Source organism: Humiphilus diazotrophicus, from assembly GCF_059726315.1.
The window spans coordinates 6,440,999-6,498,669 of sequence record NZ_AP040870.1; the positions used below are offsets into that span (position 1 = coordinate 6,440,999).

45 protein-coding genes (1 of these 45 cut by a window edge) are annotated in these 57,671 nt (G+C 52.8%); 9 read left to right on the plus strand and 36 right to left on the minus strand.

The genetic code is table 11. From position 1 onward, the window contains the following. The 3 genes from AC6I7T_RS26135 to AC6I7T_RS26145 all read left to right on the plus strand — a co-directional run. Positions 1–1,041, plus strand: the 3' portion of a protein-coding gene (locus AC6I7T_RS26135; RefSeq protein WP_497790727.1) for a DegT/DnrJ/EryC1/StrS family aminotransferase. Its footprint begins 111 nt before the window's first position; the window shows 1,041 of its 1,152 coding nt (coding positions 112–1,152); its start codon lies off the left edge, out of view; the stop codon is at positions 1,039–1,041. 79 nt (positions 1,042–1,120) lie between these two features. Beyond that, positions 1,121–2,473 carry an exopolysaccharide biosynthesis polyprenyl glycosylphosphotransferase gene (locus tag AC6I7T_RS26140; RefSeq protein ID WP_497790729.1) on the plus strand — a complete coding sequence of 451 codons (1,353 nt, stop codon included), beginning with the start codon at positions 1,121–1,123 and terminating at the stop codon, positions 2,471–2,473. An 87-nt stretch (positions 2,474–2,560) separates the two neighbouring features. Continuing rightward, entirely contained in the window at positions 2,561–2,698 is a 138-nt protein-coding gene (locus tag AC6I7T_RS26145) for a transposase domain-containing protein (protein ID WP_497790730.1), read from the plus strand. A gap of 88 nt (positions 2,699–2,786) precedes the next feature. Here AC6I7T_RS26145 and AC6I7T_RS26150 read toward each other — a convergent pair whose 3' ends face one another. From AC6I7T_RS26150 to AC6I7T_RS26250, 21 genes are all read right to left on the minus strand, one after another. Then, complete coding sequence (locus tag AC6I7T_RS26150; RefSeq protein WP_497790731.1) at positions 2,787–3,593, minus strand: hypothetical protein; 807 nt, start codon at positions 3,591–3,593, stop codon at positions 2,787–2,789. Between the two features lie 368 nt (positions 3,594–3,961). Further along, positions 3,962–5,197, minus strand: a complete 1,236-nt coding sequence (locus tag AC6I7T_RS26155) for a glycosyltransferase (RefSeq protein ID WP_497790733.1) — start codon at positions 5,195–5,197, stop codon at positions 3,962–3,964. Continuing rightward, positions 5,163–6,413 carry a glycosyltransferase gene (locus AC6I7T_RS26160; RefSeq protein ID WP_497790734.1) on the minus strand — a complete coding sequence of 417 codons (1,251 nt, stop codon included), beginning with the start codon at positions 6,411–6,413 and terminating at the stop codon, positions 5,163–5,165. Before AC6I7T_RS26160 ends, AC6I7T_RS26155 begins: the two co-directional genes overlap by 35 nt. After that, positions 6,410–7,774, minus strand: coding sequence for an O-antigen ligase family protein (locus AC6I7T_RS26165; RefSeq protein WP_497790735.1), 1,365 nt, complete (start codon positions 7,772–7,774; stop codon positions 6,410–6,412). The genes AC6I7T_RS26160 and AC6I7T_RS26165 overlap by 4 nt, the downstream gene beginning before the upstream one ends. Then, positions 7,771–8,994: a glycosyltransferase gene (locus AC6I7T_RS26170; RefSeq protein ID WP_497790736.1), complete on the minus strand. Its 1,224-nt coding sequence runs from the start codon at positions 8,992–8,994 to the stop codon at positions 7,771–7,773. The genes AC6I7T_RS26165 and AC6I7T_RS26170 overlap by 4 nt, the downstream gene beginning before the upstream one ends. Positions 8,995–8,996: 2 nt before the next feature. Then, positions 8,997–10,499 carry a lipopolysaccharide biosynthesis protein gene (locus tag AC6I7T_RS26175; protein WP_497790737.1) on the minus strand — a complete coding sequence of 501 codons (1,503 nt, stop codon included), beginning with the start codon at positions 10,497–10,499 and terminating at the stop codon, positions 8,997–8,999. Continuing rightward, positions 10,492–12,402, minus strand: coding sequence for a DUF2079 domain-containing protein (locus tag AC6I7T_RS26180; RefSeq protein WP_497790739.1), 1,911 nt, complete (start codon positions 12,400–12,402; stop codon positions 10,492–10,494). Before AC6I7T_RS26180 ends, AC6I7T_RS26175 begins: the two co-directional genes overlap by 8 nt. 14 nt (positions 12,403–12,416) lie before the next feature. Beyond that, on the minus strand, positions 12,417–16,940 hold the full coding sequence (locus AC6I7T_RS26185) for a beta strand repeat-containing protein (protein WP_497790740.1): 4,524 nt from the start codon (positions 16,938–16,940) through the stop codon (positions 12,417–12,419). A gap of 22 nt (positions 16,941–16,962) precedes the next feature. After that, a complete protein-coding gene (locus tag AC6I7T_RS26190; protein WP_497790741.1) occupies positions 16,963–17,682 on the minus strand; it encodes a CpsD/CapB family tyrosine-protein kinase in 720 nt (239 codons plus the stop codon). 64 nt (positions 17,683–17,746) lie between these two features. Then, positions 17,747–19,168 carry a GumC family protein gene (locus tag AC6I7T_RS26195; RefSeq protein ID WP_497790742.1) on the minus strand — a complete coding sequence of 474 codons (1,422 nt, stop codon included), beginning with the start codon at positions 19,166–19,168 and terminating at the stop codon, positions 17,747–17,749. Positions 19,169–19,187: 19 nt separating this feature from the next. Further along, positions 19,188–20,576, minus strand: coding sequence for a hypothetical protein (locus tag AC6I7T_RS26200; protein WP_497790743.1), 1,389 nt, complete (start codon positions 20,574–20,576; stop codon positions 19,188–19,190). Continuing rightward, positions 20,573–21,202 carry a polysaccharide biosynthesis/export family protein gene (locus AC6I7T_RS26205; RefSeq protein ID WP_497790744.1) on the minus strand — a complete coding sequence of 210 codons (630 nt, stop codon included), beginning with the start codon at positions 21,200–21,202 and terminating at the stop codon, positions 20,573–20,575. Before AC6I7T_RS26205 ends, AC6I7T_RS26200 begins: the two co-directional genes overlap by 4 nt. A gap of 366 nt (positions 21,203–21,568) precedes the next feature. Continuing rightward, on the minus strand, positions 21,569–21,871 hold the full coding sequence (locus AC6I7T_RS26210) for a hypothetical protein (protein WP_497790745.1): 303 nt from the start codon (positions 21,869–21,871) through the stop codon (positions 21,569–21,571). Between the two features lie 2 nt (positions 21,872–21,873). Continuing rightward, entirely contained in the window at positions 21,874–23,238 is a 1,365-nt protein-coding gene (locus tag AC6I7T_RS26215; protein ID WP_497790746.1) for an FAD-dependent oxidoreductase, read from the minus strand. 18 nt (positions 23,239–23,256) lie between these two features. Continuing rightward, a complete protein-coding gene (locus AC6I7T_RS26220) occupies positions 23,257–23,586 on the minus strand; it encodes an EamA family transporter (RefSeq protein ID WP_497790747.1) in 330 nt (109 codons plus the stop codon). Further along, positions 23,586–24,023 carry a DMT family transporter gene (locus tag AC6I7T_RS26225; RefSeq protein WP_497790748.1) on the minus strand — a complete coding sequence of 146 codons (438 nt, stop codon included), beginning with the start codon at positions 24,021–24,023 and terminating at the stop codon, positions 23,586–23,588. Before AC6I7T_RS26225 ends, AC6I7T_RS26220 begins: the two co-directional genes overlap by 1 nt. Positions 24,024–24,028: 5 nt before the next feature. Next, on the minus strand, positions 24,029–25,027 hold the full coding sequence (locus tag AC6I7T_RS26230) for an NAD-dependent epimerase/dehydratase family protein (protein WP_497790749.1): 999 nt from the start codon (positions 25,025–25,027) through the stop codon (positions 24,029–24,031). Beyond that, positions 25,024–26,136, minus strand: a complete 1,113-nt coding sequence (gene wecB / locus AC6I7T_RS26235; protein WP_497790750.1) for a non-hydrolyzing UDP-N-acetylglucosamine 2-epimerase — start codon at positions 26,134–26,136, stop codon at positions 25,024–25,026. Before wecB ends, AC6I7T_RS26230 begins: the two co-directional genes overlap by 4 nt. Beyond that, on the minus strand, positions 26,133–26,876 hold the full coding sequence (locus AC6I7T_RS26240) for an N-acetyltransferase (protein WP_497790751.1): 744 nt from the start codon (positions 26,874–26,876) through the stop codon (positions 26,133–26,135). The genes wecB and AC6I7T_RS26240 overlap by 4 nt, the downstream gene beginning before the upstream one ends. Next, on the minus strand, positions 26,818–27,885 hold the full coding sequence (locus AC6I7T_RS26245; protein ID WP_497790752.1) for a Gfo/Idh/MocA family protein: 1,068 nt from the start codon (positions 27,883–27,885) through the stop codon (positions 26,818–26,820). The genes AC6I7T_RS26240 and AC6I7T_RS26245 overlap by 59 nt, the downstream gene beginning before the upstream one ends. Before the next feature lie 4 nt (positions 27,886–27,889). Then, positions 27,890–28,774, minus strand: a complete 885-nt coding sequence (locus tag AC6I7T_RS26250) for a glycosyltransferase family 2 protein (protein ID WP_497790753.1) — start codon at positions 28,772–28,774, stop codon at positions 27,890–27,892. A gap of 617 nt (positions 28,775–29,391) precedes the next feature. Here AC6I7T_RS26250 and AC6I7T_RS26255 point away from each other — a divergent pair. Continuing rightward, positions 29,392–30,753 carry a nucleotide sugar dehydrogenase gene (locus tag AC6I7T_RS26255; protein WP_497790754.1) on the plus strand — a complete coding sequence of 454 codons (1,362 nt, stop codon included), beginning with the start codon at positions 29,392–29,394 and terminating at the stop codon, positions 30,751–30,753. A 555-nt stretch (positions 30,754–31,308) separates the two neighbouring features. Here AC6I7T_RS26255 and AC6I7T_RS26260 read toward each other — a convergent pair. From AC6I7T_RS26260 to AC6I7T_RS26275, 4 genes are all read right to left on the minus strand, one after another. Next, entirely contained in the window at positions 31,309–32,523 is a 1,215-nt protein-coding gene (locus tag AC6I7T_RS26260; protein ID WP_497790756.1) for a glycosyltransferase family 4 protein, read from the minus strand. A gap of 1 nt (position 32,524) precedes the next feature. Next, a complete protein-coding gene (locus AC6I7T_RS26265) occupies positions 32,525–33,667 on the minus strand; it encodes a glycosyltransferase family 4 protein (protein ID WP_497790757.1) in 1,143 nt (380 codons plus the stop codon). Between the two features lie 2 nt (positions 33,668–33,669). Beyond that, positions 33,670–34,512 carry a polysaccharide deacetylase family protein gene (locus tag AC6I7T_RS26270; protein ID WP_497790758.1) on the minus strand — a complete coding sequence of 281 codons (843 nt, stop codon included), beginning with the start codon at positions 34,510–34,512 and terminating at the stop codon, positions 33,670–33,672. A 347-nt stretch (positions 34,513–34,859) separates the two neighbouring features. After that, positions 34,860–37,820, minus strand: a complete 2,961-nt coding sequence (locus tag AC6I7T_RS26275; RefSeq protein WP_497790759.1) for an Ig-like domain repeat protein — start codon at positions 37,818–37,820, stop codon at positions 34,860–34,862. Between the two features lie 997 nt (positions 37,821–38,817). Between AC6I7T_RS26275 and ltrA the strand changes: the two genes are divergently transcribed. Together ltrA and AC6I7T_RS26285 are read left to right on the plus strand one after the other, a co-directional pair. After that, positions 38,818–40,293, plus strand: coding sequence for a group II intron reverse transcriptase/maturase (ltrA, locus tag AC6I7T_RS26280; RefSeq protein WP_497790760.1), 1,476 nt, complete (start codon positions 38,818–38,820; stop codon positions 40,291–40,293). 666 nt (positions 40,294–40,959) lie between these two features. Further along, positions 40,960–41,601, plus strand: a complete 642-nt coding sequence (locus tag AC6I7T_RS26285) for a GntR family transcriptional regulator (RefSeq protein ID WP_497790762.1) — start codon at positions 40,960–40,962, stop codon at positions 41,599–41,601. A 305-nt stretch (positions 41,602–41,906) separates the two neighbouring features. Here the strand turns inward: AC6I7T_RS26285 and sufT are convergent, their stop codons facing one another. The 9 genes from sufT to AC6I7T_RS26330 all read right to left on the minus strand — a co-directional run bounded on the left by sufT (position 41,907) and on the right by AC6I7T_RS26330 (position 52,713). Next, positions 41,907–42,497 carry a putative Fe-S cluster assembly protein SufT gene (gene sufT / locus AC6I7T_RS26290; RefSeq protein WP_497790763.1) on the minus strand — a complete coding sequence of 197 codons (591 nt, stop codon included), beginning with the start codon at positions 42,495–42,497 and terminating at the stop codon, positions 41,907–41,909. A gap of 31 nt (positions 42,498–42,528) precedes the next feature. Beyond that, the gene (gene sufU / locus AC6I7T_RS26295) at positions 42,529–42,984 is read right to left on the minus strand and encodes a Fe-S cluster assembly sulfur transfer protein SufU (RefSeq protein WP_497790765.1); all 456 of its coding nucleotides are present in this window, start codon (positions 42,982–42,984) and stop codon (positions 42,529–42,531) included. After that, positions 42,984–44,273 carry a SufS family cysteine desulfurase gene (locus AC6I7T_RS26300; protein ID WP_497790766.1) on the minus strand — a complete coding sequence of 430 codons (1,290 nt, stop codon included), beginning with the start codon at positions 44,271–44,273 and terminating at the stop codon, positions 42,984–42,986. Before AC6I7T_RS26300 ends, sufU begins: the two co-directional genes overlap by 1 nt. Beyond that, on the minus strand, positions 44,270–45,661 hold the full coding sequence (gene sufD, locus AC6I7T_RS26305) for a Fe-S cluster assembly protein SufD (protein WP_497790767.1): 1,392 nt from the start codon (positions 45,659–45,661) through the stop codon (positions 44,270–44,272). Before sufD ends, AC6I7T_RS26300 begins: the two co-directional genes overlap by 4 nt. A gap of 14 nt (positions 45,662–45,675) precedes the next feature. Next, positions 45,676–46,449: a Fe-S cluster assembly ATPase SufC gene (gene sufC, locus AC6I7T_RS26310; protein WP_497790768.1), complete on the minus strand. Its 774-nt coding sequence runs from the start codon at positions 46,447–46,449 to the stop codon at positions 45,676–45,678. A gap of 26 nt (positions 46,450–46,475) precedes the next feature. Further along, positions 46,476–47,933, minus strand: a complete 1,458-nt coding sequence (gene sufB / locus AC6I7T_RS26315; protein WP_497790769.1) for a Fe-S cluster assembly protein SufB — start codon at positions 47,931–47,933, stop codon at positions 46,476–46,478. A gap of 386 nt (positions 47,934–48,319) precedes the next feature. Continuing rightward, positions 48,320–49,069, minus strand: a complete 750-nt coding sequence (locus AC6I7T_RS26320) for an SDR family NAD(P)-dependent oxidoreductase (protein ID WP_497790770.1) — start codon at positions 49,067–49,069, stop codon at positions 48,320–48,322. A gap of 171 nt (positions 49,070–49,240) precedes the next feature. Further along, a complete protein-coding gene (locus tag AC6I7T_RS26325; RefSeq protein ID WP_497790772.1) occupies positions 49,241–50,956 on the minus strand; it encodes a CRTAC1 family protein in 1,716 nt (571 codons plus the stop codon). 554 nt (positions 50,957–51,510) lie between these two features. Then, positions 51,511–52,713 carry an ARPP-1 family domain-containing protein gene (locus AC6I7T_RS26330; RefSeq protein ID WP_497790773.1) on the minus strand — a complete coding sequence of 401 codons (1,203 nt, stop codon included), beginning with the start codon at positions 52,711–52,713 and terminating at the stop codon, positions 51,511–51,513. A 112-nt stretch (positions 52,714–52,825) separates the two neighbouring features. On the opposite strand from AC6I7T_RS26330, the gene AC6I7T_RS26335 reads away from it, so the two are divergent. Both AC6I7T_RS26335 and AC6I7T_RS26340 read left to right on the plus strand, forming a co-directional pair. After that, on the plus strand, positions 52,826–53,776 hold the full coding sequence (locus AC6I7T_RS26335) for an RNA polymerase sigma factor (protein ID WP_497790774.1): 951 nt from the start codon (positions 52,826–52,828) through the stop codon (positions 53,774–53,776). Continuing rightward, a complete protein-coding gene (locus tag AC6I7T_RS26340) occupies positions 53,776–54,981 on the plus strand; it encodes a cupin domain-containing protein (protein ID WP_497790776.1) in 1,206 nt (401 codons plus the stop codon). Before AC6I7T_RS26335 ends, AC6I7T_RS26340 begins: the two co-directional genes overlap by 1 nt. Positions 54,982–55,156: 175 nt before the next feature. On the opposite strand, the gene AC6I7T_RS26345 is transcribed toward AC6I7T_RS26340, so the two are convergent. Both AC6I7T_RS26345 and AC6I7T_RS26350 read right to left on the minus strand, forming a co-directional pair. Then, a complete protein-coding gene (locus AC6I7T_RS26345) occupies positions 55,157–56,251 on the minus strand; it encodes an ATP-dependent DNA ligase (protein ID WP_497790777.1) in 1,095 nt (364 codons plus the stop codon). Positions 56,252–56,380: 129 nt separating this feature from the next. Beyond that, positions 56,381–56,800, minus strand: coding sequence for a helix-turn-helix domain-containing protein (locus tag AC6I7T_RS26350; protein WP_497790778.1), 420 nt, complete (start codon positions 56,798–56,800; stop codon positions 56,381–56,383). An 88-nt stretch (positions 56,801–56,888) separates the two neighbouring features. Between AC6I7T_RS26350 and AC6I7T_RS26355 the strand changes: the two genes are divergently transcribed. After that, the gene (locus tag AC6I7T_RS26355; RefSeq protein ID WP_497790779.1) at positions 56,889–57,641 is read left to right on the plus strand and encodes a glucose 1-dehydrogenase; all 753 of its coding nucleotides are present in this window, start codon (positions 56,889–56,891) and stop codon (positions 57,639–57,641) included. Positions 57,642–57,671 lie beyond the last annotated feature (30 nt).

Sequence of the window (57,671 nt, forward strand, 5' to 3'; positions counted from 1 at the left end):
CACTTCATTCTCGGCCCCAACGTTGGAGCTCTGGAGCAGGAAGTCGCTGCCTTCTGCGGTTGTGCGCATGGTGTTGGTGTAGCTTCCGGTACAGATGCTCTGATTCTTGCGCTGAAAGCAGCCGGAGTTGGCCCTGGCGACGAGGTCATCGTTCCGGCCTTCACCTTTATTGCTACCGCCGATGCGGTCAGTATGCTTGGTGCGACACCGGTCTTTGCTGACATCGATCCTGAGACCTTCAATATCGATCTCAGATCGGTTATGCGTCACCATACGCGCAAGACCAAGGCTGTCGTTCCTGTTCATCTCTATGGACAGCCAGCCGATATGGACCCACTTCTTACCTGGGCAGAGCTGGAACATATCGCTGTTGTTGAGGATGCAGCACAGGCTCTGGGATCTCGTTATCTCGGACAGCGTGTTCCCGGGCTGGGCAACTTTGGCTGCATCAGCTTCTTCCCGAGCAAGAACCTGGGAGCGTACGGTGACGGCGGCATGATCGTCACGAACGATCCTGAGGCTGCGGCCTATCTGCGTGCTCTGCGTGCACACGGCAGCAAGAAAAAGTACCACAATGATTTTCAGGGCTGGAACAGCCGTCTGGATGAGATTCAGGCCGCTATTCTGCGTGTGAAGCTTCCGTGTTTGGATCGCTGGAACGAGCGCCGCAGAGAGAATGCCGCTATCTATGACGAGTATCTCTCCGGAAATCCGGACATCGTAACGCCAAAGGTATCAGCGAATGTTGCTCATGCTTTCCACCAGTATACCATCCAGGTGCCGCATCGCGATCGTGTGCAGTCGTTGCTGAAGGACCAGGGGATTCAGACCATGATCTATTATCCTGTGCCGCTGCACATGCAAAAGATGTATTGCCCAGAAGGAAGCACTCCCGAGCGTTTACCGAATTCGGAAGCGGCGGCAGCAAGAGTCTTGTCGCTACCGATGTTCCCCGAATTGACCAAAGAACAGATCGGTGCCGTAGCTGATGCTCTCTTCAATGCTGTCGATCAGGCTACCAGCGAAGCAACAGCCGCATAAATCATAAGGAACCGCCCTCTTTTGTGAGGGTGGTTCTTCACCCTCAATATTGTATTAAAAGAAGGAGAAACTACCAGTTATGACTATTTGCGGGCAAGCTCTTCCCATTCGCAGCGCGCAACTGGCAGTTCTTGAATGCAGCCTCATTGCTATTTTCGTCTCTCTTCTCTATTCCGTTACGCGACTGCACGACGGATTTGCGGATGGGTTGGTCCTGAACTTTGCCAGAATTGCCTTAATCGTTTTCACCTATACCGTTGTTTTCTTCTATGTAGAGCTCTTCCATCCGGGGATTCTCTCCCGGGAGCGGAATCGCGCTTCGCAAGTGATGCAGGGAATCGGACTAGTATGTCTTCTGATTGCCGGATGCTACTTTCTCGTACCCAATCTAGGTTCGGGACCTTTAGGTTCTGCGCTGCTTGCCCCAATTCTGCTGCTGCCTGTGCTTGGCTTGCGTAATACCCTCTGCCATAGCCCGATTCTTGCAACACAAAGAATTGCTTTGGTAGGTAGCGGAAGCGATATCGATCAGCTTACAGCGGAACTCGAGCAACATCCTGAATGGGCCATTCGCATGGTTCCTTTCGAAAAGCTCGATCTGTTCTGGGCGAAGTATCGGCAAGAGCAGGACTTCTTCGGTCGTAAGTCGCGGCGTCCGATCAGCCGCATCGTGATTTCATCGGAGGTACTGCGCGATCCTACACTTGCCTCCACGCTGCTGATTCTTAAAGCGGGCGGTATGCGGGTGGAGTATGCAAATACTTACCTGGAGCGCTTGAGTGGGCGAGTTCCAATCGATGAAGTCAGCGTAGGGCAAATGCTCAACTCTTCGGGGTTCACATTCGGGTTTCTGACACGGTCAACGAAGCGGCTGATTGACATTGTTGTAGCTTCTACTTTGTTTGTCCTTACTCTTCCAATCCTGTTGCTGGCGTTGCTGGGGATCTATCTGGAGAGTGGACGTCCGATCTTCTATATCCAGAAGCGTGTTGGCTTGAAGGGAAGAGAGTTTTCAATCCTAAAGCTTCGTACCATGCTTCCAGCGAAGGGGAAAGAAGAAGCCTGGACTAAGGATTCCGATCCCCGCATTACTAAGCTTGGCAAGACTCTTCGTAAGTTCCGCATTGATGAGCTGCCGCAGCTGATTAATGTCATTCGCGGGGAGATGAGCATGGTTGGCCCAAGGCCGGAGCAGCCTGCAATCTCTGAGATGTTAAGCCGTAAGATTCCGTACTTCGATCTGCGCCATAGTGTTCGTCCCGGAATTACCGGTCTGGCTCAGGTACGTTATCAGTACGGTGCATCGATTGAACAATCGCATATCAAGGTTGAGCACGATCTGTTCTATATCAAGCATCTATCGGTATCGATGGATCTGGTAATCCTCGCTTCTACGATTAAGACCGTACTACTCGGCCGCGGCGCCAAGTAGCAAGTAATAGATAATTCCCGATAACCCACCAGTTGTGGACATCGACTGATAGGCCAGTGTCCACAACTGGTGGGCTATTCATTTGCTGTGGCAGGCAAGCTCAACGGACTGGATCCAGAACTCTATCTTCGTCGAGTGCTCGAACAGGTAGCCGATCACCCGATCAACCGCCTCCACGAACTGCTGCCATGGAGTCTCGCAATGGCTCAAAACGATTTGGCTTGATCTCAAGGGTCTATTTGCCTGAAGTGGACACTTGAGATCCATCTCTTCGTTAAGCACTAGAAGCATTGCCTGGAAGTGCGGTCCCGCTTCACTTTTGGTATTCCTCAAGATTATCCGCCGTGTTTTTCCCTCGCAACGAAACATAATTTCGATTGAGCCAATCGCAAGCGTTCTGCGTAAATGTCAAAAACCGAGTGGGCTGCTTTTCCAGGGATCCTCCCCGCACAACTTCGTGTGAGTACCGGATGTAATGAAGGAGTCGGTCATTTTCAGTGGAATTGAGGTTCTGCGGCAGGGAGTACAGCATATGAATCGGCCCATTCAGACGCAAAAACGGTGAACTCTTTTCGGGATTGCGGCCTTGCGGTCCAGTCACTCCGTCGACGTTTGTGAATAAAAGGCTGTGCTTGAGTTCCGGATAGAATTCAATCTCAGCAAGCGCTACTGCTGTAAATTCGTATGGCCTGCTCTGAGAGAATACCCTCGCTCCGTGCGACTCTATAAGATACGTTGCAAAGCGCTCGGCATCGATAGGCTTCCAAAATGCCGTTATCTCGTGCCTCTTCGGGCTCTGCCAAGGTTGTTCAATCGGGTCCAAAGGCGTGGCGACAAGTTGGTCTGTTGGACTGTATTTGATGTCGATCTGAGTGGGCGCTTGCCCGTGACCACAGGCTATGCAGATCGGCTTAATCTGAATACTGCGCACATCGCCGCTTTGGCGGAACTCATATTCCAGTTCTACTCGAAATAGCGTGCCTCTGCATCGGCACCGACTCAGCTTCGGTCTGCCATCTTGCAGTACGTCCGCCCAATATTCCCGGCTATCGAGGAGAAGCGAATGATGCCCGGCAACACAGGTTAACAAACCTATCTGCTCATCACGTTTAATCCTCACTTGGAACTCTTCCGCTCCGCAAGCACAGCGACACCGATTTTCAAGGCTATTCATTTCTAAAAGCATAGCCCAAATCAAATCATTCGAGCAGGTCAGGAAATAGGGTGTGGGGAGAAGCGGGCGCTTATCTCCTAGGCATTTCTTCACGGGGATAGCAGAGAGCCGCGTAAGCCATGGTGACTTGATCTTTGTTTTTCCGGAAAGTGCTATGCCGCTTCGTTTCACTTTACGGCGAAGATGGGGATTTTGAGCCTAGTTGTAACAACACCCTCCATAGTTCTGGAGCTGCAAAGAAAGTGCTATAGGAACCTTCCGGTCCTATAGCACCCCTTGTAGTCTGGTTTTGCTCTAGATACGGAAGATCGGCTTCAACCTCTTGCCATGAGTTCTTCTTGTTTCGCAGCGCTGCTCTCGGTGCAGTTCTCAATGACAGCTCGCTGCGGTTCCCAGGTCGTAAACTTTTCTTTCTTGAGGAGTTGCAGGATGCTGGCTAATACAGCAGCATTGACTGTGCAGTAATACAGCGGAATATTGAGTGCCGGCAGCTTGCGCACAGCGGGAATGAAGTAGGCCATTGCAGCCGCAAGATAGAAGGCCACTTGCAGCAACAAGATCCCTAGCATGATCGGGTTTTGTGCCAGCAGGCAAGTACCGATAAACAGGACCGGAAGTACAAACGGCACCGACCAGCGCAGCAGTTTCTGTGACCAGATCTGCAATGCCATCCACAATCCGCTTTTCCCGAGCAGCATGGGATAGATAGAGAGCAGGCCCCAAAGTGCTCCGGTAATAACCCGAACTCTCATCCGAAACTCTTGAGTTGTCGAGACAGTAGTCTCTTCCATAACAAGAGTGCGGTCTTCGTAGAGAACCCGATAGCCTTTTCTTACAATCAGCAACGGCTGGATCAGATCGTCGATAATGCTGGATGCCAGAGGGGTATGGAGTTCGCGACGGATGGCATAAAGGCAGCCTGAGCATCCTGTGGTGCTGTGAATTCTCGATTGCAGGTTGCGGATATGGCTATCATAGCTCCAGTACGCCATCTGGCCTTTCCCGGTGGGAGAGTCTTCGGTTGGATCGGCATAGACGAAGCGTGCACCTACCGCTCCAACTTTAGGATTGGAGAAGTTGCCAGCCAGATACTGCAGACAGTCTCCCTTGAGAACGGTTGTGGCGTCGGAAAAGACGATGATTTCGTTGCGGGCATAGCCGACAGCAACATTTTGCGCATTCGTCTTTCCACCACGGGGAGAGATGCGGATATACTCAACGCCGCGAGTCTTGAACTCTTTGACGATATCGTCGGTTCCGTCATCGCTGTCGTCGGAGACAACAATAATCTGAAGCTTGTCTTTCGGATAGTCGAGAGCCAGTGTCTCTTCGAGCTTCTTCCGAATTCCTGCTGCTTCATTGCGGGCTGCAATGATCATGGTCAGGCTGCGGTCGGTTGTCGGCGCAGCTTTCCTCTTGGGAAAGAAGAAGGCGACCACGCTGAGCAGTAGCGGATATCCCAGATAGATATAGAAAAGTAGCAGTGCCGCTCCACAGAAGAGGAGCAGGCCGATATCAGTTCTTGTGATGTTCGCTAAGAAGTTCGTCATAGTACTCGAGCAGCTCCTGCATCATGTTTTCGAAGGAAAATCTGGACTGAACATGCTGTAGCGCAAGTTGCCCTGTCCTGTAACTCAGTTCCGGTGAGTGGAGATAGGCGCAGACATGGGAAGCGGCAGACTGATAATCGCCAGCCCGAACCATGCTTCCTATATTCGAGTTCGACAGAATCTCCCCAACGCCGCCAACCTGAGTCGCTACCACTGGAAGTCCGGAGGCCATGGCCTCAAGCAAGGCATTGGGCATGCCTTCGCTATCGGAGAGCAGACAGAAGACGTCTACCAGCTGCATCAGGGAGCGGGGATCTTTTACGTTCCCAAGGAAGTGCACCCGCGAAGTGAGATTCAATTCATCGCATAGGTTGCGAAGTTCTTTTTCGAGCTCCGTGTCGGCAATTCTTCCTGCTATTAGGAAATGGGTATCCGGAAACTCCAGCGAGACTTCGTGAGCCATATGGAGGAACGTCTTATATCCCTTCCAGGGCAGGACGTGTGCAACACTCAGGACCAGAGGCGCGCCAAGAGGAACGTTTGCCTCCTGCAGAATCTTGATACCTTCGTTCGAGATCGATACCGTTTTGGGATCGGCAAGGACTCCGTTGTAAATGGTGCGAATTTTCCGCTCCTGCACGCGGTCTTCACGAATCACCTGCTGCCGGATAGCTTCGCAGACAGTGATGGTGCCGTGAAACATCGGCGCAATCCTGCGGTAGAGGGATTGATGACGAGGTGTGCGCAACAGTCCCATATCGCGGCGGTTTGAGACCAGGACCGGTACTCCGGCGAGCCTGGCGATCAGTCCACCAAAGAGATCGGCACTTACAAAGAAGGTCTGTGCAAGATCGACACCTTCCCTGCGCATCCAGCGGCCCAGCTGAAACGAGGTCTTGATACCTTGCCAGCTGGCCACGCGTTCAAGCTCATATACATGGACGGGTTCGAAGTGCACTTCCTGCGAGACCGGGTTCCGGAAGGTAACAACGCTGACTCGAGAGCCAATCTGCTGCAGCCTTTCGGCGATGCGGAGCATCATGCGCTCTCCGCCGCCCAGTGCTTCAAGTTGATCCACGAGAAAAAGGAAATGACTCCTGCGAATTCGTGTCAGGTCCAGATGCTCTGTCGGGAACGGATCTGCCGCAACTCTCCCGGGAAAAGGGTAGAGATTTCCGCGAGTCTCCTTGGGTATGGAAACGGAAGCGTAACTCATTCTGCTGCCACCTTTGCTGGTAGTCCGGTATAGATTGGTTCAGGTTCCTGCTCTTCGATTTCCTTCTTCTTTTGACCAACAAGATCGATGCCTCTAACCGTCAGAGCTAGGAATGTCCACGTATAGCCTGAGATTTGGTGATAGGTCCATCGATCGCCGAAGAAGTTGGTGATTGCGGATGTTACCAGAAGAGCGGCCAGTCCTAGTCCTAAGGAGCTAAGTAGTTTATCGTCCTTTGCGGCGAGGAAGAGCTGCCAACCATAGCGGAAGATTGAGAACTGAATTGAGAAGAAGAGGAGCAGGCCCACGAGACCCATCTCCACTGCAACCTTCAAATAATAGTTATGTGTGTCGCTATAGATGGTTCGACCAAGATAGCGATAGGATACGTATCCGGTTCCGAAGATCGGATTATCGCGGATGAGCTCCGAGGCATCCTGCCAGAGCATGATGCGCTCCTGTGCGGACTCGTCCAGTTCGCCGCCCTGGTAACTCATCGTAATTCTGTCTTTCACTCCGGAGGGCAGGATTGCTTGCCAGCTGCAGAGAAGAACCACGAGCACGATAAGCCATTTACGCTCTTTCGCTACTCCAAGAAAGAGGAGGCCCATGACGAAGCCTAAATATCCTCCGCGCGAGAAGGTAAGAACCATGCACAAAAATGTCATGGCAATTACCACCCACAGCGTAGCTTTTTCGATGACCGAGGAAACTCCATGCCGAATTGCCAGGCAGAAGATAGTGAATTGCGCCATGAAGGCAGCTGCACCATTTTCTCCGGCATAGCCGAAGACACCGGCATAACGGGCACTATCGGAGTATTTCGAGAAGTCTCTATCTGCGACGGTACGTATGTATGCGTAGTCTGAGGCCAGAACGGTAAAGATCATCAGGGCCAGCAAGAGCCGGTATTGCTTCTTGTCCGTAAAAACCCTGCTCACAATTCCGTAGAGGAGGAACATCTCTATATAGCTCTTCCAATCGGAGAGCCGTTCGTCGCTGGGAGAGAAGGGAAGATCGTGGTGAATCACCAGCGATCCCCAACACAGGGAGACGTAGAAATAGAAGCCCAGAAATATAAGGAACATACTGAAGCGTGTTGAGGGAGCAGGGTACTCCTTCATTCGCATCAGGAAGCCTATGTATGACGAGAGCAACAGAATATCTATCAGCTGGTCTCCACCGGGAAGAATATGCAGCTGATATCTCAATGTCTGGAGCGGAAGAAGGGGAATTAGCACATATAACGCAACTCTGGGATTGCGGACGATCGAGAGGATACTGCCGATGATCATCGCAAAGTAAATTACCAGAGCTGTGCGGCTGGCATCCGCTCCGAACAAGGTCGTCAACACGTTCATGAAATCGGCCTCGTGGTCTTCAATTGCGCGTTTGTTTTGCGGGCCTTGATGATCGGGCGTGTTACATGATCAAGGATTTCGGCCCCCTTATCCCAGTCAAAATGAACCACGGCATTTTCAACCGCGGCTTGTTCCATCTTTTGCCTCATGTCATTGTCTTTAAGCAATTGAAGGACCTTTTCGCGGATGTCGTTCAGATTTTGCGGTTCAGCCAGAAGTCCGGTTTTGCCTTCCATGATGGCGTCGCCTGTTCCACCGGATCTTCCGCCAACCACAGCCTTTGCGCAGGCTCCAGCCTCGACAAAGACCATGCCGAAGGATTCGATATCGCCGTTCTTCTCGGTGCGGTTGATCATGACAAAGAGGTCACAGGAACGGTAATGATTTGCAACTTGTTCGTGGGGAATGTCTCCGGCGAAGAAGATGTGATCGCGGACGCCCAGTTTCTTTGCCGTTTCTTCGAGGTACTCGCGGTCTGGTCCATCCCCGACAACCGACCAAAGGAGATTGGGGAACTCTTTGATGAGGTCGGGAAGAATCGCCAGGACATCCTGCTGTCCTTTCCTGGGGCAGAGTCTTCCTACGGTGAGGATTACAGGCGAAGGAGCATCCTTTTGCCGTGGTGAGGGAGTCGGGGGATAAAAGGCATGCCTATCCACGCCGGGCTTGATCAAGGACACTACGTCGGAGCCTGCAATTTCCGAGACAAGCCGGAAGGCAAAGGGATTGGCTGCAACTATAGCGTTGGCGTTCCGGTAAATTACATCCCGCAGCTTCGGTACGAAACGGCGGCGATTGGTCTGGCTGATTTCATCTCCATGGACAAAGATCAGATACGGCACACCGAAGATGCGCTTAGCTAGATAAGCAGCAATGCCTTGAGGCATGAGGTCGCCGCAATAGACAAGATCAGGCTCCCAGGAAAAGATATGCCACAAGATAAGCAGAATTCTTCTAAGTCCGGCAAACCAACGCCAGAAATGGAAGGTGGGAAGCCTCTTACCATAGCGGAGGATGAGGAAAGAATCGCTTTGATATGCAGCATCGAAGGCTTGCTCCCCATTGCAATGCGTGGTCAGGACGCGGATGAAGTAGTTTGGCAACAGACTCAAGCGCGACAGAAGATTGTGATAATAGACACGCGAACCTCCGGACCAGGGGAGATAAGCATCGGCAAGCATAAGGACTTTTGTTGCTGGGCTTGGGGAATTATGGTTCATCGTTAGTCGCCTAATCTTTCTGCTACAAGCGCGGGCGTTTTCACTTTATGCTGCGTCGACGCAAAATATGAGCGAAGGATATTTTTGCAGTCATTGTGAAAGAGCAACACGCCTGTGGCATAAATCGTCAACGCTGTCAGGCAGCGGACAACAAGCTCAACCATGGGGATAGACAAGATGATGTTTCGTCCTACAACCCATGCCACGCCGGCCGAGAGCAGCGGAACTAGAATGCTTCTCCAGGAGACAGCCAGGGGCATGATAGGCATAGCCACCATTGCGAGCACCGCAACCAGGAATACATAACTGAGCAGGGTCGCAAGCGCTGCGCCCATGAGGCCGATCCGAGGCAGCAGAAGGTAATTCAATCCCAAATTCAGTGCAGCCGATACGATGGTAATTATCGTGAGTGTTACTGTCCGTTTGTAAAGGATCAGTGGAGCATTCACAAAGATGTGTATCGCATACACCAGCAGCCCGCAGATCAGAACGGGGAAGAGAGAACTGGCTGCTGCATAACGTTTCGAGGCAAGGGTACAAATCAGGTCGTGCGCTCCGAGAAAGGAGCATAGTGCCAGACCTCCGACGGCAACAAGATAAAGCCGGAGGCTGCGGGATAGAAACTGCCGAGTTGCTTCGTAACCGGAGCGCTCCCACAGTTGGACATAGATGGGCATCATTGCCAGATTGATTGGCACCATCAGTGTCTCTTCCGCATAAGTTGCCAGAGAGTATGCGGCGGAGTAGTAGGCGAGCGGTGCTGCTCCTAGAAAACGGGCAATGAGAAGGCGGTCGCCGGAATCGAGCACCACGGAAGCCAGCTCATAGGCGATTAGTGGAAAAGCAAAGCACAACGCGGTAGAAGCTAATTGGGTGTTCCATGCGTCCAGCCTGATTCGGCCCGATTTCCAGAACCAGAACACCAGGGAGGCAGCAATGAGCGTTTCCGCAATCGCCAGTCCGGAGAGATAGAGAAAGAGGCTGGCAGTTAGAACCGCCGCCCCGACGCCAAGAAAGATACCCAGCATTTTGCCCAGGACTTCGCAGACGTTGTATAGCATCGGCCTATGTTCTACACGCAGGAAGGCGGACAGAATCGGTTGTACCGCACGCGTGATTACAAGTGCCGCGGTGACGGGAAGCAGCACGCGAACCGCCTGGGATAGGTGCGGCTGTGTCAGACGAATGCCCGCGTATCCCAAACAGACACAGGCTACGGCAATCATCAGGACGGTGAGCGTAAACGTGGTGAAGGCCGAAATCCTGGCTGCTTCGTTGTCGCTTCCTGGTGCAGGGGTGAAGCGCTGAACGGCATTCTGCAGTCCGCATTTGCCGATAACAGTCCAGACCACCGCAAGTTTCAATAACAGACTCAGTTGACCATACTGCTCGAGAGAGAGGACCCGGGTAAGAAAGGGAAATGAAAGGAAGCCCAGGCACATCAAGGCAACCTTACCCGAGAGATATTGGACTACATCCTTGCCTAATAGCCGTAAGTCACTCATTCCCCGATATCTCCCTGTTGGAAACCAAATGTCCTGTTGTTCGTCGATAAATGCGGTAATTAGAAGAGTCGTAGATCACATCGAAGCCGGGATTGTGTTCCAGCTGTTCTCTCAACTCGTCGTATTCGGGCTTCCAGCGAAGGCTGGCATGCATCCTGGTCCAGTCCTTATCGATCACGATGTAGGAGGCATCAGGGTGTGAGTACTCAAGCAGCCTAAGTGACTGGTAAACCCCTGCACGGTTTGCCACAGAAGGCAGCATGTAGCGCGGAACCGCTACAGAGGCCTGTTGTGGAATATAGTGAGGCAGCTGGCGTGCTTCGGAGTGCCATGGAGCACTGTGCCAGGCTTCCAACTCACTGCTCCCGACGGCGATTACCAAGGAGGTTGCGCTTGCGAAGAGCAGCAGGAACGAGAAGCAGCGCTGAGTATTGGCGTGTATCTGTACTCTGTGCGAGAGATATCTCGACACATGCGAGAGGGTAATAATGCTACCGACAAAGAGCAGCAGGAACGGGATCAAAGAATAATGCCGAAATACGATTGCGGAGTCACAACCACGGCTGCCCAGCATGTTGATGGCAATATACGGAAGAGCCATCAACCCGGCGGGCGAGGCGAAGGCCGGAAATAAGCCGGCGGGAGCCATAATGCCTCTCAGGTAGGTTCCCGTATCCCGATAGAAGATCAGCTCCGGGTGATGGATGATGCCGGAGAGCATGGCTCCGGGCGTATTGCCGAGGTCTACGAAACACGCTCCTACTGCGGAGGTAGCGCCTTGCAGAAAGTGCGGAAAGACCAGCTTCCAGGTCAGGACGGCCCAGCCGCCTGCAAGCAGGAATGATGGTGCCCACCATGTCCAGTTTCTCTTCCGGAGCAATGCCCACATCCCCAGTCCTGCCACGGCAAAGATCAAATCTTCCCGGATAATAAGCAGAACTGCCAGGCAGACATAGAACCGGACCTTGCGGTAGGTAAGCAGCGATTCAATCGCCAGGAGCAGAGGTAGCCCGGCCAGGCTCAGAGGTGCGTAGTCATACATCATCTGGCCCAGAAAGGCCGGGGCAATCATGCAGGCGATTGTCAATACAAGGGCCGGAACCTTATCGAAGTACAGGCGAGCGATCCGGTAAAGCGGCAAAGCGCAAAGCGTAACTACGAGATTCCTGCTGAGCAGTAATGTTTCGGCATGCGGAAACGCGCCGTAGAGAGGTGCAAGCAGGAAGAGAACCAGCTGGTTGTGTCCAGCGAAGTCACTCCAAACCGGGTGACTATAAAGAAGATCGTGATACTGGTTGGCATAAAAGAGGTGCCCGTGCAGGGTCGAATACAGGCATTGCATAAAGTATGCAATGTCTTGCCCAACGTATCCGAAGGCACGCAGCTTCCACAGTGCCAGGAATGAACTGATGCAGAAATAGAGAACCATCCACCCGATCAAAATGCCGTGCGGTGAGCCTGGTTGGCTCTCCGCACGGATATCGGATCGTGTGAATTGAAGTTTAGGTTTAAGGACACTTGCCTCCAGTACCGCAAAGATAAGAGCTGCGGTTGCTGGAATGAGTGACGAAGAAGGTGCTTGTGCAACAACGATCTCAGGAAGAAAGAGGCCCAGGAACCACAGCGAAAACACTGGCGTCCAGGGAGTCGAAGACATCGCCTTTACGACATTGCTCACACTGCGGAGCGCTAGGGGAAGAACCAATGCACTCGTCAGTAGTGCCAGGAAAAAGTGCCTGAACGAGTATGCACGGAGTATGGGAATAACGATCCATAAGAACCCCAAGAGGGATTCCGATAGAGCAAAGCTGATGGCTGTATAACGCCGTAAGCGTGACTTTATCGCGTGTACAGGTTCTGCAGCCATCGTTCCTGTCATTACCGGTGAAATAGCGGGCCTCATTCTTCGTTTCGTCGCTAGTAGCTGATTACTGAAATGTTGTTGTAGGCCACTGGCTGATTCGAGACATCGAGAGCAATCAAGCCAGAGGCGTAGGTACTGTCGGCAACCGTGAATAGTTGCACGTTGTCGACCAATACGGTCAAGTTGGTTCCATTGGCATCGATACGAACGTCATGGACGCCCGCACCCAGAGAAACCCCGGATGCCTGCGTTAAGACCGAGAATCCGTAATCGATATTCCATTGGCCGGTCTTCAGGAGTTTTACGATACCGCTACCCGGGTAGAACCAGAGTGCATATCCTGCTCCTGTCGCTGGATTGACGCGGAAGCGGATTCCACCGGGGTAGTTAAGGGCATTTGTAAGCGTTAGCCGTGTCTGGAAGGTGTAGTTCGTCCAGGAACTGTCTCCCGCATACTGCTGGGTTGCACCTCCGCCGTTGTACTGATAGCCGGAGCCAGTAACGGTCCATCCACTGGCCAGCCCCATAGGCGATGCTGTCCAGTTGCCGGTGCCATTCTGGAAGTTATCGGAGAACAACAGCGTTCCTACCCGGAGTGTCAGCGGAACCTGAACTCCACTAATACCCGAAGAGGATGGCGTAACTGTTAGCGTTCCGGAGTATGTTCCAACGGCCTGTCCTGTTGAAACAGCTCCGATTGCCAAGGCAGAAGGCGTTGTTCCGCTTGCCGTAGCGGTAAACAGGGCAGAGTTGAGCGATGAAGTCCAGTTGCTGGCAACACCATTGGATGTGTTGAGCGTGATGTTTGCCGGTAACGGATTCGAGGTTGTGCTACCCACCAGGCTGAGACTGGCAGGCGTTGTAACCAGACTGGTTGGCGAAACTACCAGCGTTACCGGTACGGTAATCGCTGCAGAGGCGCCAGCCACCGTAATTGTCACGTTGCCGGTATAGGTGCCTGCGGTCAGGCTAGCCACCGATGCTGTAATTGAGATTGCTCCATTCGTGCTTCCAGTAGAAGGAGAAATGGAGATCCAGGGGGAATCTGCGGTTGCACTGAAAGATGCTCCCGTAGGATTCGAGCTGATCGTGACGGATTGAGCTGCAGGATTGGCTCCGCCAGCATAGCCGTTAAAGCTGAGGCTTGTTGGCGCTGCTGAAGATTGTACTGCGGAGGCTTGTGTAACGGTTACGTTGACCGGGATACTTACGTCTCCATTGCCGGCTCCCTTTGAGACAACGTGGAGCGTAGCTGTGTAGGTGCCCGCCGACAATGACGTAGCGTCAACTACAAAGCTGCTTTGCAACGGTGACATTCCAGTCTGCGAGGTTCCCGTAAGCCAGGAGATGCTAGGCAATACGGAGACAGCCGCCGAGCCGTTATCGCTCATTGAGGTTGTAACCTGCTGACTAGTGGTGCCCTTCGAACCTGCCACTGCAGTCAGGTTGATTTGAGCAGGCGTGACCTGCATCGTTACCGCAGGCTGCGCTTGTGCGCTGGTTACCAGAAAGTTGCTGTAGGCGATCGGCTGGTTCGAGACATCCAATCCAACCATTCCACCCGTCAGTGTTGAGTCGTTTGCGGTGATAACCGGATTGCCGTCATAGAGAACAGTGACGACACCGTTGGCCACTTGAATTGCCAGTGTGTGGGCGGAAGCTGTGTCGATGGAGATCGACGAAGAGGTGCCCAGCACTGCCAGATTCGAGTCAATGTTCCAGGTGCTTGTTCTGAACAGTTTGATGTAGCCGTTTCCGGGATAGATCCAGGCTGCATACGATGCTCCGGTTGGGGAGATGTATGCCCGGATGCCACCAGGGTAGTTGTTTAGCGAGGAGAGGCGGATGCTTGCCTGGAAGGTGTAGTTCGACCAGGTTGCATTGCCGGTATAGAGCTGGGTATGTCCACCGCCATTATTGACGATTGCGTTTCCGCTGACACTCCAGTTGGAGGCGAGGCCCAGAGGCGAATACGCCCAGCCATCAAGAGTTACGGCTCCCGACCCTGTTTGTAGCAGGGAAGCGGTGAGTGTAAGCGTAACGGTTACGACCTTACTGTTGGTTGAGTCGTTTGCATTTCCAATTGTCACATGCCCCGTATGTGTTCCAGCGGTCAGGCCCGTGATGAGAGGAGATAGCGTGACGGTTGCCGGTCCGGTGCCGCTGCTTGCGGAAACCTGCAGCCAGGCAGCATCGGATTGCGTGGTCCAGTTCAGGGTTCCCGATCCCGCATTGGTGATCGAGATGTCCTGGGAAGCAATCGTTCCGTTTACCGCACCCGACATGGTGATCGAAGTCGGAGTGACAGCGACGGAAGGACTCTGGATTTCCAGAGTAACAGGAATTGCTACTGGGTTATTGCTTGCCGAGTTCGAGGTAATGGTGACTGTTCCGTTGTACGTTCCCTTAGCAAGGTTTCCAGGAGTCGCCGTCACCGTAATGGAACCCGGTGCAGTTCCTGCAGTTGCCGTTGCTGCCAGCCATGACTGATTGGATTGAACGTTGTAGGTGAGGGATCCGCCACCATTGTTCTTGACAATGAGATTCTGCGTCTGTTGCGTGCCCCCCGGTAGCGAAAGGAAGCTCACTGTTTCGGGAAGTGCCAGAATGCGTGGCGGCGTGGACTGTGCACCAGTCCAGGTATATCCACTTGTAAAGCCGGGAACAGACAGAAGCGTTCCTTCATTGTCTCCGGTAAACAGATAGGTATACGTCGGGACGGTGTTGCCGTCTGCATCGGTGGCCGATCCGGTAAAGTTCATGGTCAGCGTTGTTGTTGTCGCCGAGGCTGTGCTGAGGGTCGACTTGGTACGAGCCCGCATGTAATCCCCGAGATCATCCATGAATACGTGACGAACACTATGTTGATTCAGGAAGTTGGAAATGCCCTTGACAGCCTGTTGCTGTTCGGTAGTAGCTCCGTTTGCAAAGCTTCCGCCATCATGGTTGTAGACCTGGACAGGAGCCATGCTGGACCAGAATCTCCAGGTGTAGGCAGACCAGTTCTCAACGCTGTTGGCAACGGTGATGCCAGCGGGGTCATTTGGCCAGTCGGCATCGAAACGAGGGTAGGTGTATCCCAACAATTGGGAGCAGAAAGAGAAGAAGGTCTTTGACGGAAGCCCGGTGCGGCTATTTACGGTGATGTCGTCAGCGTAATAGATCGGCCATGTTTCAGCCGGGTTACCGTAGGTAGGAGGTAGTTCGTAAAGGCGGAAGGGCCTCAACGCAAGTCGTTGTGCATCCGTCTTTGCCGGAGTCTGAAGGTAATAGGCGCCCGGTTTCTGGATCGTCGTCAGGTAGCGAATGCCTAAGGAGTTCCAGAGATCGTAGCCGGTATTGTTGCTGAGATCCCAAAAGTGAGGAACCAGGCTCTTGGAGAGATATTTCGAGGGAATGGTGTCGGTTCCGCCATTGCCTTGAAACCACTGCAGGCCGGTATTCAGATTTGTCAGCCACTGGCTATCGGTAAGCTGTGTTGCGGAGGAACCGGGCCAATAGAAGTCACCGCCCTCGCCTCCTGTAACCGTGTGAATCACAACCTTAAGGAAGCCGCTCTGCATGAGATTGAGCATGGCGGTACGTTCTGCTCCACCTGCAAAGATCTCACCAGTCTGTACGTTAGCATTTACCTTCCAGGGACCACCGGTTCCATCGGCATTCGTGGTTCCAGTCAAGCTGGTATCCCAAAGAGCGGAAAGACGATCCGTCCAGCCACTGATTTCATCGTCCATCTGATCGGCCATCAAATGGGGATAGCCACGCAGGACGAAGGGCTTTCTCGCCGCCCATACCAGGCTTCTCCAGAAGAGGTCGTCAAGGCCCATCATGAAGCCGAAGCGGTCGGCTTTCAGGTAGTCATAGGTTCCAAAGTTTACAGCTCTGCCTCCGGGTGTCTGTACTGCGGTGACAAGCGGATCGGTACCAAGATAGGCGAGAACAGTTCCGCTCGCGCCGTTCAGTACGGTTGCCGTAGCAGAGTTGGTTACATATTGGTCGTTTTGATGGAAGGGATAGGTAAGGTCTCCCGTGGTACCGCTCGGGAAACGCAACTGTAATGCAGTGATGTAGTGCGGCGATGTTCCATCTGGAAGATAAGCCGCAGGGATGGTGATTTGTGTGGCAGCGGTACCAGTTTGCGAACTAGTTGCAGAGAATATCTGCTGGATGTGGTAGTTCGATCCAATGTTCGGATCTGAATCGAGATTCACAAAACCAGAGCCGTCGGCTACAGCCGTGGCAATGGCCTGTTGCCATGCACTGCTCAGATTCAATCCTTTATGTCCTGCAATGATGAGCTGGACAGAAGTGAGATCCGGGGGTGCAGTTGTGGAGACGTCTATGATTCGATAAGGAATCTGAAGATGCTCGAGATAGCGTTCCGGGTAGCGCTGGAACTCGCCAGGGTTGCTTGAGCTGGTATTGTACCCCGTTGAATTTGAGGAATTAACCAACACGTCTACGGTTAGATCGAACGTTTGTGCAAATGCCTGGGGAGCTGGCAACGCCAGCAGGAATACAGCGATCAGCAGAAACAGCGAAGATAGGGCGACTCGTGGTCGCCTTTTATAAAACATATTGTGTTTTCCCATGGAGAGGTCATTCTCCTCTGTAATTCGATAGATAACGATCGTAGGAATCCAGCGAACCCGTGCTGTCGTTTAACAGAACGAAGGTAAGACGGTTTCCTAGAACACTAGCGGCCCGGGTGATTAGGGGAGTAGGGGTCTTACGAACACGTACTACCATCAAAGTCGTGTCGGAGTGCGGAGCCAGTTCCATGACGTCGGAGACGGGGAAAACCGGCGGCGCGTCCATCACGACCCAATCGAACAACGATTCCACTCGAGTGAGCATGTTTCCCAAGTTCCCGTTTTGTAGAAGACGGGCAGCATTGGTAACAGACGACTCTACAGAAGCCACTGCAAGTGAAGTTCCAGTTATCTGATAGATCGAATCCAGGATGCTTGCCTTTCCATCCAGAACATCGGCAATGCCGTGCGCGGCGGGGGACTTGCCCAGCATTGTGTGGAGGACAGGCTTGCGAAGGTCCAGTTCGAGCAGCAGAACGTTTAATCCTCTTTCACTAAGCGCCCAAGCCATATTGAGCGCTGTTGTGCTTTTGCCGTCGCCGCCACTTGGGCTGGTGACCAAGAGACGGCGTCTGTACTGTGTGCGTTGCTGAATTGAGCAAGCTACAGTTCTGTATTGATCGGCTATGACTCCAAAGGGATCGTTTGCAAACACCAACGGTGCAAGCCGTTTAGCGTGTGCGGTGACATCCTTCTCTGGCCAAGACAGTGTATGAAGGCCTTTCATTTCTATAGGTACATCTGCGGAAGATCGGCTAAATATGGGCATCTTTGGCTCTCTCACTCAGTCCTCACGAGGCTTTACGCACAGGTGCTATATGGGGAATGCGACCAATAATCGGGACTCCTTTGGGGAGCAACTCGACGAGCTGCGCTTCCCCGGAAACGGAGGTGTCCATGCGTTCACGAACAATTGCAATTGCAATTCCACAGGCAAGCCCGGCGAATAGAGCTCCTGCCCACATAACCGGACGATTTGGTGAATCGGCACGATCGGGAGAAAGCGCGGGATCTAATACTTGAAAGCGCTCTCCTTGCTGCTTTTCCTCCAACTGCGTCGCCATTTTTGCGGAATAACTCTTCTCCAGGAGCGAACGATAGTTCTCCTTGGAAGTTTCGTAATCGCGCATCAGCTGGCCAACCTGCTCTTCGCGGATGGGAACGGAGTCAACCAGCGCCTGATAGTGGCGAACCTGTTCTTCCAACTGCTTGCGGTCGCGGAGAAGCTTGTCCTTTCTCGTTACGAAGAGCTCGGCATCCGTTGTCGGTACATGCTGTCCTGAAGCATCGACTCTGATTGTCTGGTGCTGGCCTGCGGCCTCCTGTTCCAACTGCTGGAGTTGCTCGGTTGCTGCCAGGACGTCAGGATGCTGCGCCGTGTAACGCTCACGCAAATCTTGCAAATGCTGCCTGGCCGTTGCAATGCGAGTTTGCAACGGAGATACAGTTGAGCCCGAGGAAGCGGAGGAAACGGAATGAGCCAGTAACGAAGTGTTATAGGAAAGCACCTTGTCTTGATCCAGCCGGTTCAGTGCGTCGGCGTTAGCCTGCAGACTCGCCTGCAAACGATTGAGCGTCATCAGGTTTGCCTGTAGCTGTTCAGGCATCTCTCCGACGTGCTGCAAGCGATAGGTGCGCAGTTTCTCTTCCTGGTCGTCGAGGCTCTTGCGAGCCTGGGTCAGTGCATCGTTCAGGAACTGGTTGGTCCCTTCCACCTGCAGCTGACGGCTTTCGAGATTCCAGTCGATATAGCTCTGAGCCAGCTGATTTGTGACCGGCGCGACCTTGTCCCGAGAAGTGCTGCGGAAAGTGATGGAGAAGGCGCTAAGGCTGTTTCCGCTCGTCCTCTTGACTTGAATCTGGATCTGACTGCGCAGCCGGGTAAGCAGACGATCCCGTCCGATCTTGTCCCGATCTTTCGGGAAGAGGTCGTAACGCTGAATGATCTCGGAAAGCCGCGAGGTGCTTAATACGGATTGCGTAAGTGTATTCAGACGCTCGCCCGGATCTTCCGAAATTGTAGAGCTTACGTATTTCTCCGGTACTTTTTGCGGATCGACAAGAATTGTTGTAGTCGCAGAGTACTGGTTAGGGATAAACCAGATGGCAACAGACAGCACTGACGCTACGGCCAGGGCCACAAGAACGATCTGTAACCATCGAAAGCGAAGTACCAAAAGTGCTCGATTCAGCGCTTGTTGAATGTCGTTCACAGGGTGTCCTCTTTTCAGCTCAATACCGCTTGCCCTGGGCATGGCGGCCTGGAGTAAACCACAAGGTATATAAAACAAAGGTGCGATCCGGACTCGAAGGAAAGCCGGAAGAGATGTAATGGCGGAAAGTCAATTCCTGATCGATGTGGGGTGTCAGAGCGTAGCGCAGCCCGCCCGAGATAAACATGTTGTAGTAGCTGGAGTTGGCTGATTTGTTCTGGTTATACTGGCTCTTTCCTTGAAATCCTCCAACATCGGTACGTGCATCCAGACGTGAGTTGAATGCATGCCGCATTCCACCGATCACGGTATTCATCCAAACGGCGTTCTGTAGAGCTCCATCGTTCAATTGCCGTTCCGCTGAGAAGTAGACCGAGGTCTTCGGAGTTAACTGATCGAAGAGGTTGACTCCGGCTGAAAACTCCAGCGTCCTGCCGCAGGCCGAGGTCCCGAACAGTGGTCCGGCATACGCTTCTATGCTGAAGCTTTTGCCCGGATGAAGGAGTGCCTGGTACCCGCCACCACCGACTGTGCAATCGACTGTGCCGGTCTGCCTGCCGAAGGCTCCATAGATTCCATGGCTGTAAGAGCGGCTGAACGTGCGTATATAGTCGGTGCGTACCTGTGACGTATTCACAGACATGTTCAGGTCGTAATAGTTCTGATAGGTATCGCTTACGGCGAATCTTATTTCTCCGGTCCTGCTGGTTCTGTGCTGTACCGATACATTGGCGTCCGCGGTTAACACCTTGCCGGTACGGAAACCATATGCGGCCGCATCCGGAGTCGGAACAGAGATGGAATCGACCGGGCGGCGATCTGCCGAAGTTAGCGCCCGTACCGTGTCGTTTCCATAGCCTGCCGATCCTCTGGCATTCCAGGACCATCTGGGACTTATGTCGTGCACGAAGTCGAGTGAGGTTCGATTCAGCCCCATCAACGTGATTCCATCGCGAAGAAGGGAAGTCGTCGTAGTACTGTTCTGCAGAAGGAAGACGCCCTTTTTCCCGTTGATCAGACCCGCTATATCAAGCTCATTTCCTGCAATTCCCGTGCTGAGTCCCTGCTTCTGCTGGAGAGCAGAGTCATAGCCGCCGAAGAATCCGGTGAGAATGGCCCACGTGCTTTCGCCAGTTCTTTCAAGCGGAAGATTGCCGCTGCCATCGATGGCTACTGCAGATTTCGGGGATGCAGAGGCTCCCATGTGCGTGACTGCTTCGGCATCGCTGTTAGCGTCGGTATAACTCTGGATGTCGATACCGCCGCGCTTGTCGTTAGACGGAGACAGGTCCTTACGCGTCTGGGAGTGAGTGGTTACAGCCCCCAGCGCGAAGAACGCAATCATCGGCAGAACGACGGAAAACGTTCTTTGCCGTTTCGTATTGCGAGTTGCGCTTGTCTTTGTCATGGAATGATTACCGTATCGCCGGACATAAGGCCGCCGGATGACCCGTCCTGTTGACCACTGAGCAACTTGCGGTAATTGACTGCGATGCGTTGACCGCCCTTCGCCCGCAGAAGGTAGATCTGTTTCTTCTTTGCAAACGGGGTTAAGCCACCTGCACGGGCGATCAGCTGTAACAACGTGGTGGGCCCCGTGATGGTGTATTCACCGGGACGCTGAATCTCGCCTGTGATGTAAACAACCTGGCTATGTATCTCGACAACAGAAACAGTGATCTGTGGACGATTTAGAAATGTGGAGTAGAGAGTGACTAGACGCTCCTGCACTTCGAGTGGAGTCTGTCCAACCACGGATAGTTCGGAGATCAAGGGCAGAGAGATCTTACCGTCAGGACGAACAACAACCGTCTGGGTCAATCCTTCTTCATGCCAGGCTGAGACGTGAAGAACGTCACCTACACCAATCCGATAAGAACTCTCGACGGGTTGCGCCACTTGGCTTGTCTTGCCCGCATCTTTGGTCATGGCATCGACCGGTGTGGGGGTGGTGTGGGCCTGAGCAAGGGCAGCCGAACCAGACAGCCAAACGAGTAAGCAAGAAAAAGACGCGAAAGCAGAAATGATTCTCATAAGGGAAACCGGGCACAGCACGAATGAACTGTGCGTGTGTTTGCTATGGAAGTTGCAATCGGAAGACCAAAGTAGCTGCGGTGGAAAACCTCAGATTCTGCATGATTTGCGACCCATGGGAAGTGCCTGTCCGGGTAGGTGTGAAGGAAGTTGCACACCATGCGCAATGAAGATGCAAAGCGGATTTCCAGCCGCGTTTTTATTGGGCTTCAGGGCTATACCGCTTTTACAAACGATATAGCGAGCAAAAAAGGGAGCTGCTCCAGTTCCCAGAGAGAGGGGGAACCGGGCAGCTCGTATTCATGGATAACTCAAGAAAGGGGAAGGAGTGAAGAACAGGAGCACAAAGAGGAAATAGTTTGCACACTACATACCCGCAGAAACGGGAAAACGGATTTCTTTCTCTTTCGCCTGCTGCGAGGTCTTCCCGCTAGGGGGAACTTGATAAAGGTTCTTTTTCTCGTCGATAGAGATTGGCGCCGGAGCTGGCCGCCGCAATTTCTCTACAAAGGAGAGAAGGGTACCAAGGAGGAGAATGCAAAGCCCGCTGCAAGCCAGAATCTGCGCGTCGCTATAGCCAGAGAGCATCTTTTCCAGATGCTCCAACATCCTGGCTGGCGATGCAGCAAACGTAGAGGCAATTTCAGGGACGTAGGCAATGAAGATCATTTTCAACTCCGACGGAAAACTGGTGTGTATTCGTCAATTTCAGAATGACTGAGATTCGATAGATACTGGTCGACTTGCTGACAGGCCCGCGACGACAATTCAACCATCACATTGTTATTCAGGGTTGAATCCCGGATCTGCGAAGTACTGGCCAGAAAGACCCCAGGAATCCTGGTTGCTGCAGGAAGGTTGAAAGATGCCGTTGCAGGAGTCGGAATCGGCTGCACTGTCTTTGAACGGAAGCAGAAATAGTCCACAACATCGCGTGGCCGAAGATCGGGATGCACTTTGCGAAGCGCCTCCCACATCGTCATCCACAGTTCATCGTCCTTGAGAAACTGAAAGCTGTCTTCGTTACAAATATACCTGGGAAGATAGACGAGGTGGTATCCCCCAGTTTCTTCTGCAGGACTAATCAAATTGGTCATCTCAATAATGCCGGTGAAGGGCAACTCATCGAGAAGATTGGTCACATAGTGTTTGCTGAGCCTGCGGCGCAAAACCAATACGACGCAAACCAAACCTAGATACTCCGGAGTAATTGCAGCTTGGGGGCCTAGAGCGCTCCTGCTGCCAAGCATCTTGATCGCCTGATTGACCGGAGCGGTTAACAGAGCAGCGTCGGCAACTGTAGTTGCCCCCTGCATCTTGACGTGAATATGTCCTTGGACACGTTGGACTTCGGTTATTGCGCTATTCGTCAGAATAACCCCGCCCAGTGAGCGGATTTTCTGTTCAAGCGCCGCAAGAATCTTTGCATAGCCACCTTTTACGTAGCCCAGCTCTTCGCGTTTGCTTGGTCCCGAGTTTCGGGTGGAGTAAAGGCGGCGCAGCGTTGTCCAAAGAAACGAGGCAGATGTCCGGTGACGTGCCGAGCCAAGTTTGCAACGCAGGAGTGGATCCCAGAAAGACTTGTGTACCGATTTGCCGAAGATCGACGTGCTCCACGGCTCAATTTCAATATTGCGCAGCGGCTCTCCATCCGCAATGTGAGCGACTTTGCGAACACCGCGTGCCAGCCGCACTTTGTCCAGCAGTGAGAGCTTCGGATAGCGAAGGAGATCCCACGGTGTTGTGACCGTGTAGAGCTTTTTGTCTGCGTAAAAACCGACTTCAGTCTGCTGCCAGCGCAACTCGCTTGTTAAACCGACCTGATCGATAAGGTTGAGCAGTGCCGAGTCCGAGGTCAGAATGCAGTGATAAAACTTGTCCCAGCGGAATGGACCGTAGTCGAAGGACGCAGAGAGTCCTCCTGTATCGGGTCCCTGCTCGAAGAGCACGACAGAGTGCCCCTTTTGCAGAAGATTAAGGGCCGCCGACAATCCTGTGATGCCGCCGCCGATCACTGCCACGCGTTTTGGATTCATTGCCATGTTCTGCTACTTTCAACGAACGATTAAGACCACACCTGCGGTAATTACGGCAATAGCAGCCCAATGTGCAGGACTAATGCGCTCGCGCAGGATAAAGACTGACAGTAAGGTCACGATTGGGTATCCCGCGCCAAGGATCGGGAAGGCGTAGGAGACCTTCATCTGCGACAGAGCAGCGAGCCAGAGTGCAGAGGCAATAACAAAGCTACCCAGCCATAGGCCTATCCAGACTGCGCGTTTTACGCGTGGCGCTCCGCTGGTATTTTTGTTGACTCCCATTTTGAGGAAGATCTGTGCCAGAGCTCCCAGGATGACGCTTGTCCAAAGGTAAAGATGTGGCATCAGGCATCCTCTCTTTTGTGGCTTAGGGTAAGTAGCATGACCCCAGCGGTCACGAGAAAGATTCCACCCCAACGGGAGGAGGGAACAAATTCATGGAAGAAGAAGTGGCCGCCAAGGGCAACGAGAGCATAGCTGAATGCGCTCAGCGGGTAGAGATAGCTGATGTTTTTTCTGCTGACGCAGAAGAGCCAGAAAATGGTACCCACCGCATAAAGGAAGAGCCCCGCCAGCACTTCGACATTCAGAAGTGCCTGAATAATCTTCATGGCTACCGGGGTTCCGGGATGGATGGCGGCATCAATCAGCCCCGCCTTGACCACGAGCTGTCCGGCGGCGCCGAACAGAATGGACAAGAAGACGAGAAATTCGACGGCGACAGGCCTCCGTACAGAGGCCTGTGTTTCGGTGATTGTGCTACTGGTCGCAAGAGTGGTCATAAGGGTTATGCAGTCATCTGTTCCTGTAGGGATTCAACAAATTGCCGTTGCCAGGCGATAGTTTCTGTTAGTCCAGCTTCGAGATCGACCTTAGGTTCAAAACCAAGCAGCGCTTGCGCTTTCTGAATGTCGGGTACGCGCCGCATGACATCTTCGTAGCGGCGGGTGTTGATCTGATCGTAGGGAATGAACTGAACGTCCAGCTCCTGCTCGGGGCGGATGAGCTTCTGGATCGTCTGCGCCAACTCGAGAATCGTGACCTCGTAAGTGTTCCCGATGTTGATGATCTGTCCATTGGAGGCAGGGTTTTCCAAGGCGGCTGCGATGCCGGAGACTGTATCGGAGACAAAAGTGAAGCTTCGTGTCTGCTTCCCGTCGCCGTGAATCGGAATCGGCTGGCCGCGCAGAATGGCGTCGATAAATACCGATTGCGGACCACCCCACCAGCTCAGGTGATGTCTCGGACCGTAGGAGCCGAAGATGCGAACAATTGTTGCCGGAAGATTGTTCTCCTGGCTGATTGCGAAAGTCAGATGCTCATCGAAGAGCTTGGAGACCGCATATCCCCAGCGGGCTACAGTCGATGGGCCTAGAACGGAGTTGCTCTCTTCGGAGAACGGGATCTGCGGATTCTTCCCGTAGACGTCGGAGGTGGACGTCATCAGGAACTTCGCACCGCGATCGCACGCCAGCCGGAGCATGTTGTGTGTTCCGGTCGAGTTAATCAGAAGCGTCTCTGTTGCATTCCCGTAGCGGGGAATCTTGAAGGCCGCCAGATGTGCGATGGCATCGATGTTTCTTACAGATTCCCGAATGCCGTCCAGATCGAGGACGTCCTTTTGCAGGAACTGGAAATTCGGATTGTGTGAAGCTTGCTTCAGGTTCCGCAGCATGCCGTGGGAGAGGTTGTCGACTCCAATCACCGCGTATCCGCGGTGAAGCAATAGATCGGTAAGGTGGGAGCCGAGAAATCCTGCTGCTCCGGTGACAAGAATAGTTTTCATGCAACCCTCATTTGCAAATAATCGAAAATCGTATCGAGTGAATTCATGGCGGCATTGCCACCACCGAAAAGCTCAAGGTCGGGTGGATTCTGAGGACGAGAGCTCTCCTGCCGAAGGGCATTCACCATCGAGAGGACAAACTCTACGTTCATATCCGCGATCTGATTCCATCCACCTTCCAGCGTTTCCTGCCATTCCGTTTCCGGTCTTAGCGTGATGCATGGAGTTCCAAGGAAGTACGCCTCTTTCTGAACGCCGCCCGAATCGGTGAGGATTACGCGCGCGCTGCTTTGAAGAGAGAGCATTTCCATATAGCTGAGTGGCTTTAGCAGGTGAACCTTGGGGTTCTGAATCTTTCCGCCGGAAGCCGCTTCAAGCGCAGTGTTCAGGCGGGGATGAACCGGTAGCAGCGTCTCTTCCGGCAACTGCTCCAACAGCCGGACGAAGGCCTTCATGCGATCGGGATTGTCGGTATTCTCTGCACGATGCAACGTAGCGAGAATATATTCCCCTGTCTGAACGCCGTAAGAGGCGGGCGTATAGCGCTCCGATGCCAGTGCCGCGTAACGCGTTACCGCATCGAGCATCAGGTCGCCGACAAAAGCCACCGTTCCAGCGACATGCTCACGCATCAGGTTCTCAACCCCGGTCTGCGTGGGGCTGAGGAGTAACGACGAAACATGGTCGGAGAGGACCCGGTTCTGTTCCTCCGGCATCATCATGTTGAAGCTACGCATACCTGCTTCATGATGAACGACGGGGATATGCAGCTTGGAGGCAGCTAACGCTCCGGCCAGGGTGGAGTTTGTATCTCCATAGATGACTACCGCATCCGGACGATCTTCAAGCAGAGCCCGCTCGATGCCTTCCAACATGCTGCCCGTCTGTGCTCCGTGGGGCCCGGAACCTACTCCGAGATTGATATCGGGAGTGGGAATATGCAGCTCCTGAAAGAACACATCCGACATGGCTGCGTCGTAGTGCTGGCCGGTGTGGAGGATGCGGTGTTCAATCTTCGCACCATCTTCCACGCGTTCATTGATTGCACTGGCGAAGACGGCCAGTTTCGTGAAATTTGGTCTTGCGCCAACTATGGAAAGCAGTTTCATTGGTTCTCCAACAATTGATCCTGGGGAACATCTCTCCAGCTGTGCGCCGGAGTACCCATGACGGTAATGCGTTGGGGGACATCGCGAGTGACAATAGAGCCTGCAGCAACAAGCCCGTCTTCCTCAATAACCACGCCAGGAAGAAGCGTAGAGTTTGCTCCGATGCGGGCACCCTTCTTGAGTGTGGGTCCCTTGTGATACTTGAATCTATCCTTGGTGCGGCCCAGGAAGTTGTCGTTCGTAAACGTTACTTCGGGGGCGACGAAGCAGTAATCTTCAATCGTCGAGAGAGCGGTAACGTATGCCTCTGTTTCGATCTTGCAGAAACTGCCGATGCGAACCTTGTTTTCGACGGTAACGCCACGGCCGATGATGGTGCGCTCGCCAATCTCGACATCCTCGCGAACGCTTGCCATGTCGGCTACCATGACCTTGTTGCTGATAAGGGCTCCGCGGTAGATAACTGCATGTGTTCCCACGATGCAGTTATCGCCAATAACAGTGCCTTCAAGCGTCTGAACCTTTGTAACCGCACTGGCTGCTGCTACCATCGGAAGTTTTCCGATGACAGCATAGTCGTCAATACGTACATTGGCCCCTACTTTGGTGTCAGCGTGCAGGACGGCGCCATGCCCGATGATGGAGTTATCCCCGACAACGACGTTCTCGCCGATGACGATGTTATGCCCCAACTGGAGCCCAAGGCCTAATTTCGCTGTCGGATGAATGCAATTGGACATAATCGTTTCCTATCGTGACCGGTAATCCATCAAGATCCATTGAACGTTGCGCGGCATCGAGAACACGGATGACACGAAGACCATCTTCGGGGTCTGTACGAGGAGTTGTGCGCTTGGCGACGCTGTCCAGGAAGTGCTGGCACTCGATCTTCAGCGGCTCCGTGTTGGGCATGCGCGGAATCGAGATATCGCCAAAGCTGACCTGGATTGCCTCGCCGTAGCTGCCGGGAGCGGGCATTTCAGCGTGATTGTCGTAGATCTTCAACTTCTCGGAAGTCAAAGTATCGTCGAAGACCACCATTTTTTTGCTGCCAACGATCGTCAGGCTGCGAACCTTGTGGGGATCGAGCCAGCTAATGTGAACGTGGGCCATTACCTTTTTATCGAAACGAAGAGTCATGAAGACTACGTCTTCGATACCGGCCTGGATGTAGCTTTGTCCTCGGGTGCTTACACTCTTCGGCTCCATGTCGAGGAGATAGAGGATCTGCGAGATATCGTGTGGAGCGAAGCTCCAGAGAGCGTTTTCATCTCCACGAATTCTGCCCAGGTTCACGCGTTGGCTGTAGATGTAGTAAATCTCGCCGAGCTCACCGGAGCGAATCATATCGCGGATGTAATTGACGACCGGATGATACTCAAGCAGATGGCCGACCATCAGAATCCTGTTCTGTTCCTTGGCCAGAGCAGCAAGCTCTTCTGCTTCGGAAACAGCCAGGGTAAAGGGCTTTTCGACAAAGACGTCTTTCCCGGCGAGTAATGCTTTCTGTACCAGAGGATAGTGCGTGACAGCGGGCGAACTGATGACGACAGCTTCAACGTCATCCTTGAGGATCAGTTCGTCAGGAGTTTCAAGCGCTGTGACCGAACGCCAGGTATGTTGTGCTGTTTGGCGCCTGCGAGGATCGGTATCGCAGACATATATAAGGTTGCAATCTGGAAGGCTGGCATAGGAGCGTGCTACGTTCCATCCCCATGCGCCTAGGCCAATGACTCCAACATTCACCATATATTTAGTTCTCCCTAGATGTTGCGGACCAGCGGTTTCCTGAAAGGACAACTGGAGTGCACATTGGTAGTACTGCAATTTCGTTACCAGTAGCCAAACCGCCTACAGCGTCGCGCAGACGCAACGCATAGAGGCGCATGGCATAACCGGAGGCAAATTGAATATGTGACAGAATCGTTTTCAGTACCCTCATCTTGCTTCTGCCTGTTTTGCGGCCATGCAGGGTAAGAGGGACTTCGGCAATACGGTTGCCCATACGATGGGCTTCGAGAAGAATCTCAACCGCCGAAACAAAATCTCTATGGGTAAAAGCGATATTTTGAGTTACCGATCCTCTATAGGCACGAAGAATACTTGTGTAGGTATAGAGCTTCAACGGGAAGAAGATTCGGTACAGAAGCGAGCACTGCATGCTCAAGAGCAGACGCCAGGGCGGAACTCCGTCGACATTGCCTGTCGGATGATAGGGCGACCCTGTCGCTACCTCCGCCTCTCCGCTGCTGACCAGATTGATCAGCTTCATCAGGTCGATGGGCGGATAGCTGCAGTCTGCATCAAGTGTGCAGACAATGTCTGACTTTACATTTGCGAACGCTGTTTGGAAGGAGGCCCCAACGCCTTGGTTGGTCTCATGCCGTAGCAGCTGAAGAGTCGCATCCTCAGGACATACGCCTGCCAGTCCTTCGAAGGTGCGATCCGTGCTGCCATCGTCTACCAGGCAGAACGATACACGGTAGTGTGGGAGGAGAGCACGGTGCAGCTGTGCCAACTTTCCTTTCAGCTGCTCCAACGATGCCTCTTCGTTGAATACGGGCACGACAATGGTCACCGAAGGGCGGTGGCTATCAGGGTGCTGAAGATTGCCAATCTGTGGAGTTCTGTCAGTCATCACTCCTGGACCATTGCACGTAGTGTTCCGAAATGGGGAGAGACAGGGCGGGCCCTGAGGAAAACTCACAGAAGCCGTATTATTCAAGGTTCCTGGAGTTTGTCGCCTTTGGCTGGAGGTGGGGTAGGAAGAGGTTTGCACATTCTATGCAATGACCTCGGAGGTTTTAGCTAGAGTGGTGAACCTGAATTCAGCAAAACGATTCGGCCGAAGTATGCAAAGACGTTCCCAGAGTGTGAAGCGAAGTGCATAGTGTGCAGTTGTGCATGAACCAGCGGAGAAAAGTTGCAAAAGATTGCCCACGAGTATAGCGAACAGTTCTCAAGGCGCAATAGCAGCTTAAACCCTGGCATTTGCTACTTATTGTCTTTTAGCAGCTTCCATCGGCCTGGGTGCTCATCTCACAGCAAAGAGCAAGCGTATGTCTAGAGAAGGTTCAGAACCGCTTCTATATCGGTATCGAACAAAGATCTCCGGCGTCCGTCTTCGTGTGATTCCCGGCTGAAAAGTATCTGTTACTTTTCCAAATGCTTGGATTTCGCCCTCACAGCGATTTATTTCGTCTGCATGTTTCTCCAGACACGAACTATGGAATCAAACTTGCTTAGTCAGAGGGTATGAAAACGACTGCTCTCTCTCTTGACGCTAGTGAAGCTCTTCTTCGGGAAGAGCAATTTCGAAATCGTACTGCGAAAATTGGAGTCATAGGACTCGGTTACGTAGGACTACCACTTTCTTTATTGTTCTCAGAAGCCGGTTTTCAGCTCACAGGATTTGATATCGATGCCAAGAAGGTTGATGACCTCGAGGCTGGAAGATCCTATATCTACCGTATTCCCGCGACCGAGATCCAGCGGGCACGTGAGCATGGCTTGCGCGCTACCACCGATTTCTCGCAGATCTCCAATATGGATGCGGTGATCGTTTGCGTTCCGACTCCGCTCAATGACCATAAGGAGCCGGATCTTAGCTTTGTCGAAAACACGATGCGTGCGGTTGCTCCCTGGGTTCGTGAGCATCAGCTGATTGTTCTCGAAAGCACCACCTATCCTGGCACGACCGATGAAATCGTGATCCCGATCCTGGAGCAGGGAAACAAAGCCGGTTTGAAGGCAGCGGTTGCCGACGAGAAGTCCGGTGTCTTCCATGTTGCCTTTTCGCCCGAGCGTGAAGATCCAGGCAACGACAGCGTAGCCCGTTGCGATATTCCTAAGGTTGTCGGCGGACATGGCCCGCAGGCCATCGGCATGGCTCGCGCCCTTTATGGTGGGATCTTCCGTCGTACGATTCCGGTCAGCTCGACTCGTGCGGCTGAGATGACCAAATTGCTCGAAAACATCTATCGTTGTGTGAATATTGCTCTGGTCAATGAACTCAAGCAGCTTTGCTTGAAGATGGGCATCGATATCTGGGAGGTTATCGACGCAGCTTCGACCAAGCCCTTCGGCTTCCATGCCTTTTATCCGGGACCGGGTCTTGGTGGGCACTGCATTCCGATTGACCCCTTCTATTTGAGCTGGAAGGCCAAAGAGTACGACTTTGCAACCCGTTTCATTGAGTTGGCTGGCGAAGTCAATGAAGCCATGCCTTATTTCGTTGTCCGCTCCACCATGGGTGCTTTGAATGCTCGCCGTAAGTCTTTGAACGGTAGCAAGATTCTGGTGCTCGGAGTCGCCTATAAGAAAGATATCGACGATCTCCGCGAGTCTCCTTCGCTGACCATCATCGAAGAATTCCGTAGCGAGGGTGCATCGGTCGATTATCACGATCCTTATTTTGTGCGTGTCGGCCGTGGTCGCCGTTATCACCTGAATATGGATTGTGCTTCGCTCGACAATGTCGCGGATTACGACGCTGTAGTGGTTGTGACCGATCACTCGGATTACGACTGGCAGGACATTGTCTCCCGTGCGCAGCTTGTCGTCGATACTCGCAATGCAACCCGTGGCATCGTATCGGACAAGATCGTTCACTGCTAAGGGCCATAGTTAGATAGGCGCTCATTACGTCATAGATTGAGAGCTGGCGCCGGAATGCGAAGAGTATTCCGGCGCCTGTAGTTTCTACAATTGCAAGCAGCAGAGGAAGAAGAAGGAATCAGCGGAGGGAGGTGGCGGTCAGAAACCGCCACCACAGCCGGTTCGGAGACCAGCGTTACAAGAGACCAGCTCTAGCGTTAACAGGATTGCTGAGCACATAGCGGGGGCGCAAGCGTACGGGGTTTCGATTCTGACTTCGCCGCAGTAGTGTTAGACTCAACCATACAGGTAGCTTTGATCGGTCATTGTTCCTGCCTTCGAGCCGTGGACAGCGCATGCTATCAAACTCCGGAAGTATGGTAGCGCCGGTCTCCGAACCGGCTGTGGTGGCGGTTTCTGACCGCCATCCGCTTCGCAGGTTGTTCCTCTTTGCCAAGCCCTAATGACAAATGTAGTCTCTGGCGGTTACATTATTTTCCCGTACACAGATAGATTGACTGTCTCTGCGCCATATCTTGTGACTGAGCTAGTTCCTTCAGGAAGACTGAGAAGTAACTATCTAGTCGCCAAAACAGTATCGATGACAGGTCTTGGGTCTCTCTGTCGATAACAATCGAGTGTCTTGACTGCAATTTGTTCCCACTGTTTCTTGCCATCTATCGTCTCCGCTAGTATCTTTTGCAAACTCTCGCGTTTAGCCGGCGATAGCAGCAGGGATGCAATAGCAGACGAGAGGCTGGGAATATCCCCATAGGGAACAAGATGGCCCAGTTTCCCATCTTGTAAGACTTCTTTGAAATAGGGGAGATCTGTTGTAATGATCGCTTTCCCGAAGGACATAGCCGTCATTAATGCGCCGCTGGTGCTGATTGCCTTGTAGGGGAAGACGACACAGTCGGCAAGTGTGTAGAGTTTGCTTAGTTCCTCTTCGCTGACATACTCAAAGCGAGTGCGAACTGTCGATTGAAGTTGTTGCTCTTCGATTTTGTGTTTCAAGGATTCCAGCAAATCGGCGTCGCCTGTCCCTGCGATAATCAATCGGGCATTAGGAACAGCTTCAATCACAGAGGACCAGCTATCCAGGAGGAAGTCGATCCCCTTATAAGGAAAGATAAGCCCCTGCCATAGGACAACAAGATTGTCCGGTGAAAGCTGATAGGCTGCACGTATCGAATCGGTTGAGCCCTTCGTAGAACCGGAAAAAAGCGGGCCGTGAGGAATCGTATGAAGCTTTGCCGGATCCACTCCGAAACGGTAGATCAGTTCTTCCCGTGCGGAGGCTGTGTGACAGATCAAGGTGTCGGCCTGTGCGTAGACCTTAGCATATAAATCGAAGAAGCGATCCCCCGTATCATGTGGCAGCAGGTCATGGACGGTATAGACAAATCTCGACCCACGGCGTTGGAGCCATCGAACAAACATATAATCCAAAGGCAGGGAGGTTCGTAACAATGGCAGATACTCGACGTGGACAACTCTGGGAGGATTCTTGCGGAAGCGGAAGAAGAGTATCAGAAGATTCAGCGCCATCTCCAGGAGCTTCGCCGCGCGCCGCAAAGACTTAGGAAGGTCGTATTTGCCGATAATATCCAGCAGGCCTTGATTGTTCTTCACTCCCATCCTTGCGAAGCAGGGGCGATCCAGATAATAGGTAATGGCTGCTAACTGGACCCGGGCCTTCTTTTCCACTAGCGCAGCCGTGAGAGCTGCGTCGTAATAGGGAACCGCCGTCAGAGGATCGAAGATCAAGACATCAACTGCTTCCGCCATGCTAGAGAGTGGGTACTACTTGCCTTTCTGTAGAGATCGGGGTGGTTGCCGTCTGGTATACGGCGAAATATCTTCTTGTCATCTCCTCCGCGGAGAAGGAGGTCTGGACACGCCGTTGCGCAGAGCCACCGAATTGTGCTCTGAGCGTAGGATCGGCCCCAGTCCGGCGTAACGCTGCCGCAATCTCCTGCGCATCGCCAGGAGTGATCAGCAGTCCCGTTTCTTCCGAGAGGATGACTGCGGGAAGCGCCCCTACACTGGTAGCAATTACCGTACATCCCGAGGCCATGGCCTCAAGAACAGAAATTGGTAGCCCTTCATCCAGTGAGGGTTGCACTAGGATATCGATGGAGGCGAAGACTTCCGGCATATCCTCACGCCGTCCCAGGAATCGAACCTTTTCCTCTATCCCGAGATCCCTTACCTGTTCATGGAGATTGCCAGCTTCAGGCCCCTCTCCGACGATGACGAAATGGAAGTTATCGGCATCGTTTCCTAGTGCTGCGATTGCATCCAGGAAGTAGCGGATACCTTTCTCGCGGCTCAGGCGAGCTACCACCCCGACAAGAACCTTACTGGGAAGGAGGTTGAGTTCACGCCGCAGTACGGCAAAGCGATTCTCATACTTTTCGACCGCAATTCCATTCGTGATCTGTACGATTGAGCTAACGCGAACTCCTGCCTTGCGCAAGCGCTTACTTACACCGGGCGAGACCGAGACTACGGTATCGAAAAACCGCAGAAGAAAGCGGTCCAGCGCCCCATAAAGCCAGACGCTGGGATTGTTGTCGTACCAGGTATGGCAGGTAGCGACGATAGGAATCTGTAGGCCGATTGTCGCAAGCTTCAGATAAATATCTGCTTTGTAGTTATGCGAATGAACCAGATCGTACTCGCCCTCTACGATTATTCTGCGAAGCTCCTTGATCGTCTTGAGATCGATGCGCGAGTGGCAGGAGATTGCCTGAATAGAGAATCCCTGCGCCTTGGCGCTATTGAGGAACTCCGTATTCGGACGATGCTGATTCAGGAAGCACGCAATCTCGGAGATGTGTCCGGTCTCCTGCAGACGTCGGCACAGAGTCAGAATCACGGCTTCGGCACCGTACATGCCTCCACTGCTAATGAGGTGCAGAATCTTCATATCTACTCGCTTTCCGTAAATCCGAGCGGGGTTGTCTCGGAGGTATGCATCATGCCCCACAACTTCAGATAAAGAGAATCTCCAAGAACGGATTTCGCCATCGCCTTGGCTCCGGCCTTCGCCTGCAGCTTCCTCAGCGCCTTACCATCCTTCTTCATCCACGACTGTAGCTGTTTTGCCGTCGTTGTGCTGAGCATATTGATACGTCCGGGGGTAAAAGACGATCCACGGTTGATCTTTGGCGAAGAGGTGAAGATGCGTTTGTAGCCCGCACTCTGGCAGGCAGCCAGCACGGTTTTATTCATGCGTCCGCCCGGCAACGACAGTTCGTCGACTGCAATGCCGAGCTTATCCTCCAGTACCTTCTTGGAGCGCTCAACCTCCCAGCGAAGCTCCTGCGGCCCACAACGCGTAAGGAAGCGATGTGACCATCCGTGCGATCCGATAATCTGGCCCTGGCGGACAAGTTCCCGAAGATGCTCCCATCCCATGCAGGATTCACGTTTTCCGGTCCAACCTGCGGTGACGAAGAAGCGTGCCTGCAGCCCGGCTTGTGCCAGCAGCGGCAGGGCGATGGAGTGATCCGTAATACCGCCATCGTCAAAGGTGATTTCGGTTTGAAAGAACTGGGAAGTGCCCTCTTTTGCTTCCAGGATTACCTTGAGGTGTTCCTGAAAGAGATCCTTCGAGACGGCATAGCGATAAGGGCAGGGCAGGTCGTGCAGCTCATGATAGAGAAGGAATAGCTGCTCTCTCGGAGCCGAAGCTGGATCTGCGGTCTGGAGTCTTTCCTCGGCAAGAGAGCTATTCTCCTGCGTGTCATCAATATAGAGAGGCTGTGCCAAAACTTTTCCCCCGGTATGCAGGTCCGGAAATCGGAGCAGACAGGCTTACCTCTGTCGCAGTGTGTAAAAGACTTCACATGCGGAAGTACTTTGCACACTGTTGCAGCCCTTTCAGCGGCTTTTCCCAGCAAACGGATATTGAAATTTGTCGTTAGCTTGTCTAGCAAAGCTGCGTGAACAGGGGTAAAACCTGTCTACCTGTAGCTGTAGTAGCAATCGGTGTGCCGAAAGCTGGGCTCGGGCTGGTGTGCGGGGAAATTCGCTTCCGGAGGGATCTTCTCTTGACCAATGATGCCCAGGTACCCCGGACAGGGATCTGGGCATCTCGGCGGAAGTCTTAGCCGGAACTATGGAGTGACCGTGAGTGTAACCGTTCCGGAGTGAGTGATCGTGGTAGAGCCGGAAGAGGCTGCGGTAATGGTGATCGTGCTGCTTCCCGCCGGCGTTCCCGGATCGGCTATTCCTCCTCCTGATTGCGTCTTTGTGCCACAGGCGCTTATGAAGCCAGTCAGACAGAGCAGCAAAACACCGAGATGGAAGATATATGCCTTTCGTGAGCGCTTCCGATTCCGTGGTAGAAGGAGGCCCAGGAATGCTCCGGCCCCTGGAATCAGAAGGGCATAGTAAAGGCCATTGCCAGGGATGGCAGAGCTTTGTGCCTGTGCCCTTGCTGCGGTTGTCGAAATCGTCAGCTGCGTGGTTGTGGCGTTGGTTCCGTCCGGAGTAACACTTTGTGGTGTGAATGTGCACTGTGCTTCCGATGGAAGTCCGCTGCAACTAAATGCCAACGGAGAGGTAAATCCGTTCACAGGGGTGATGGTGAGTGTTGCGGTCTCGGATTGTCCCTTGACCACACTCAGAGTGTTTGGACTGACTCCGACGGTGAAGTCTGCTGGAGGTGGCGGATTCACAGTAACAGTTACCGCCGTGGAAGCGGATGCCGTGAAGGAGGTGTCGCCTCCGTACTGTGCCGTGATGGAATTGGCTCCGACCGGTAAGGCCGTCGTGGAATAGGTGGCAGCGCCTGAAGCACTGAGTGCCACGGTTCCTAACGTCGTTGTTCCATTGAGGAAACTGACAGATCCGGTGGGAACCGTCGATCCCGATCCTGTTACGGTCGCCGTGAATGTAACGCTCGAACCGACGGCGACGGTTGTGGCTGAAGCTGCTAGCGCCGTAGTTGTTGCTGCCTGCGTGATAGTAACAGTTACCACGCTGGACGTGGATGTTGTAAACGAGTTATTCCCGGCATAAACAGCTGTAATCGAGTTACTGCCTACGGGTAAGGAGCTGGTGGTGTAGGTTGTATTTCCCGAGGCATCCAGAGTTCCAGTTCCTAGAGCAGTGGTTCCGTTATAAAAGGTTACTGTTCCTGTCGGGTTGGATGTTGTTCCCGTGCCTGTTACCGTCGCCTTGAGAGTAACAGCCGTTCCAAAGGGGCCTGTAGTCGGAGTAGCGGTTAAGGCCGTGGTCGTTGACGCTGCCTGAACTTGAATCGCAGCCATCATGCCCCGGTCTTCGTGAGACAGAATGTGGCAATGATAGGGGAAGGTTCCGACAATGTTGGGATCGCGGAAGTCCATCAGCAGGGTAACGCTTGGATAGGCTCCACTGCCGGTCCAATGCGGTATGTTGACCGTATCCCGCAGGGTTGTATCGCTAACCGAGCTTCCATTAACAGCCAGAGTTTGAAAGTGGATCTGGTGAATGTGGAAGTTATGGTCCATCTTCGAACGGTTTTCGATGATCCACTCTTCTACGGTTCCGGCCTGCGTGACGATATCGGGTGCCGCATTCATATCGAAGACCTTAGGGGTTTGGCCGTCGATCGTAATGTAAAACTGCGAAAAGGTAGGAGCATTGTCCGAGAGATAGATCTTGCGCTGCACGGTGGGCGTTGCGGAATCCAGCGACGCAAACCTCGTAAGAGGCTGGAAATGTGTTTGCTCCGGGAGTTTTGCCAGACTTGCAGGTTGCACTGTACTGCTGGTAACTGTCGGCTTGATTACGGCCAGCGTTCTTCCAGGATCGGAGTCTCCGTCCGGGCCATTGTTCCAGGTTTGGGTTATCAGGGTTCCTTGCTGTCCGGTGCCCGGTGTCGTAACAACAAATTCTACGCGGGAGGCAGAGGATAGAACGTAATTCGTCTGAGTAACTGACGTTGGGTTACCATTCCCGTCCTTCAGGGGAACTCCATCGATGGCAACAATTTGCAACTGTTGCGGAGTGCTGCCGATCAATACCTGCAAATTCAGAAGAGTATCGGCAGAGGCGTTCAGAACCCGCCATAACTCTTTCTTGGCTACAGGCGTGTTGATTACAGCCGGAGTCTCTGTAGGGTAGGTAACCGGGACATAATTTACCGAAAGATCGGTCTCCGGTTTGGTTACACCTGTTTGCGTACCGGAATAAGTTACGGTTTGATCTCTGAGGACAAGGATTCGCTCCGGGAGTCCGGATAGAGAAGAATTGAAATTCTGAATGCCTTGCACGATCAGAGCCCCGGAGGCACCGCCGAGCACTTGTGCCTCGCTGAAGCCGTGCGGATGCGGATGATACCAGTAGAGTCCGGGCGGCTCATTTGCGGGAACCTGTACTGTGTAATCGAAGGTCTCCTGCGGCTGAATGAGTGTGTGGATGACCTCGTCCTGATGACAGGTGGGAGCAGCATTCACGCCGTGGAAATGCAGGTTCGTAGAGGTAGAACCCATCATTTGCGCGTTGCAGGCAGCATCTGCCGCAGTGGCATTGTCCGAAAGGTGCATCTGCATTCCCGGCATCTGCTGGCTGGAGGTCTGTGCAGCAGGAATATTATTCTGGAAATGGATAATTAACTTATCCCCGGGGTTAACCCGAAGTGTCGGGGCGACCAGCCCTTTATCTGTAACATAGCAATAACGTGTAAGTCCCTGGGCATCGACGGCTGTCTGAAACTTGAATGTTACTTCCAGTACGCCATTCTGGCTTGCTACTTCCGAAGGATTTGTTACCGCAGAGCCTGCTGTGGAGCGGGGGCAGACTGTATCCGCCGCATCGGCCTGTGGTGCTGGTGTAACAAAAGCTGCAAAGGCAGATTCACCCGAAGGTTGTCCAAACAAATGCAAAATTTTCGCAGGAGTTTGAGCATCGGCCTCACCTGGAACGAGGGTGAACACAAAGAGAATGGCCAGGGCCAGAGCATTTCCCGCATAGGTATAGACTCGCCAGCAATAGAGATGAGCAGCTTTCTTCGGCGGAAAGCTGCGTATGCTTTTGTGACTTGGTCTACATCTTTGCGGGAAATGCTCTAGAGCTCTAAAAAATCGCATATTCTCACCTAAATAGGGAACTGTATATGTGCTACAGGATGCCGAACAGCGTGAAATATCCGACTGAGATGGACCAGGAAGAGATGCTTCCCGAAGCTCAAGTATGTGTGATCGATGCAGACGGAAATCCGCATGACTCTCTATCCTTGAACTATTTACTTTATAGTTAATGATTTATGGGTACTTGTCAATAGAGTAAGACTGTATGGCGTTTCTACATTTCGCGAACTGATAATTGCAGAAAATCTTAAACATGACCAGAATCTCAAGGGCGAATTGGCTTTGGTTGTGTGTCAGGGTAGGCCTTCAGGCCTACCGCAAGCTGCCTTCTTTTTGGGGGGAGACATTCTCGGTAACGAATGCAGCGTGGAATTGAGACGGCCGAATAGTTGCAAGGTACCGTTTGAGAGTATCCTCGCGCGTGGAAGCAATGACCCAAACGCGCAAACTGCTATAGGTTCAAGGCCGTTGTTCTTTCCGTCACATATGTTACCGAAAATGTTTCCTCTCTCAAAGAAGACTATTTTCGGCTGGTCTGAAGCCCAGCCCTGACACAGGGCAAAAAACAATTCGCCTTTGCGCTTCTGATTGTGTACACGATTTTCGGCTGTCATTGACTCAGAAAATGTAGAAACTCGAAAGCGCCGGGAGACCGGCATAGCGTAGTGAATGAAAGAGTCACGCAGTGAAGGAGTAGCAAACCACACTGGCCCCAAGTCATGCGGCGAGGCCCGAGAGGGACTGGCTGAAGCGTTGGACAGGGGAAAATGCGGGCCGGGCAATAGAGCCGCGAAATTACATTCAACTTCGGGACGCCGACGAATTGAGTTTGTTCGGAAGGCAACATCTGAGGTGCCGCAAAGCGAGGCACGGAAGAGTCCCGCGAGGTCGAAGACCCTGGCACGTATGGACGCGCTAAGCACGGGAACCGGGAGATCCCGGGTTCGCCCGAGAGAAGCAACACGGGCCGCATCTGGAAGTCCAAGGACAGAAGCAGATGATGAACGAACACGGGAAGTCGGACAGATCCAAGGTACCAGGGAAGTCTCCGAACAAAGACGGGAAACCGGCAGCGGAGGGGATGGAGGGACGGGATCTGGCCAAGGGCAATCCGCAACAGCAAAACACGTACCGGACGCAGAGCCGGGGAAACGTGCAAAGAGAGCTGGAGCGGGTACGGCAAGCGGCAAGAAAGGACAAAGAGACCAGATTTACGGCGCTGTTCCACTACGTCTATAAGCTGGAGATGCTGGAGTGGGCCTATTTACAACTGAAGAAAGAGGCCTCACCCGGCGTGGATGGGGAGACGTGGCAGCACTACGGCGAGAACTTGGGAGAAAAGCTCCAGGACTTGTCCCATAGACTGCAGCGAGGAGCGTATCGAGCGAAGCCAGTACGGAGAACGTATATCCCGAAAGCCGACGGGCGACAACGAGCGCTCGGGGTGACAGCGCTGGAGGACAAGATAGTCCAACGAGCCGTTGTAGAGGTGATGAATGCGATCTACGAACAGGACTTTGCAGAGTTCTCGTATGGATTCCGAGCAGGGCGAAGCCAACACCAAGCGTTGGATCAGCTCTATGTAGGGATCATGGAGAAACCAGTGAACTGGGTGTTAGATCTGGACATACGAGCCTTTTTCGACAGTGTGTCGAAGAACTGGCTGGTCCAGTTTATCGAGCACCGGATAGGAGACCGGCGCGTGGTGCGACTAATCCAGAAATGGTTAAACGCAGGCGTGCTGGAAGACGGAAAGCTGACGGTGAGTGAGCAGGGGACACCACAAGGAGGCAGTGCATCGCCATTGTTGGCAAATGTCTACCTGCACTACGTCTTTGACCTTTGGATCCAGGTGTGGCGGAGGAAGATTGCACGCGGAGAAATGATGGTGGTGCGATTCGCCGACGACATAGTCGTAGGATTCGAGGAGAAGATGGAGGCCGAGCGGTTCTGGAAAGAACTGGAAGAACGGATGAAGACGTTCAATCTAGAACTGCACCCGGGCAAAACGCGGTTGCTGGAGTTTGGACGTTATGCGGCCAGAAATCGGGAGCAAAGCGGCGAAGGGAAGCCGGAAACGTTCAATTATCTGGGCTTCACGCATATCTGCGGAAAGACCAGGAAAGGAAAGTTTACGGTGTTGCGGCAGACAAACCGAAAGCGCATGCGTGCGAAGCTGAGGGCCATCAAAGAGGAACTACGGAGACGCATGCATGATCCGATGGAAACGGTAGGGCGATGGTTGCAGGCGGTAGTTAGAGGGCACATGCGCTATTACGGAGTGCCTACTAACAGTCCATCGCTGCAGGTCTTTCGCAATCAAGTTAGTCGATACTGGCACCGGATGTTATGCCGGCGCAGCCAACTCGGCTACGTGATCTGGGAACGAATGCAGCGGCTTATCCATCGCTGGCTACCGCCAGTCCGTATCTGTCACCCTTATCCTTCGTGTCGCGTGCGCGTTAGGACCTAAGGCAGGAGCCGGATGAGGGAAATCTTCACGTCCGGATCTGTGCGGGGGGTGCGAAGTAATTCGCATCCCTACCGCGACTAGGTAGCTGGCAAGCCATCAATTACCCACAAACTGAATTGTGAAAGTACGGGATAACCCAGCACTTTGTCCCGGTGGGGCAAATCGAGAATAGCCCCGTGCGGAGTCCGCGTTGCGGACGGGAGCGCTGGGTTAGCTTCTCCCCAAAAATCTCCGCCCCGTATGGTGGCGGAATGAAATCCTCCACACATCGTAAATAAGAAAATTAGAGAGCATTTTGACGGAAGGCTGCGTATGCTTTTGTGCCTTGATCTACCTCTTTGCGGGGAACGCTCTAGGATTCGTTCCGCCCCTGCCAGCCCAGATGAATTGAATGGGGTACTAACCCCGTGTTCCGCTACGCTCCGCACGTGGCTATTTTCGTGCGTTCCCTCCGGGAGGCTATTGTTCTTTTCCTGCTAATGGTCACTGTAATGCTGCCGAACATATTGGCAATCCCACATGCTTCGCATCATTGTGGGTAATTGTGCTTCTAATATGCCCTAACGTGTGATAACAATCTCACCTCCATGTGTTACGCGGGGCTTTCCTGACAGAGAGCTGATGAATTCGAGTACAATTAGCTTTATTTGAAATTTGTTCGTCAACATGAGAAAAATAATAAAACCACCCAATCTAACTACCCTGGCCTACGACAGCATCAAGAAGTACATCCTGGAAGGGAAACTCGACGAGGACGTCCGTCTGACGGAGGAGTTTCTTGCTCAACAATTTGAGATCAGCAAATCCCCTATCCGCGAGGCTCTGAATAGTCTTCAGACAGAGGGGCTGATTCATATCGAACCGAGGCGAGGTGCCTATCTGCGCCGTTACTCTGCCAAGGAAGTTAAGGACCTGTACGATTTAAGAGAGGTCCTTGAGGTTCACGCCGTCGGGATAGCGGAGTTGAATGCGTCCTTATTCGAAGAGTTATCCGCGAGCATCAAAGAAACTCGCAAGAACCTGAAGGCGAAAAACAAGATTAAGCATATAGAAGAGGATGCTCATTTTCACGGCGCCATTGCACGCGCTACGGGAAACGCCGAGCTTTGCCGCGTTCTGGAGAATGTTCAGCATCAGATCTGGCTCTGCCGGTGCAAGACCTACGACCTATCCTCAAGTACAGCTCCCAAGGCCCATCAGGCCATTCTGGATGCCTTGCAAGCGAAGAATCGCAAAGTTGCTCAAGCCGCCATGCGGGAGCATATAGCTCTTGTCCGTGACCGGCTACTTGAGTTTATGGAGTATTAGAAGTCCGGGGAGATCAGAGTATTTCCGCACAGGCTGCGGGTGCCCCATCTTCGCGGTGCGAAACGTAGTTGAGCACCAGCTAAGGTGGGGTAAGCTGAGGCTTCCATATCGGTAACCGAGCGATGCTTTGAAAATCAGATCTGTTCGGCTACCGGTATTGATACTTTGTGTGTCTCCCCTTAACTCGCTTCGCTCGTGAAGAGGGGGTACCCGTGCGTTCGTTGTAGGGTCAATTCCTCCGGATATCGATACCGTAATATCCATCTATGTACCTGTTGGCTAGGAGCTTCAATGAACAATCAGGATTAGCGGAAGATGGGCATTCCCCCGGACGAGTTGTTGTTGCCGTAGTCCAAGTCAAAGCCGAGTTGGAGCTTGGCCGCTTCGGACATTAGTCCAGGGTTCCAAGGCGGATCGAAGACTACTTCGACATGTGTCTCGTTTACTTCAGGCAATTGCGAGATGCGTTGTTCGATATCAGCTTTAAGTACGTCTCCCATGCCGCAGCCGGGCGCAGTCATCGACATCTTTATCTCGACTTTTTTGCCCCCCTCTTCGCGAGGAGTAATAACGCAGGAATAGATCAAGCCCAGGTCGACTATATTGACAGGAATCTCCGGATCGTAGACGGTCTTTAGGATGTCCCAGACCAACTGTTCGCTGAACGGGACATCCGGCTTCTTTTCTGCTACGGCGGTAGTTTCTATTCCCAGGGCATCGGCATCTTTGACATCGATACGGTACATACCGTATCCATCGGTTGTGATGGAATAACCGGTGCCTGAGGATTGCGTGATCCTGGCCATGCTGCCCTTCGCCAAAATGCGAGGGACACCGCTGGGGATCTCAATTGCAGGGCAGTCCCTTTTCAGCTCGACAGATTCATTTGTAACCATAAACACATCCTGTCTGAGGACGTCCCTCAATCTATTCCGTCGAAATAGCTTCTTGCTTTTCTTCCAATGCGGCCTTCAATGTATGCCAAGCCAAGGTCGCGCATTTTACTCTTGCGGGAAACTCGCAAACACCGGAAAAGACTGCGAGCTTACCCATTTCGGTTGGATCGGGAGTTTCTCCCTTAGCCTCGGCAGTGACCATTTCATGAAATCGCTGAAAGAGCTCCTCGACTTCTTCTTTGGTTTTGCCCTTTACACTCTGGGTCATCATGGATGCCGAAGCTTTGGAGATTGCGCAGCCCGCGCCCTGAAAGCCGATGTCGCGGATCGAGTTTCCGTCCATTTGCACATCAATCGAGAAGCGGTCGCCGCAGAGCGGATTGTAACCCTCTGCATGATGATTGGCCTCCGGCAGCGGATGATAATTTCGCGGCGCCTTGCTATGTTCCAGGATGACTTCCTGATAGAGATCCCGCAGATCAGCCATTAGCTCAGGACCTCCTTTACTCTCTCAATTCCGCGAACCAGCAAATCGATCTCTTCCTTTGTGTTGTAGAGCCCGAAGGAGGCCCTCGCCGTTGCGGGAACTCCGAAGTATTCCATCACGGGTTGTGCGCAGTGATGTCCGGTACGAATTGCAATACCTTCCTGATCGAGGATGGTTCCAATGTCATGCGGATGGATGTCTTCGATGACAAAGGATAAAACCCCCATCTTTTCACTCGCTGTGCCAATAAGCCTGATTCCCGGAATATCGGAAACTATATCGGTTGCATAGGTGAGGAGGTCATGCTCATGAGCTGCGATCCGATCCATTCCTAAGCTGTTGAGATAATCGAGAGCAGCGCCCAGAGCGATGACTCCGCTAATGTCCGGTGTACCGGCCTCGAACTTATGTGGAAGTTTGTTGTAGATAGTCTTTTCGAAGGTGACAGAGCTGATCATGTCTCCTCCGCCCTGGTACGGAGGCATCTCTTCCAATAGGTGTGCCTTCCCGTAGAGGGCTCCGATACCTGTAGGACCATAGGCCTTATGTCCTGAGAAGGTGTAGAAGTCACAATCCAGATCCTGTACATCGACCGGCAGATGTGGAGCTGCCTGTGCTCCATCGACGAGTATCGGAATGTTTCGTGAGTGAGCGAGAGCAACAAGCTGCTTCACCGGATTGGTGGTTCCCAGCGCATTCGAGACGTGGGTCACACAGACAAGCTTCGTCTTCGGTCCCAATAACTTTTCGAATTCTTCGAGGATCAGCTCTCCACGTTCGTTGATAGGCGCAACCTGCAGCCTGGCTCCCTTTTCTTCACAAAGAATCTGCCAGGGAACGATATTGGAGTGGTGTTCCATGGCGGTGATCAGCACCTCGTCCTGCGCGCCAACGTGCACGCGTCCGTAGGTCTGAGCAACAAGGTTGATAGCCTCGGTGGTACCGCGAACGAAAACAATCTCTCTCAGTTCCTTGGCATTGAGGAACTTCTGAACTTTCTTGCGTGCCGCCTCATAGTCTTCCGTCGCTTTGGCCGAAAGATAGTGAACGCCACGATGGATATTGGCATTCTCGTGTTCATAGTACTGGACGAGTCGGTCGATAACGGTGCGTGGTTTTTGCGCGGTCGCGGCGTTGTCCAGATAGACGAGCCGGTGACCATTGACTCTCTCCTGGAGAATCGGGAAGTCGCGACGTACCTTCTCCAAATCGAAGCGGAGGGAGGGAGAAACTGTGCGATGCAAGACTTCATCCTGCGAGGGTGGCAACTTGACGGAAGTAGCACTCATTCTGTTTCCTCCCACCTGCGTCCTTGATCTTGCATTTGATTCTTCTTTGGAGCTGTGTGTTTTGATGCCAGGGAAGAAAGATAGTTCTGGACGAGGTGCTCCAGATATTCCCTAGCCGCTGTATCGGAGATGCGCTCCAGGCATTCGCCTGCAAAGGCCATGAGCAGAAGGTTCCGCGCCGAGATTTCATCGATGCCGCGCGATTGCAGATAAAACAAAGCATTCTCTTCAATCTGTCCGATGGTCGCGCCATGTGTGCACTTTACGTCGTCGGCATAGATTTCGAGCTGCGGCTTGGTGTCGATCTGTGCCTCGTCGGAGAGCAGTAGATTTCGGTTTGTCTGTTTGGCATCGGTCTTCTGTGCATCCTTATGTACAACGATGCGTCCGTGAAAGACTCCGTGCGATTGCGAGTCAAGGATACCGTTATAAAACTGACGACTACTGCAGTGCGGACTGGCATGTTCCACATACATGTAGTTGTCGAGATGCTGCTGCCGGTCTCCGATAAAGAGGCCATTGATCAGACACTCGGCTCCCTCTCCGGCAAGAACCGGATGCACGTTATTACGAACCAGACCTCCGCCGAGAAGCAGGGAATGAGAGGCTACGTTCGCGCTCCGGCCGATCTGCATGCGCAGAGTCGAGATGTTTGTGGTTTGAAGGTGTTCTCGCTCGATGAGTACGTGCGAGACGGTTGCATTCTCATCGACGATCAGCTCGGTAGCGGCATTTGAAAAGATAGGCGTTTCGACGCCAAGCGATGCGTAGTCCTCAAGAATCGATACCTGAGCTTCCTTTTCGACAACAATCAGGTTGCGAGGATTCGTCATTGTGGGTTCATCTTCCGGAACAGAGAGGAAGAGCAGATGAATCGGTCCCTGCAGCACTGTGCCACGCCCGATGTAGACGTAGGCGCCATCTTCTGCGAACGCGGTGTTGAGCGCGCAGAAGGGATCGCGATAGATGTCGAGAAAGCGGCCGAAACGGGTTCCAACCGTCTCCGGATGCTGTTCTATCTCTTCCTTTAGACCCGCGACGGTAACACCTTTCGGTAGCTCACCAATGGTCGAGAGATCTTTTGCAAAGCGGCCATTGATGAAGACCAGTTGCGCTGCCACTCCGGGAACACGCAGTTCCTCGATGTTCACCGAGGGGGGCAGGGTACCGGTACTGCCAGCCAGTCGGAAGGGAGTCCGTACCAATTTTGAGAGATTGGTAAAGCGCCAATCTTCGTCGTGAGTTGTAGGAAATCCAACTGCACAGAAACGAGCAAAAGCATCGGCACGCAACCTCTTGAGCCATGATGGAGTATAGGCGGCGGCCTGCTGTTCGAATTTCGTGAAGCTATCCAGATAGCCTTCAATCTGGGCAAGTGCTGTTGTCACGTCCTAATCTCCCCTCAGGCAGAAACGCGAGCTTCCTGCGGCTCGTGCTCTGTCCATCCGTAACCCTTCTCTTCCAATTCAAGCGCCAGTTCCGGGCCACCGGAGCGGACAATCTTGCCATCGACCAGAACATGAACAAAGTCGGGGACGATGTAATTCAACAAGCGCTGGTAATGTGTAACGACCAGCATGGCCCGTTCGGGCGAACGCATGGAGCTGACGCCGTTAGCGACGATGCGCAACGCGTCGATATCCAGACCGGAGTCGGTTTCGTCGAGAATGGCTAGCTTCGGATCGAGCAGTGCCATCTGCAGAATTTCATTCCGCTTCTTCTCTCCTCCGGAAAAGCCTTCGTTAACCGAACGGTTTATGAGCTTTTCGTCCATCTCCAGCAGCTTCAGCTTCTCGCGGAAGAGCGGAAGGAAATCCATAGCATCCATCTCCTCCAGACCGCGATATTTACGAATTGCATTCATGGCCGAGCGTAGGAAGTAGGTATTACCGATCCCGGGAATCTCAACCGGATATTGAAAAGCCAGGAAAACGCCTTCGCAGGCTGCCTCTTCAGGCTTCATCTCCAGCAGATCTTTGCCGTTGAAGAGGATCGAACCATTAGTTACGTGGTAAGCGTCGCGTCGAGACAGAACCTGGGCAAGCGTGCTCTTTCCCGAGCCGTTTGGGCCCATGATGGAATGTACTTCGCCTGCATTCACCGTCAGGTCGATACCTTTCAGGATCTCGTGCCCATCAATCTCAACGTGTAGATTTTTGATTTCAAGCAAGCTCATCTGTTACCAATCTCCTTGCGCCGTCGTTAACCGACGCTGCCTTCCAGGCTTACGCCCAATAATTTCTGCGCTTCGACAGCGAACTCCATCGGCAGTTCGCGGAATACCTGCTTGCAAAAGCCATTCACGATCATCGAGACGGCGTCTTCCAGCTTGAGTCCACGTTGTTGCAGATAGAAGAGCTGATCCTCGCCAATCTTTGACGTTGAAGCTTCATGCTCCATGCGTGCCGTGGAATTTTTTACTTCGATGTAAGGAAAGGTATGCGCGCCGCACTTGTCGCCGATCAGCAGGGAATCGCACTGCGTATAATTCCGGGCACCGGTGGCGCCCCTCTGGATCTTGACCATGCCGCGATACGTGTTCTGGCCATGACCGGCAGAGATACCCTTCGAAACGATGGTGCTGCGGGTGTTCTTGCCGATGTGGATCATCTTCGTGCCGGTATCGGCCTGCTGATAGTTATTGGTCAGCGCGACCGAGTAGAACTCCCCGACAGAATTGTCACCTTGCAGAATGCAGCTTGGATACTTCCAGGTGATAGCCGATCCTGTTTCCACCTGCGTCCAGGAGATCTTTGAATTAACTCCCGCGCATTTGCCACGCTTGGTGACAAAGTTGTAGATGCCGCCCCGGCCTTCCTTATCGCCGGGATACCAATTCTGAACGGTCGAATATTTGATCTGCGCATTATCGAGAGCCACAAGCTCGACAACCGCGGCATGCAGTTGATTCTCGTCGCGAATCGGAGCCGTGCAGCCCTCCAGATAGCTGACATAGGAGCCTTCATCGGCCACAATCAATGTGCGCTCAAATTGACCCGTTTCGGCGGCGTTGATGCGGAAGTAGGTCGAAAGCTCCAGCGGACAGCGCACGCCCTTCGGCACGTAGACAAAGGAACCGTCCGTGAAAACAGCTGCATTCAGAGCCGCGAAGAAATTGTCTGTGTGAGGAACTACCGAACCCAGATATTTCCGCACCAGTTCGGGATACTTTTGAACGGCTTCGGAGAAGGAACAAAAGAGGATGCCCATCTCCGCAAGCTTCCCTTTAAAGGTCGTTGCTACCGAGACGCTATCGAAGACCGCGTCGACGGCAACTCCGGCCAGAAGCTTCTGCTCGGCAAGTGGAATACCGAGCTTCTCGTACGTCCGTAGAATCTCCGGATCGAGTTCGTCAAGGCTCTCCAGCTTAGGCCGCTGCTTTGGCGCGGAGTAATAGGTAATGTTCTGATAGTCGATAGGGTTGTAATGGATCTTCGCCCACTTCGGCTCAGCCTGGGCCTTCTCTAGAGAAGCCCAATGACGATAGGCTTTGAGCCTCCATTCCAACATGAATTCAGGTTCTTGCTTCTTTTCCGAGATCAGGCGAACGATGTCTTCGTTCAGGCCCTTAGGAATTCGTTCCTCTTCCACCTCAGTGATAAAGCCCCACTGGTAATCCTGCTCCGCCAGGTCGCGAATTGCTTGGACATCTGAACTCATGAAGATCTCCCGACCAAATGATCTGAATTGCAGAATCTGCTGATTCTTCGGTCATTTCGTCAATATACGACTAATTTAGTCGTATATTGACTACTCCAGTCTACAGCTGAAAGACCAGCGATTCAAGTGCTTGTATTTACGGAGTCGGTAAGTCTTTACCCATGAGAGGGATGAAGGAATTTACCTCGTTCGGCGAATTCCTTCATACATGAACCAATTAGAGATGGATTAAGGCATTCCCGAAATACTGTGAACTTTCGAAGTAAGGTGAAGAGCGGCTTTCTTTCCACCCCAGCAAACCAAAGGCAGGTTTGCTAGGGCCCCGGGTCTTTAGCGGAAAGCCGCACCAACTTCCATGCTTCGGTCTACAGCTGTTCGGGAAATGCCTAACGAAGTCCTCCTGCAATGACCAGCGTTTCTCCTGTAATCCAAGCCGAATCATTGGATGCGAAGAAGACTGCTGCCGGTGCAATATCCTCGGGTGTTCCGATGCGGCCGAGAGGAGTCCGGGATTCGACTTGTTGGCGGATTTCTCCTTCGTGGAAACCTGCGGCACGAACACCTTCCGTTACCACCATGCCGGGATTGATTGCGTTGACGCGGATCTTGCGAGGGCCGAGTTCCGCAGCGAGCGTATGGGTGATAGTGTCGACTGCCCCTTTGGTAGCGCTGTAGACGGAGGCAGTGGGAAACGCTGAAGTACTCGCTAGCGAGCTGATATTGACGATGCTTCCTCCCTCACCATCAAAGTACTTTGCCGCTGCCTTTGAGGCGAGAATCAGACCCAGGACATTCAGGTCGAAGTGCTTGTGATAGTGTTCCTCGGTAATACCTTCCAGCGGAGAGAATTCATAAATGCCTGCATTGTTGATGAGGATGTCAATTTTTCCGAAGGCCTTTTTCGCTTCTGCAAACAGAGGCTCTACTTCGGCGGCATTTGCCAGGTTGGCTTTTACAGCAATTGCCTTTCCGCCTTTGGCTGTGATTGCACTTACGACGCGGTCTGCATCCTCTTTGCTGGAGGCGTAGTTGACGACAACAGCCGCTCCTTCGGCGGCTAGCTGCTTAGCAATTTCTGCACCAATACCTTTTGATGCTCCTGTAACAACGGCAACTTTATTCTCAAGTTTTCCCATGATCCTCACCTCGATTGTTCTTCGACTGTGCTCCAATATTTTGATAAACATCGAAATATTGAGACAGCGTAAAGATGTGAAGGACAAAGGTGCGGATGCACAAATTCTTCTGTGGAAAATACTTCGAGCGTGCTCAAAGTGGCGGTAAGTTAGCACCGCTGGGGCGAAGTGCTAATTCTTCTTCGCTTCAGTTCCAGCTGGAGAAGTGCGCGTTGATTGAATTCCGCTTCCCTGGCGCACGTAATTGATGTGATCTACTGCAAGGTTAGTCAACTCTTCTTTGCTTCCATCCTGCCAAAGGACTTCGGCACGGTCGATGCGATCCTTGTTTCCAATGCCGAAATGGATTCGCAGGTCGTTTTGCGATAAGTAGCTGCCTCCGCTGAGCACTTCTCCCAACTGAATGGTGTCGCCTGTAGTCAACCGAATACGCGCGTTCAGTGCCAGGCGATTGCCGCGAGTGCCTTCGAGTTGGAATTCAATCCAATGATTTTTAGGACCGACTTCCGTACGCAGGATCATTGGACCGCCGACCAGATTTTCGACTACGGCAACCAGATGTCCATCGTTGAAGAGGTCTCCCATAGCAAGACCACGGCTTACCTGCGGAACTTGCACTGCCTCACCTATACGACGGCTCACATTTAGGAAGTTTCCATTTCGCTGATTAAGAAAAAGGAGCTTGGGCTGAAGAAAGCGCGCAGCTGTGTGCGCATTATCTACCTGCGGGTAGACATGGCCATTGACCACCAGAAAATCGGGCCATCCGGAGTTAGAGAAATCGACGAAGGCGTTTCCCCATCCCACGTATCCTTGTGTGCCACGTGCGATGCCCGAGGCAATGGAGACGTCTGTAAATCCCATGTTGCCATCATTACGATCGAGAACGGCATATTCGCTGTCAAAATGAGAAATGGCAATGCTCATCCGCCCCGTGTGCAGATAGTCACCAATAGCAACACCCATATTTGCTTGTTCCAGGCCATCTTCATTTGTTGCTACGCCGGAGAGAAGAGCGACATCTTCGAATTTTCCCGACCCATCTCCTTGGTAGAGATAGTTAGAGCCACCATCGTTTGCTACGATCAGATCGAGCTTGCCATCGTTATTGAAATCCGACCAGACGGCCGTCAGACCAAAGCGATGCTCCGTGTTATCTACACCTGCCTGTGCTGTTACATCGGTGAATGTGCCGTTGCGATTGTTATGGTAGAGCCTGTAAGGTGATCCCTTCATGCCGCGAGGGCCGCACTGCACATCCTGGCCAAGATATTTGCAGGACTTTCCGGAACCGAAGGAGGGTAAATGCTCCAGATCGAATTGAACATAGGCGGCAACAAAGAGATCGGGCCATCCGTCACCGTCATAGTCTCCAAAGCTGGCTCCACTCGTCCATCGATTATCGTTGCCGAGACCTGCCTCGCGTGTTGTCTCAGAGAACGTACCGTTACCGTTATTGCGGTACAGCACAACTCCCTTAAGGCATGTTACCAAGAGGTCTTGCAGACCATCGTTGTTATAGTCTCCAACCGAAGCGCCCATGGCCCAGCAAGGATAGCCGACACCTGCCTTATCGGTAACATCGGTAAAGCTGCCGTTGTGGTTGTTATGAAAGAGTGCGCTGCGTGCTTTCTTGCCTTGAAGGGCCATTTCGACGCTTGGAGCGTTGGTGAAGTAAATATCCAGCCATCCATCGTTATCGTAGTCAAGCAAGGCGACACCGCCGCTCATCGATTCGGCGATGTATCGTGCTTCGGGTGCTGACTGGTGTTCGAAATGGATTCCAGTGCTTGCGGTTATATCTACGAGGCGAGGATAATTCTCAAGCGGGGAGGTGAGCTTATTCTCTTCCGCTGCTTTCTCCTTTTCAGCTTGGGAAAGCGGCATAGATGTTCCCATCTGAGCAAAGCAGTCGGGTGCGAACTGCGCGAGAGCAACAATCAGGAATGCGAAGTATGGAAAGAATTTCGCGCGCGGGCCCCGATTATGGAACGGGAGTCGCATCCTCATCGTAGTAGCGGCTTTCTCGCTCTCCCCATTTCGAACATAACCATCAGCCAGTGAAAGTGCGACCTCACTCTGAATGCTCTCGTACTAGCCTTCGAGCTTCCTTTTACTGGATGATGCAGGAAAGTCTGAGGCAGTGCAGCCGGACTGAAGGCGTATTCATGAGGAACAGATTCTGAAGCCAGACCTTTTTACCGATGCGGCAATCGATTGTCAAGGTTATTTGCGCAATACAAGTTCCAGCTTGGCAGATGAGAAAGCAACAGTAATTCGTGCAAAATTACTACGCTGATATGTTGGCAGCTATTCCGGGCAATCGGTCAAAAATGCAATGTGGGGAAAAGGGGTGTGTCCTTCGGCAGAAACACACCCCGATTTCTGCTTCTTGCTCAAGGCGAATATTAGAGTCGGCTATAACCTAAATCGTATGGTCCTCAGCGTATAGGTTGGATTGGATATGGTGGGTGTATTAGGAACGGAGTCCGTCTGATCCTGGGAGTGAGTTCTCCTTTTGCCTTGCTGATGTGAACATCGAAACCAGTGCCGGGCAGCAGTGCATGGAGAATAAAGGTCGTGATGTTGCCGGTATGGATTTCGCTGTAGCGGTACACCCCGGACTCGCCATCACTGGTTTCATGCCCGGCTGTAGCCATATTCAGGAATCGTTGTGCATCCGAAGCAGTAGCTGGAGTGTTTACAAAGTCTGTAGAGGTTAATACTTCGGCGGCATACGAACGAATGAGTTTTGTCCAGTACTTGTCCAGCATCTCTGAATCTGCAAAGATGTCCGCCCAAATGATCTCTCCATGCACGGCCGCTACTACACCAACCGCGTGCTCCTGGCGGAGCTTCGCCAAAATCTGTTCGCGTGAAGCTAATAGTTTCTGGCCTGCCTCATCCACCTTTTGTCCAACCTCTTCTTGTTGCATAGCCTTCGCATAGGAAGTGGACTTTGCCGCAGGTGAAGAGTTCATAGGCGCGGATGCAGCAGACATGCGATCAATCGCCCCTCCAACGGCTGCCCAAACCTGTTGCTGATCTTGCGCAACCATGGCCTTTTGCCTCACCGCTGGCTGAACCATGAAGCTGGTTCCGGGCTTGCCCGCCGCTCCAAATTGCTGCGAAGTAGCCACCCATCTTCCCGGCTCAATGCAGAAGACGGAGAGATCGATAGGTTCACTCTTCGGCGGAACAATACGGTCTTTCGAAATCACCCGGTCTTGTTTACCGCCTGTGACAATCTCACCCGCAAGCAGGATCAGCGGCTTCGACGAGTTGTTAATCAGCACGAGACGATTGACTTCATCTCCTTGCCGCGGTCCAGGCCATATCTCCGGATGACGATTTCTGACTAGTCCTTGTACACGTCCAGCTTCGGTGACGACAACCTGCCCGCTGTTTAGTCCTTCATCGAGCGTGATGTATGACCAACCGGTTCCTTTACTATTGGCGCTACGCACGACAGGGAAGATTGTGAGATCTCCGCTTTCAATTGGAGAAAGGACTCGAAACGAATTTGCTTTGTCGGTGTCTATCTCTCCAGCGGGAAGAAAGGCAGAATTTATAAGTACTGCGAGAAGAATCACCAATGCGCCAAAAATAGAAAGAGTAATCTGCTTTAAGCCTCGATCGTGCACGATGCTGCTCCTTTCGGCGCCGTTGGAGAAATTTCTCCAAAGCGCTTGCTGACCTTAGAACGGAGCACTGTATATTTCTTGCAGGAATTTTTTCTGATTTAGGACGATTGTTGTGGAGACCTCTGAAACAGAACGAAGCGCCGTATCTCCTGAGGTGGAGAAGACGATTCGGAGTCTATGGGAGACGAGCCCAGCCGCACGGTTTGGCCTCTCTCATGAGCAATTCAGAGAAATTCTGCTTGAAATAGGTAGTGCCCATCGTTGGGGTGTGACGGGGGGCGTACAGGAACAGCAGACTGCAACGGCGAAAGAACAGATCACCTTTCTTCTTCTTTTGAAGCATGACGATCTGGTGTTGGCGAGGGCTTGCGCTTGGGGAAACGAGAAGGCCTGGGAGCTGTTTCTTTCGAACTACCGTGAGTTGCTGTATACCGCTGCTTACGCGATCACTAAGCAGGACGCAGCAGGGCGGGAGCTTGCCGACTCGCTCTATGCCGAACTCTTTGGAACTGCAGCTGTCGACGGAGTCAGGAAGTCGAAGCTCAGTTCCTATACGGGCAGGGGTTCTCTCGCCGGATGGCTCCGTAGCGTGCTGGCTCAGCGTTTTATCGACGACTACCGCAGGACAAGGCGCACGGTCAGTCTGGAGGAGCATGAAACCGAGTTGGTTGCGGCTCTCCATACTGCGGAAGCAATCGATGCTCTCGATGGCATCCCGTTAAAAAAGATAGGGGAAAGCATTGGTCGGGTACTTCAGACGATGAAGGCCGAAGAAAGCTTTCTCTTGCAGGCTTATTATTTAGATCAGAGAAATATGGCCGAGATTGCGCGACTGCTCGGAGTTCATGAGTCGACGATCAGCCGTAAGCTTGGTCACGTCGCCAAAGATTTAAAGAAGCGCTTACTGAAGCAGTTGCAAGCGGACGGCTTTAGCCGCAGAGAAGCCGAAGAGGCTCTTGGCACGGATGTTCGCGATCTGGACGTGGATGTACGAAAGTTTTTGCAAGCTGCACGACAAACATCGTTCCAAGAGATAGGGACCGTAGTGGAGGAGAAACATTGATGGATGCCGAGAAGAGAATCGCCTCTCATCCCGATGAGAACCTCCTTGTCGCTTTTGCCGAACAGGCTGTGACGGTACAGGAGAGACAGACCGTATTGGAGCACCTGGCCGCGTGTCCCCGTTGTCGGGAGGTGGTCTTCCTTATGCAGGAGTCCACTCCGCCCGTTTCCGTGCAGACTGCCGAACAACAGGTGGCTAATGTATCACGCATCTGGAAAAGACCACTCATCTGGGGATATTGTGCAGGGCTTGTTGCGCTGTTTGCCGTAAGCGTTTCGGTATTGCGCATAGGCGCCAAGCATCCTGACGTGACAGCTCCTCAAGTAGCTGCCGTAACTCCGTCCCCTAAAGTTGCACCTGCACCGGCTCCTGCCCTGCAGCAGGACAAAGTAGTTGCGGAGGCGGAGGGTGCAAAACCCAAACCGGTAGCTTCTGCTTCGGTTCATAAAGTGTTGTCTCCGGAAACGAAGGCTGCTTTACCTGCTCTGCCGCAGCCGATGCCGGAGAGGAAGGCCGCTCTATCCGGATTATTGGAAAATGCCACTCCAGAGGTGCCTGTCGCTGCTGCTCCCTCTGCAGTTTCTGTTGCAGGAGGACTTGTGGCGGATAGATCTCTGGATGAGGTGAGTCCTGAGGTCCGGAAGAGGTTTGCCGCAGCACCGTCTCCTGTGATGGCAGGGAGTGCTGCCTCCTTTTCTCCCAGCAGTGTCGTGAGTGTGAATGGGAAGCCAGCTCTTGCCCGTTCGGTCTCTCTGGCAATGTCAAAGGCTGTTTTTCGTGTTCAGAATGGCAAGGTGCTTCGCTGTCTGGGAGATAATTGCACCGAAAGACCTCTGCCTGAGATGCAGGAGGCTACCTCGGTCGTGTCGCGGAAGAATGTTGCCTTGGCTCTTGGTAAATCCGGAAATCTGTTTATGAGTAACAATGGCGGCGACAGTTGGCAGATAGTCCCGAATCAATGGGCCGGTCAAGCTCACGAGCTTCAGATCTTAGGAGAAAAGGCTCTTCCTCAAGATCAGAACCTTTCCAATACGTTGGTTACTCTTGATCCATCAACATCAACATCAAGATCTACGCAACAAGTACTTTCGAATATTCCGCGCCCGACATTGATGGTTCCTGTCTTTGCACTGAGAAACGAAAAGGGCGAAACCTGGCAAAGCCTGGACTTTGGAAAGACCTGGCAACGCAGCGAAAAGAAATAAATGTACCGCCGGTCTCCAGGCCGGGGTCCCCGGCATGCGCGGTTTTCGCGTGCTGGGGTGGAGGACCGGCTGTCGTGTGGGCGTCCTCGCCCACACAGGCGATGCAGCATTTGAGCAGGAAACTTCGCATTGATATCCGGCTTCCCAGGTGGAGGGCCTGGAGTCCGGCGGTACATCATGAAGCGCGGCGCAGGGGGAAGATCTCCATCAGTTCCTGGGGCGGTATGACTTCAAGTTGTGCGTAGGTGCAGTCTTGCGGATTCTTGTCCAGGCGCCATCTGCGGAACTGGGACATGTGCCGGAAGCGGCCACTCTGCATGTGTTCGTAAGCAACTTCGACCACGAGTTCTGTGCGCAGTGGTTCCCAGGAGAGATCTTTTCCTTGACTCCAGCGGCTTTGGCCTCCCGGCATCCGCTGATCTGCGCCGCTGTCTTCGTCATCGAGCTCTTTCCAATTCTTCCAGGGATGATTCTCGAGAGCATTCTTGCGATAGGGTTCAAGATACTCGACCAGCTCTAGACGCTTCTTTAGCGGAAAGCTGGCACAAACACCGACATGCTGCAGCATTCCCGAATCATCGTAAAGCCCAAGCAGAAGGGAGCCGATGGCCGGTCGCTCTTCTTTGCGGTACCAGCGGAAACCGGCAACAACGCAATCGCAGTCGCGTTCATGTTTGATCTTAAACATTACTCGTTTGTCGGGTTCATAGATTCCTGTCGACGATTTTGCTATCACTCCATCAAATCCTGCGCCTTCAAAGCGACGGAACCAGTCCTTGGCGATGTCGGTTCGATCGGTTGCAGGCGTAATATGGAGAGGAGGTTTTGCTGTCGCAAAGATCGTCTCTAACCGGGTACGACGAGCAAGGAAAGACTCTTCGCGTAGATCTTTGTCTCCTTCGCAGAGAAGATCAAAGAAGACGATCGAGGCTGGGGTCTGCTGCGCCAGAAGCCTGATGCGGGACGCGGCAGGATGAATGCGCAACTGTAGTGCGTCGAAATCCAGTGAGCCGTTCTTCGCGATTACAACCTCGCCATCAAGGACACAGCGTTCCGGTAGCTGAACCCGAAGCGACTCGATCAGTTCGGGGAAGTAGCGGTTCAGCGATTTTTTGTCCCGGCTTTGAATGAGTACCTCATCTTCATCGCGAAAGATGAGGGCGCGAAAGCCATCCCATTTCGGCTCGTAGATCCAGGTTTCTCCTACGGGAATTTCGCTGACTCGTTTAGCGAGCATTGGCAGAAGGGGCGGATTAACAGGAAGGTCCACGGGAATACTTCCGAGTGAGATATTTCGTCCATGGGGGCAGCCCCCTAAACTCGGATGCAGGAAGAGGCGGATTCTACTGTCCGGAGACCTTGATTCGTAGCCAGCACTGGACTCATTCGGGTTGTCCAGCTATGACGGGACCTTTGTTCTGCTTCTTTTCGCTTTGTCGCGTGGCGATGGGGAAGCTTCGGCTTTCTTTCTCTTGGTTGTTTGCTGCTTGGCCTGCTGTTGAGTCCGGTACCCGTTGACAATTGCAGCGAGCAGACCGGGGAAGCGCTTATCGACTTCGGCACAACGCGAAATGTTGTGCATCTCAACCCCGCGACGCTCGCTGTGGATCAGGCCTGCCTCGCGAAGCGCGTTGAAGTGTTGCGACAGGGTCGATTTTGGAATATCCCTCTCTCGCACCTGAAGAAAGTTCGAGCAATTGCGCGGACAATCCGATCCGACGATCTCGACAAAGATAGCCACTCGCACCGGATCGCTGAGTGCGTGCAAAATGGCTTCGACGGTAACGTCTTCAATCGATGGATGAAAGAGTGGACGCATAATGTTTCATCATAACCGGACTTGACAAATAGTTCCATAGTTCATAAATTCAGAACAATTGAACGAAATCCCGAAAGAGGAACTCCCCATGTCGAAGAAGCTCGAAGGAAAGATTGCGCTGGTTACCGGCGGAACAACCGGAATCGGATTAGCTACAGCGAAACGTTTTGTAACGGAAGGCGCGAAAGTAATCATAACCGGTCGACGGAAAGAAGTGCTGGACGCAGCGGTCAAAGAGATTGGGTCTAGCGCCAGTGGCATCCAGGCTGATGCTGGAAACCTTGCCGATCTCGATAAGCTCTACGCGGAGATTAAGAAGCAGTATGGGCGCATCGACGTTCTCTTTGCAAATGCCGGTGGAGGCGAGTTTGCGACGCTCGAACAAGCTACCGAAGAGCATTTCGATAAAACCTTTAATACGAATGTGAAGGGTGTCTTCTTTACAGTTCAGAAGGCCCTGCCTCTTATCCCGAATGGAGGAACCATCGTTTTGAATGCTTCGATCGTTTCGATTAAAGGCATGCCGGCGTTTGGTGTTTACAACGCTACCAAAGCCGCTGTGCGTTCTTTTGCACGGACGTGGACAAGTGAGTTGAAGGATCGCCAGATTCGAGTGAACGTAGTCAGTCCGGGACCTATCGACACCCCGGCAATCACAGGCCTGGTCAAGACGGAAGAAGAAGCCAAGAAATTCAAGGCGGATATGGCTGCTCAAGTTCCATTGGGACGTGTCGGCGAGCCGGATGAGATCGCCAAAGTCGTTGTATTCCTGTCGTCGGATGATTCCAGCTATGTGGCTGGTGTTGAACTCTTTGTCGATGGCGGAATGGTACAGGTCTAGGAAGTCCTGGAAAGATAATCGTCGTAGTTT

What these genes read in the sequence shown, in the direction of transcription:
- AC6I7T_RS26140 (WP_497790729.1), top strand. Translation starts at nt 1,121, where the DNA reads ATGACTATTTGCGGGCAAGCTCTTCCCATTCGCAGCGCGCAACTGGCA.
- AC6I7T_RS26155 (WP_497790733.1), bottom strand. Translation starts at nt 5,197, where the DNA reads ATGACGAACTTCTTAGCGAACATCACAAGAACTGATATCGGCCTGCTC.
- AC6I7T_RS26160 (WP_497790734.1), bottom strand. Translation starts at nt 6,413, where the DNA reads ATGAGTTACGCTTCCGTTTCCATACCCAAGGAGACTCGCGGAAATCTC.
- AC6I7T_RS26165 (WP_497790735.1), bottom strand. Translation starts at nt 7,774, where the DNA reads ATGAACGTGTTGACGACCTTGTTCGGAGCGGATGCCAGCCGCACAGCT.
- AC6I7T_RS26170 (WP_497790736.1), bottom strand. Translation starts at nt 8,994, where the DNA reads ATGAACCATAATTCCCCAAGCCCAGCAACAAAAGTCCTTATGCTTGCC.
- AC6I7T_RS26175 (WP_497790737.1), bottom strand. Translation starts at nt 10,499, where the DNA reads ATGAGTGACTTACGGCTATTAGGCAAGGATGTAGTCCAATATCTCTCG.
- AC6I7T_RS26180 (WP_497790739.1), bottom strand. Translation starts at nt 12,402, where the DNA reads ATGAGGCCCGCTATTTCACCGGTAATGACAGGAACGATGGCTGCAGAA.
- AC6I7T_RS26185 (WP_497790740.1), bottom strand. Translation starts at nt 16,940, where the DNA reads ATGTTTTATAAAAGGCGACCACGAGTCGCCCTATCTTCGCTGTTTCTG.
- AC6I7T_RS26190 (WP_497790741.1), bottom strand. Translation starts at nt 17,682, where the DNA reads ATGAAAGGCCTTCATACACTGTCTTGGCCAGAGAAGGATGTCACCGCA.
- AC6I7T_RS26200 (WP_497790743.1), bottom strand. Translation starts at nt 20,576, where the DNA reads ATGACAAAGACAAGCGCAACTCGCAATACGAAACGGCAAAGAACGTTT.
- AC6I7T_RS26205 (WP_497790744.1), bottom strand. Translation starts at nt 21,202, where the DNA reads ATGAGAATCATTTCTGCTTTCGCGTCTTTTTCTTGCTTACTCGTTTGG.
- AC6I7T_RS26210 (WP_497790745.1), bottom strand. Translation starts at nt 21,871, where the DNA reads ATGATCTTCATTGCCTACGTCCCTGAAATTGCCTCTACGTTTGCTGCA.
- AC6I7T_RS26215 (WP_497790746.1), bottom strand. Translation starts at nt 23,238, where the DNA reads ATGAATCCAAAACGCGTGGCAGTGATCGGCGGCGGCATCACAGGATTG.
- AC6I7T_RS26220 (WP_497790747.1), bottom strand. Translation starts at nt 23,586, where the DNA reads ATGCCACATCTTTACCTTTGGACAAGCGTCATCCTGGGAGCTCTGGCA.
- AC6I7T_RS26225 (WP_497790748.1), bottom strand. Translation starts at nt 24,023, where the DNA reads ATGACCACTCTTGCGACCAGTAGCACAATCACCGAAACACAGGCCTCT.
- AC6I7T_RS26230 (WP_497790749.1), bottom strand. Translation starts at nt 25,027, where the DNA reads ATGAAAACTATTCTTGTCACCGGAGCAGCAGGATTTCTCGGCTCCCAC.
- wecB (WP_497790750.1), bottom strand. Translation starts at nt 26,136, where the DNA reads ATGAAACTGCTTTCCATAGTTGGCGCAAGACCAAATTTCACGAAACTG.
- AC6I7T_RS26240 (WP_497790751.1), bottom strand. Translation starts at nt 26,876, where the DNA reads ATGTCCAATTGCATTCATCCGACAGCGAAATTAGGCCTTGGGCTCCAG.
- AC6I7T_RS26245 (WP_497790752.1), bottom strand. Translation starts at nt 27,885, where the DNA reads ATGGTGAATGTTGGAGTCATTGGCCTAGGCGCATGGGGATGGAACGTA.
- AC6I7T_RS26250 (WP_497790753.1), bottom strand. Translation starts at nt 28,774, where the DNA reads ATGACTGACAGAACTCCACAGATTGGCAATCTTCAGCACCCTGATAGC.
- AC6I7T_RS26255 (WP_497790754.1), top strand. Translation starts at nt 29,392, where the DNA reads ATGAAAACGACTGCTCTCTCTCTTGACGCTAGTGAAGCTCTTCTTCGG.
- AC6I7T_RS26260 (WP_497790756.1), bottom strand. Translation starts at nt 32,523, where the DNA reads ATGGCGGAAGCAGTTGATGTCTTGATCTTCGATCCTCTGACGGCGGTT.
- AC6I7T_RS26265 (WP_497790757.1), bottom strand. Translation starts at nt 33,667, where the DNA reads ATGAAGATTCTGCACCTCATTAGCAGTGGAGGCATGTACGGTGCCGAA.
- AC6I7T_RS26275 (WP_497790759.1), bottom strand. Translation starts at nt 37,820, where the DNA reads ATGCGATTTTTTAGAGCTCTAGAGCATTTCCCGCAAAGATGTAGACCA.
- ltrA (WP_497790760.1), top strand. Translation starts at nt 38,818, where the DNA reads ATGATGAACGAACACGGGAAGTCGGACAGATCCAAGGTACCAGGGAAG.
- AC6I7T_RS26285 (WP_497790762.1), top strand. Translation starts at nt 40,960, where the DNA reads ATGAGAAAAATAATAAAACCACCCAATCTAACTACCCTGGCCTACGAC.
- sufT (WP_497790763.1), bottom strand. Translation starts at nt 42,497, where the DNA reads ATGGTTACAAATGAATCTGTCGAGCTGAAAAGGGACTGCCCTGCAATT.
- sufU (WP_497790765.1), bottom strand. Translation starts at nt 42,984, where the DNA reads ATGGCTGATCTGCGGGATCTCTATCAGGAAGTCATCCTGGAACATAGC.
- AC6I7T_RS26300 (WP_497790766.1), bottom strand. Translation starts at nt 44,273, where the DNA reads ATGAGTGCTACTTCCGTCAAGTTGCCACCCTCGCAGGATGAAGTCTTG.
- sufC (WP_497790768.1), bottom strand. Translation starts at nt 46,449, where the DNA reads ATGAGCTTGCTTGAAATCAAAAATCTACACGTTGAGATTGATGGGCAC.
- sufB (WP_497790769.1), bottom strand. Translation starts at nt 47,933, where the DNA reads ATGAGTTCAGATGTCCAAGCAATTCGCGACCTGGCGGAGCAGGATTAC.
- AC6I7T_RS26320 (WP_497790770.1), bottom strand. Translation starts at nt 49,069, where the DNA reads ATGGGAAAACTTGAGAATAAAGTTGCCGTTGTTACAGGAGCATCAAAA.
- AC6I7T_RS26325 (WP_497790772.1), bottom strand. Translation starts at nt 50,956, where the DNA reads ATGCCGCTTTCCCAAGCTGAAAAGGAGAAAGCAGCGGAAGAGAATAAG.
- AC6I7T_RS26340 (WP_497790776.1), top strand. Translation starts at nt 53,776, where the DNA reads ATGGATGCCGAGAAGAGAATCGCCTCTCATCCCGATGAGAACCTCCTT.
- AC6I7T_RS26350 (WP_497790778.1), bottom strand. Translation starts at nt 56,800, where the DNA reads ATGCGTCCACTCTTTCATCCATCGATTGAAGACGTTACCGTCGAAGCC.
- AC6I7T_RS26355 (WP_497790779.1), top strand. Translation starts at nt 56,889, where the DNA reads ATGTCGAAGAAGCTCGAAGGAAAGATTGCGCTGGTTACCGGCGGAACA.